The following is a 57,671-nucleotide window of genomic DNA, read 5'->3' on the forward strand; positions in this document are numbered from 1 at the left end:
ATAGTAGAAACATTTTTTGTTTTATGATTGATAAAATCAAAGAATGAAGTTAAACCTGTTTGGATAGCTGCAAGTGGAGAGAGGTATTTTGATACGATGAAATAAAGGAGGATTACGCTAAATACTACTACAATAATGACAACAATGGCTTGAATAAATGCAGCTTTATGAATAGGTTTATTTATAATATCAGCGCTTTCGGTAATACAAGCTGTATAAGCAAAGACTTTAGTACAAGTTCCAAGTCTTTCTTTGCCGTCTAATCCATAAGTAAAAAAGTTATAGTCTCCATGTGTTTTATATGCATTTAGAACAGGAGAATGATCAATGGATGGATTTAATAATTCTTTATTGGTTGCTGCAAATATTTTATTTTTTTGATCAAATAAAAAAGTATTTCCAGGAGTTTTTGCAACTAAATTTTGCAAATCTTCTGATGGTATATCGACACCCAGTACTCCTATGATTTTGCCATCTTTATAAATAGCTTTAGAATACGTTATTACATATTGTTTTAAATTTGTATCTAAATATGCTGGTGTAACAAAAATATCATTTGTTTTTAAGGCTTCTTGATACCAATCTTTTGTCTTTATATCTAAATCATCACGTAATTCAGGCATTTTTGCATCATTAGATTTTTGACTAAGTAAAACTTTTCCATTGTTTAAACCTAAATAAACATTTAGTGCATTTATACTATGACGATAATATTTCAATATTGGACCAACATTGTTAATAATATTTTCTTCAGTGATTAAAGATTGATAAGGTAAGTTCGTGATATCTTTTTCTAAAGCTCTAGTAAAAGATTGATTTGTGGAACGGAAATCTTCAACGGTAGACTGTGTGACTTTAAGTAGATCAGTTTGATTTTTAAGAGCGCTTTCATGTAGTGAGGTTTTTGTAAAATAAAAACTTACAATACCTAGAACAATTAAGGCAAAAATTGCAATTAAATTTGCAATGAGAGAAAGTTTGATTTTTATACTATTCATTTTTTTCCTTTTTTTGTATTTATTTTTAAATTTAAAATTAAATCTAGTATTATTTTATCAAAAAAATATAAAATATTTTTTGACTTTTATCTTGAAAATTTAAAAATTTAATTATATTAATTGAGAACCATATCAAAAAGTAGCATTTAGTATAAAATAATAAAATATTTAGTTAAAAATTGAATTGTATGAAATTTATATTTATAAAGGATTAGAATGGCTTATACGATCATAGAGGTAGAAAGAAAAACAGGAGTTTCTAGTAGAACACTTAGGTTTTGGCTAGATAAAGGTTTATTTCCCTTTGTGGAAAAAGATAAAAATGGAGTGCGTTATTTTAGTGAAAAAGATTTAGAATGGGTGATTTGGGTGGATTGTTATAGACAAATTGGCATGAGTATCGAGGATCTTAAAAGATATATTTTTTTATGTGCTAAGGGTAAAGATACGGCAAAAGAGAGATTAGAGATTATTTTAAAATTAAAAGAAAAAACACTAAAGGATATGAAAAAATTGGAGAATATTATAAAAAAACTTGATTTTAAAATAGATTATTATGAAAAAATGGTTATGGAAAATAAAGATGAGCTAAATCCTTTAAGTAAAGATTATATTAAACGAAAAAAACGAGTAAAAATTTAAAAATATTTAATTTTATTCTTGACTTACACTAGATGTTAGGTTTTATACTTTTAAAAATTTAAAAATTGAAAGGATAAAATGCTAACTTTGAATAGGGATAAAATACCTAATTCTCAAATTATTTTAGTATTTTGCTTAGGTGTATTTGGAATTTTAAGTACAGAGCTTGGAATGATGGGGATTATTCCTGTAGTATCTGAAAATTTTCATGTGAGTATTTCTGATGCGGGTTGGAGCGTAGGTGTTTTTGCGCTCGTGATAACTTTTTGTGCACCTATAGTCCCTTTGCTTTGTGCAAATTTCAATCTTAAAAAATTAATGCTGATTTGTCTTTTAATTTTTACATTTTTTTCTTTTGCGAGTGCTTTTGTAAATGAATTTTGGCAATTGCTCATTTTTAGAATTATTCCTGCTTTTTTTCATCCTATTTATATAGCTCTTGTTTTAAGTATGGTTGCTAATTTAGTTGAAGATAAACAAGAAGTCCCAAAAGTTACGGCTAAGATTTTTACAGCAGTGAGTGCAGGGATGGTTTTGGATGTGCCTATGACTAGTTATTTTGGTGGAAATTTTAGTTTTGAAGTGGCGATGTTGTTAAATAGTTTATCTTTTTTAGCAACTTTGTTATTTGTGCCTGATTTTAAAAGGGTAAATCCTGTTAAAATAACTAAGCAACTGCTTATCTTAAGATACCCACTTTTGTGGATTAGCATTCTTTGTGTTATCTGTATAAATACTGGAATTTTGGGATTTTATTCTTATTTTTCTGATTTTTTGTATAGTGCAGCAAAGATGAATTTTACTTTCATTAGTGTTGTATTGGCTATTTATGGTTTTTCAAACATTATAGGTAATTATATAGCAGGAAAAACTCTTGTGAAAATGCACATTTTACTTTGCTTTTATATTGGGAATTTTAGGCGGAATAATGAATAATGGTACACACTTTATAATAAACCATCCTTTTCCAAAAGCTCCTGATTTTAGCAATGGACTTTTTATAAGTGTAGCTAACATAGGGTTGAGTAGTGGAAGTGCTATTTGTGGAGTGGTTATATCTTTGAGTAATACACGCTTTATTGTTGTAAGTACTATTTTTTGTTGATTTTAGGAATTGTAATGATTTTATTAAGAAGGAGGGTAGAAAAAATGAAATTAAGATTTTAATTTTAAAATTTAATAACCTTATATTTTATACTAAAAGGAGATAAAATGAAAACTTTAATTGTTTTTGCTCATACTTTTTGGAAAGATTTAAAAGTAAATCGTACTTTATTAGAAAGTATAAAAGATATAGATAATTTAAAAATTCACAATCTTAGTACAAGTTATAATGATGGCAAGATTGATGTTGATAAAGAACTTGCTTTGCTAAAGGAAGCAGATAAAATTATCTTTCAATTCCCACTTTTTTGGTTTAGCACCCCAAGTTTGCTTAAAGAGTGGCAAGATAGAGTTTTAAGTGCAATTTTATATAGTAAAAAAGGGCTTTTAAAAGGTAAATTTTTTTAAGTTATTACAACTTTGGGTGGTGCCGAGCAAAGTTATGATGGACATCACGGTGCTACTTTAGAAGATCTTTTAAGACCTATTTGTTATGGTTTTGAGTATTTAGGTTGTATAAGTATTAAGCCTTACGCTATTTTTAATGTAAGTGTTGATGGTCTTGATTTATATATTTATAAAAAAGCACTGACTATAAATTAAAACAAACTCAAGAATAAGTTAAATTTTTAGTTTAAGGGATAAAATTTATAAGAGTGAGTACAAACTCGCTTTTGATGCTTAAGTGTTTTTATATTTTAGAGTATTAATTTTTGTAAGAACAGGAGTTAGAATGCATGATTTTAAGATTACTTTAAATAATGGAATAAAAATACCAGTAATAGGCTATGGTGTATATCAAATTGACAACTTAAAAAAATGTCAAGAGTGTGTTGAAAATGCAATTAATATAGGATATAGATTGATTGATACAGCACAAAGCTATGGTAATGAAGAAGCAGTTGGACAAGGTATAATCAATGCTTTAAAGAATGGAATCAAGAGAGAGGAGATTTTTATAACTACTAAATTATGGCTTAGCGATGCAAATGAAACAAAAGCTTTAAAAGCATTTGATTATTCTCTTAAAAAATTAAAACTTGATTATATAGATTTATATCTTATTCATCAACCCTATTCAGATATATATGGAGCGTATAGGGCAATGAGCAAGCTTTATAAAGAAGGTAGAATAAAAGCTATTGGTGTAAGCAATTTTTATCCAGATAGGCTTGTAGATTTTGTTTTTGGAAATGAGATAAAGCCAGCTATAAATCAAGTAGAGTGCAATCCTTTTCATGCGCAATTTCAAGCACAAAAACTTATGCAAGAGCTTAATGTGCAAATGCAATCTTGGGCACCATTTGGAGAAGGCAAGAATAATATTTTTAACAATGAAACAATTGCAAATATTGGTTTAAAATATCAAAAAACAAATGCACAAGTAATTTTAAGATGGTTGATACAAAGAAATATTATTGTTATTCCAAAAACCACTCAAAAAGCAAGAATGTTTGAAAATTTTAATATTTTTGATTTCAGTTTAGATGAGCAAGATATGCTAGAAATATCTAAACTTGACAATAAAGAGAGTTTGTTTTTTAATCATCAAGATCCCAATATTGTTAAACAAATGTATCAATTAAAACGTTAAATTTTTTAAAGTTGGATTGAAATTATATTTTTGATAAAGGAAATAAAAATGAAAAGAAGAAATTTTTTTAAAGTTACAGCAGGTGCAATAGCATTAAGTAGTCTTAGTTTAAAATCTAATTTATCTGCAAATGAAAAAGTTCAAGACTTTGATGATAAAAAATTAAATCCTAGTAAAGAAGCATTGAGGAATATCAGTAAAAATCCTTTCGGTTTGGTTTATGAGAATGCCATAGTTGCAAATCAAAAAGGTCAAGTAAATATTAAGAAGGTAAGCTATGGATTAGACAATAATAAAAGTGTAGCCAATCTTTATTTACCTGCAAATTTTAGTGTAAAATTAAAATATCCAGCTATTGTTGTAGCCCATCCAAATGGCGGGGTAAAAGAGCAAGTTGCAGGGCTTTTTGCACAAAAATTAGCAGAGCTTGGTTATATTACTTTAGCTTTTGATGCTTTTTATCAAGGAGAAAGTCAAGGTTATCCCCGTAATAAAGATATTCCATCAAGCAGAGTTGAAGATATCTCTAAAGCGATTGATTTTTTAGATACTTTTAAAGGGGTAGATAAGGAAAGAATAGGAATTTTAGGAATTTGCGGAGGAGGTGGCTACACATTAAAAGCAGCGCAAAAAGATAAAAGATTAAAAGCAGTAGCAACTTTAAGTGTTTTTAATACAGGACTTGTTCGTCGTAATGGTTTTTTAAATAGTGAACTTGATAAGATTCAAGAAAAATTATTAAACGCAAGTAAAGCAAGAGAATTAGAAGCTACAAGTGGTAAAATAAGCTATACAGGTTTTGCTCCTAAAAAATTAAATAAAGAAGAGCTTGATAAAATTCCTACAGATCTTTATCGTGAGGGTATGATTTATTATGGAGATACTCATGCACATCCTAATTCTAGTTTTATTTATACAACAAGTTCTTTAATGGATCTTATGAGTTTTGATGCAACTGATCAAATCGAGCTTATTACTCAGCCTTTACTTATGCTTGTAGGTGATAAAGCAGATACAGCTTATATGAGTAAAGAAGCGTTTGATAAGGCAATAGGAACTCAAAATAAAGAACTTTTCGCACTAAAAGATACCACACATATACAAAGTTATTACAAAAAAGATTCTGTAAATGCAACTCTAGCAAAATTGCAAAAATTTTATGAGAAATATTTATAATGAATAAAAGAGAGTTTTTAAAATATCTTCTCAAGATAGGAATTTTAGTAAGTGCACCAAGTTTTAGCTTGGCACAGAATAAAAGAATTTTACTTGTTTATTATACAAGGACACTAAATACTCACATTTTAGTTTTATTTATACAAAGCATTTTAAAATGTGATATTTTAAGGCTTGAGAGTGCAGAAATTTACCCCACAAATTACGATGAAATGGTGACTTTAGCTCAAAAACAAAAGCAAGAGAAAATCTTTGTCAAACTTGCACCTTATTCGCTAAATTTAAGTACATACACTCATATTTTTATTGCCTCGCCTCTTTGGGGATTGTCCCTAAGTACTCCTATAAAAAGTTTTTTAAAAAACCATGATTTTGAAAATAAATTCCTAACTCCTATTATCACTAATGCTAGATGGGGTTTTGGAAATTCTATAAATGAGATAAAAAATCTAACTAAAGCGACTATTTTGCAAGGTTTAGAATATGAATTTAAACTTAAAGAAAAAACCACAAGAAACTTAAAACAATATAATGAAAATTTAATATCCCAAAATAATGCTTTTAAAAAGCTAGACAAAGAAAAAATTATAAATTTCTTACAAAGAAAAAATTATGCAACATTCAAAGCTTGATAAAAAAATTATACACTTAAGCGAAAGGCTTATGTTTAAACTCGCACTTTTTTCGGCAGCGATGATGACTGTTTTAGGCACTATTGTGATAGCTCCTGCATTACCTGCTATGAATGAATACTTTAAAAATGTTTCAAATATAGAGCTTTTAAGTGGTCTTGTGGTTACTATTCCTGCACTTTTTGTGATGATTTTTTCACCTATAGCAGGAAATTTAATAGATAGATTTGGTAAGTTAAAATTTCTTTATCCTGCGATGATTTTATGGATTATATCTGGAGTTAGCGGGTGCTTTTTAGATAGTATTTATGCTTTGTTAATTAGTAGGGCATTTTTTGGTATAGCTACAGCTTTCATTACAACAGCAGCAAGCACCTTACTTGGAGATTATTATAGCATAGGAGATAGACGTGATAAGGCTTTGAGTTTACAAGGCTTTATTTTAGCAATGGGTGGTGCAATACTTACTATTATTGGTGGATATTTGGCGAGTTTTTCTTGGCGTTATGTGTTTTTGGTTTATGGTAGTGGGATTTTTATTTTTATTTTTTGTCTTTTTTATTTATTTGAGCCACGAAGTGCTAAAAAATATATACAAGAAAAGCCCTTAGAAAAGATAAATTACAAGCCTTTTTTACCTATTTATTTTATGGGATTTTTTATTATGTTAATTTATTATTTAGCTGGTATTAATTTTCCACATTACATAGAAAGTTTAGGACTTAATGCTAAATACATAGGTTTTGCTATGGCTGTGCCAACTATAAGTTATGGAATCTTTTGTTATCTTTATAAGGACATTGTGAAATTTTTAAATATCAAACAAATTTATGTGTTAGGGCTTATTTTGGAGGTTTTTGGATTTTTGCTTGTATTTTTAATGGAAGATTTTATTATTTGTGTTATTAGCTTATTTATTTTTGGAATGGTTGGTGGGCTAATTGTTACAAATAATAGTGCCTATCTTTTTAAACTTACAAAGTCAAATTCTCGTGCTAGAGCTTATAGTGGCTTGGCAAGTTGTATATTTTTTGGGCAATTTATCTGTCCTATCGTTACAACACCTATGGTAAAAGTTTTTGGGCTAAAAATGGAGTTTTTAATCTGGATTTTGGTACTTTTTGTTGTGAGTATTATTTATAAGAAAATGTATTTAAAAAATACTTGACTTACACTAGATGATAGCTTATATAATTTTGTAAATTTAATTTTATAAAAAGGAAAAACAAATGCAAAAAAGAAAATTAAGAAATTTGGAAGTAAGTGTCTTAGGACTTGGTTGTATGGGAATGAGCTTTAGTTATGGAGAAGCTAAAGATGAAAAAGAGATGATAACACTCATTCATAAGGCAAAGGATCTTGGTATTGATTTTTTTGATACAGCTGAAGTTTATGGTCCTTTTATTAATGAAGAATTAGTAGGTAAAGCAATAAAACCTTTTAGAAATGAAGTGGTATTAGCAACAAAATTTGGTGTTAGAATTGAGGGTGCTAAGCAAATTGTCGATAGTACACTTAGTAAAATCAGACAAAGTCTAGAAGGTAGTTTGAAGCGTTTGCAAACAGATTGTATAGATCTTTATTATCAACATAGAGTCGATACAAATGTTCCAGTTGAAGAAGTTGCTAACTTAATGAGCGAGTTTTATAAGGAAGGAAAAATTAAAGCTTGGGGTATGAGTGAAGCAGGGGTGCAAAGTATTAAAAAAGCTCACGCAGTATTTCCGCTTAGTGCGGTTCAAAGTGAGTATTCTTTATGGTGGAGAGAACCAGAAAAAGAACTTTTAAAAGTTTTGGAAGAATTAAATATAGGTTTTGTTCCTTTTTCTCCTTTAGGAAAAGGATTTTTAGCAGGTAAATTTGATGCAAATTCTACTTTTGAAAATAATGACTCTAGATCACAAGTTCCACGTTTTAAAAGCGAGAATTTAAAAGCTAATTTGGATTTAGTTTATGCATTAGAAGATATAGCAAAAGCTAAAAATGCTACTTTAGCACAAATTGCTCTTGCTTGGGTTTTGGTGCAAAAAACATTTATTGTGCCTATTTTTGGAACAACAAATTTACGAAGGTTAGAAGAAAATATTAATGCTGTTAATATTGATTTTACTCAAGAAGAATTAAATCATTTAAAGAGTATTTTAGAAAAAATAATAATCAAAGGGGATCGGTATGCCGGTGAAGCAGCTCTTAGAGTTGGGAAATAAAAAGTTTGGTTTATTTCTTATTGTAATGGTTTTATGTAGTTTTGTTAAAGGAGTGTAAATGCAAGAACTTGAAAGTAAAGGAATTCATGGAAGTTTTAAAGGCGATAGTAAATTTTTTAGCAAAAATGTAAAAGTTTCTATGATGTTTAAATCAAATCAGTGGAGAAATTTTAGTGGAGCTTTGGTTGAATTTGAAGCCAGTGCTAGAAGTGCATGGCATACTCATCCTCAAGGACAAACCTTAATCGTAACAGAGGGTGAAATCATCACAAAAGTTCCAGGTCAAAAAGCCTTTATAGCCAAAAAAGGCGATGTGATAAGCTGTCCTATAGGAGTAAAGCATTTTCATGGTGCGACTAATACAAGTAGTGGAGCACACATAGCACTTACAGGCGAGAAAGAAGGTAAAAATGTAGAATGGCTTGAGCTTGTAAGTGATGAAGAATATGAAAATGCCTTAAAAGAAGCAAGAGAGTAAAGAAATTTGTAAATAAAACGCAAAAATTTTATAAAAACTTTTATGTTTTTTTGGAGTATTTTAAATGCTCTTTTTTCGCAAATTTTAAAAACCACAAAGGATAAAACCATGCAATTAAGACAAAAAGCAAGAGAAATTTTTGAAAAACTCTTAGGAGGAGCAAAAAAGGATCAACTTTTTGCAAGTGATAAAGAGTATTTTATCAATCACATAAATTTTACTTTTAGTGAGAGTTTTGTAAAAGCAAATTTGGATACACAAAAATATTTTTTAATCACCCTTGCTTCTACTTTAGCAGTAGGTGGAAAAATAGAGTTTAAAGCTTTACTTCAAGGTGCAATCAAGAACGATATAAGTCCTATTGTCATCAAAGAAGTGATTTATCAAGCTACGCCTTATGTGGGTTTTGCTAGAGTATGTGATTTTTTAAGTCTTTGTAATAAAGCATTTAAAAAACTAAATATTGCCTTATCTTTGACTTCACAAGACACCACTACGCAAGAAAATCGCAAAATAAAAGGCAGGGAAATACAAAATGCTATTTTTGGTGAAGCCAATTCACTAAAATGATAGAATCTACTCCAGAAGATAAAGCTTTTATAAATGATTTTTTGAGTGCGAATTGTTTTGGAGACTACTATACACGCATGGGACTTGATCTAAAAACTAGGGAGCTTTTAACCCTTGTATATCTTATCTCACTTGGTGGGCTAGATAATCAAGTAAAAGCTCACATACAAGGCAATCTTAACATGGGACAAAGTAGAAAAGATTTGCTAAATATCATTGCAGCTCTTATTCCATATATTGGCTATCCAAGGGCTTTAAATGCCCTAAATTTGCTTGATGATATTAAAAAGTAGAATGCAAGCAATAAATATTTATTGTAAATTGAGCTTAGAAGTTATTTGTAAATTAGTTTTATCAAAAAACTTGCAATCATTTTAGTATGCTTTTAAGCTCATTTAGATATTCTTGTTGTGTTTTTAGATTTTCTTCTAAAGAATTTAAAATCTCTTCACTAGTTCTTAGGATTTTTTCTTCTTTTACATTTGGATTTTTAGCACTTAAATCATAATTTCTTTCTTCAAGCTCTTTTTTGGTAAGCAGCCAAGAATTAGCAGTGATTTTTCTTTCTTTGTAGCATTTTAGAAATTCTTTAAAATGTGCGTATTCTAAAGGCTTGTTTTTAGTAAGCTTGTAAGATGGTATAAGCTCGTAGTAATACACCTTATCATCATTTGCTTTTAAAATATTATTTAAGCCTTTTGAGAAAAATAATACATTTGTTTTTACCGCACTATAAGGCAAAAATACTCCACTTGGCAGGCTTAAAATACATTCAAGATTATAATTTTGCACTAAATCAGCCTTTACGCTCACAAAGGCATTTGAATTTTGAAAAAGCACACCTTCAGGCACGACAACCGCACATCTAGCATTGTTTTTTAGTGATTTTAAAATGTGTTGCAAAAACAAAAGCTCCGTAGCATTTGAAGCAACTGTAAAATTGTTTTGAATTTGCTCTTTTTCTTTACCGCCAAATGGTGGATTTGCAAGTATCACTTCATATTTATCACTTTCTGTAATATCTGTGATTTTCTTGCTTAGCGTATTTGTTTTTATGATATTTGGAGATTTTACCCCGTGCAAAATCATATTCATCACACCCATTGCATAGCTTAGCGGAGTTTTTTCCTTGCCAAATAAAGCATCATTATGTAAAAACTCTAGCTCTTCTACACTCAAACTAGCCTTTGTTTTTCTACTCTCATCTTTATATAAAATATGTAAAAAACTCTCAACCAAAAAGCCACAACTCCCACAAGATGGATCATAAATCCTTTCTTTTGCTCTAGGATTTATCACTTCCACCATAGCCTTTATCAAAGGGCGTGGCGTGTAAAACTCTCCGCTATTTCCACCATCACTACCCATATCTTTAAGCAGTTTTTCATAAACTTCACCTAAGGCAAATACTTCATCTTCTTTATTAAAACTAATCTCATCAATGATATTTATCACTTCTCTTAAAGTATGTCCATTTGCTATGCGATTGTCTATAAATTCAAAAATTCCACCGATTTTATACTCTATACTTTTAAAATCATCATTATTTTTAAAATTTTTAAGATAAGGAAAAAGCTCTTTATTTACGAATTCAAGCAAATCCGATCCACTTAAAGCATTTTTTACATCAAGTTTGCCATCTTTTTTAGGCGCTGCCCAAACACTCCAGCTAAATTTTTCTTCTAAAATGCTTTTATAATCTTTGCCATCTAAAAACGCTAAATCTTTTAAATTTGTCTCATAATCATCTAAAAATTTTAAAAAAAGTATCCAGCCAATCTGCTCTGTATAGTGCATAGCACCACTTATGCCATCATCTCTTCTTAGAATATCTGTGATTTTATCGATTTTGTTTTGCATTTTCTCCCTTTAAAGCTTTTAAAATAGTTTTATCAAAGTCTAGTTTTATTTTTTATTTTTGTTTTTGAACTGCAATATGTTAAAAAAATCAAAAATTTTTAACATATCAAGCCAATGTGTTAAAATTTGGCAAATTTTTTAACATTATAATTCTCCCTTAAAAGCCTTATCAAGTAAGGATTGCTTAAGCTCTTCATAATCTTTTAGCTCTTTAGTGTAAAGCTCTTTTAAAGCCTTTGCCTTTTCAAACACAAAATCTAAATGCTCTGCGATTTGCTCTTGCTCTTGTAAAGGTGGTAGGGGGATTTGTAGGGATTTGCCATCTTTTGTTCCAAGTCTAGGCATTCTTGCACCATAGGTTAAACTTGAGATTCTATCGTGCAAAAAATTGGCAAATAAATAATAATAAATAAAATGATTTGTTATGGAATTACCCGTAGAAAATGGCATTATTTCAGAAGAGCAAGCCCCATTATCATCAGCTATAATCACTTTTTTAAGATATGGACGCAATGTTCCAAATAAAATATCACCCTTGTTAAATTTAATTTTATTGCTTTTACTTTGTCTATCCTGAAATAACACTTTTTGCAACAAAACACCGCTTTCTTTTTCTATATCTTCAAGTTCTAAAATCCAATCATTACCTTTTAATTGACTAGGTTTTACTTGTGATGTTTTTCCATAGTTGCTAGTATCCCCTAAGCTTTTCCATTCCCAAGATTGTGGGAGTTGATAATTTTCTTTAGTATTATCATTAAGTGGATTAAAAGCCTTTTGTAAAGCACTTTGCATAAGCTCATCAATATTTGCTAAATTTTCTTTTGCTTTTTTGATATTTTCATCAATCTTACTAAAAGCAAAATCCAAAATCCCCACTATCCTTTCTTGCTCTTTTATGTCTTTTGGATAAATAATTTCGAGTTTGGAAAATTCAGTCTTATTTAAAATAGCTAAAGTTGTTTGTGGTGCTTTTGAAAATAATATAGACTGAAATTTAGAAGATATGCAATAATAATAAATATACTCGGAAATTATATTTTTATGAGGAATAATTGCGTTTATTTGTTGGTTACAACTCCCAATAACTTTAGTTAGTGCTACTTTACCTAAAGAACCTATACAAACCACAAGAATTGTTTTAGGTGGAAGCTGTCTAGCTTTGCCAAAACCTAGTTTTGATAGATTATCTCCAGCATTTTCTAAAAAATATCCTTGCTCGAAATCACTCGGCTTAAAAAATGGATAATCTTTTCCATAAAAATCTAAATTACTTTTACTAGGTGTTGAACCCGTAACAATTTCACCTATCTCGCTAAGCGTTTTAACTTCCCAACCCTGCGGTAAATTTGTCATTGGTTTATTCTTGCGCTGTTTAATTCTTGAAATTTAAGTGCAAGTTTATCCATAAAAGTATATGAGCTTGTATAGTTATTTTTTTCTGCTTCTTTATTCGCTTTTTGAGCATTTGCAATAGCTGTACTAAGATTTTGCTTTATAATGCTTGTAAAATTATAATCCTTTTTATAATCTTTTATATGTTTTTTTAAATCGCTCTCAATTAATTCATTACAAGGACTATTTGTGCTAAATGATTTTGTAGTGTATGTAAAATGTAAAAGTATCCAAAATTCAAAACAAGGATTTGAGGTAATTGCTTCAAATTTGTATTTTTCACATTCTTGCCTTGCTTTGTCAAAATCTGAATGCGTATCTTTATCAAATACACAATAAACTTTATTATAGGAATAATCTTTATTTTTTTCTTTGGTAAACTCTACTATTTGTGAAGGGTTTGGTTTTTTACTTGAAATAATATTTATGCTTACATTGCTTAATCTAAAAAAATCTTTTAATTGATTTAAATAGTTTTTTTCCGTTTTTTCACCTTCGCATACTATAAGTATAATTTCATTTTTTTTCTTTTTGCTTCTCTATCTCTTGTTTTTGTATTTCTTTTTTTGCGTAAATCATCAGTTCCCATTATCACTCCATGATGATAGTATTTCTTTAAAATAAGGCAAAGCCCCAAAACGCCCTAAAAGATAATCATTTTCCAAATTTGTTTTATCTCTTCTCTCTTCACTCTCTTCAAAATCACTCAAAGGATAAAGCTTGGTTGCTTTATTTTGTTTTTCGCAAAACCAAATTTGATCTCTTCTAAAGATATCTTGATTTAAAATGGAAGTATCATGAGTGGTAAAAATAAGCTGAGCATTTGATTTGTTTAAATCTTCATTATGAAAAAGATTTACTAAGAATTTTGTCATTAAAGGGTGTAAGTGAGTATTTAGCTCATCTATTATTAAAATGTTTCCTTTTTTTAAAGAATCAATCCAAATACCTGCTATATTAAAAAATTTTCTTGTGCCATCTGATTCATCGTTAAAATTTAAAAATTTTATTTGATTTTTTTGACTTAAGTGTATAAAAGATATATCTTCTAGTATTTTTACATTTTTTAAATTTTGAATATTTTTAACTTCTTGAATGATTTTTTCTTTGAGTTCTTGTGGAATATTTTGAAGATTTGATGGTAATGAGTTTTCATCAATATCGCTTGTTTTAATCTCTACACCTTCTATATCTAAATCAGCTATTTTAAAAAAACTATTGACTAATTCTTTGTCTTTTTTATATTCATTAATCGTGATACTTTTTCCATTACCCCAACCATTTGAATTTGCTATTTGGAGTTTAAGATTAAAAAAATCAAATACAGGTTTTAATTGCTCATTATTTAATTGAATAGCCACAGATAAAAACAAGGCATTATCTCTAGTGCTATTTTCCCATAGTTGTTTATAAATTTCATCAGCTAAAAATTGATCCCCAAAAGAATAATTATATCTTCCTTCTTTTTTATTATAAATTCTTTCAAACCAATTTTGCTCGGTATTATTTTCATCAAAAGTTAAAAGCCATTCTTCTAAAATTTTTTCAGAATTTAAAATAAAGCCATATTGATACTTTGTGTCATTTTGTATAAAAATAATTTCAAATTTTGTAGGTTTATCATCTTCATCCCCTAGCAAGAAAGGTGTTATAGGTAACTTATCTCCCCTTTGCGTATTTGCGCTTGATATAACGATGGTTTTCATAGTTTGCAAAGCTTTTACAATATTCGATTTTCCAGAAGCATTTGCCCCATAAATCACACTACTTTTTAGCAAAGCTAATTTTTTATCGCCATTGGTATGAGAATCAAAAAAAGTATTATCCTTGCTTGCCATCATACTTAAAATTTGCTCATCTTGAATGGATAAAAAATTTTCTACTCTAAATTCTATAAGCATATTTTTTCCTACTTTTTTCTTAAAATATATAGATAATTATTTTTTAGAGATTATTTTAACTAAAAATCTCAAATTTATCTTTAAACATATCACCTCGCATAAATCTCCCTTTGTAAATCATCAAAACTTTGTTTTAGAATTTCTAAGCCACCAAATTCATCGGCCAATTCTCTTACATTGCCTAAAGAACTAAGCTCTATAAGCGGTTTTAAGCCATCATCAAAATCTTTTATGCCGTATTCTTGATATCTATTTAGTAAAAATTCTATAAATTTTATAGCCTTTTCTTTTTGAAAGCGTTTTAAAAACTCACCATTTTCTACTTGTAAAACACGCTCTTGCCTTGTTTTTATCTCGGCATTAAAGCTTAAATGCGCTAAAACATCGTATATATCACAATCTTTTTGAAAAATTTTTCTTAGATCTTTTAAAGCATCTTCATCTACTCCATCATTTGCAAGGGCTTTTAAAAATCTTTCTCTATTTTTTTGATCACTCCAAATTTCACGCAATTTTGCTTCATCATCATAATACTCACCAAGCTTTCCTATCAAAATTCTAAAAATTCTTTAGTGCTAAGTGGCTTACCTTGTGCTCCTACATAGCTTGTAGTTATATCTAAAACCTTAAGCTTTGTGCCTTTTAAGTGTATAGTGACGCTCTTTTTTTCTTTGCTTTCTTCTTTTGTTTGTTTTATTTGCTCTTTAGTAATTTTTTCTTGTTTGTTTTGCTCTTTTAGTTCTTTTATTTTTTCACCATCCCATTTTGGATCATAAAAAAGCTTAGTAGCGCCAACAAAATCAAGTATGGTAAAAAAGTCTTTACCTTCATATACTCTAGTTCCACGTCCGATGATTTGCTTAAATTCCACCATAGAGCCTATATTTGCTAGTAAAACGATATTGCGGACATTCTTAGCATCCACGCCCGTTGTAAGCATTTTAGAACTTGTAAGTATGACAGGAAAGCTTTTATCATTGTCTTGAAACTGCTTTAGATAATCAAGCCCTATTTTACCTTCATCACTCGTAACTCTTACACAATAATCATCTCTTTTAACACTTTTATATTTATCTATGGCTCTTTTTACCTCGTTTGCATGAGCTTGATTTGCACAAAAAATTATAGTTTTATCCATGGGATTTATAAGCTCTAAAATTTTCTTAGCGATAAAGTCATTATAGTTTGGTAAAAAGATATTTCTTTCAAACTCACTTTGTTTATAAAAGCCTTTTTCAAGCTCACCTTGTATCAAATCATCAGGATTATAGGTATAACCATCACTCAAAGTTGTTTTTATGAGTTTGACTTTATAAGGGGTTAAAAATCCATCTTCAATACCACTTTTAAGACTATAATCATAAACACTCTCACCAAAATACTCATAAGTGTCTATATTTTCTTCTTTTTTTGGAGTAGCGGTTAAACCAAGCTGAGTTGCATAGGAAAAATACTCAAGCACAGCTCTCCAGCTTCCTTCTTCGTTTGCTCCACCTCTGTGGCACTCATCTATGATGATAAGATCAAAAAAATCTTTTGGGTATTGAAGATAAAATTTGCTCTCTTGTTCTTCTTGGGTGTTTTCTTGTTCTTTTGAATTTGCGGCTAAGCTTTGATAAATTCCAAAGAAAACATTTGCATTTGTTATGATTTTTCCATCATTTTTCTTTATTTCTTCAGCACTAATTGCCTTACAATCACTTTCTATAGGATTAAATTCTCCTAAGGCTTGATCTCTTAAGCTCACTCTATCACATAAAAATAGTATTTTAGGCTTTTGATCTTTGTTTTCTTTATTCCATCTTGCCTCTAACAAACGATAACACAAATTAAAAGCTATGGTTGTTTTTCCTGTGCCTGTAGCAAGAGTGAGTAAAATTCTATTTTTGTTATTTATAATAGCTTCTATGACTTTGTCTATGGCTATTTTTTGATAATACCTTAATTCTTTTTGCGGAATATACATAACATTTTGGGTTAAAAGCCTGTATTGCCATTCTTTGACATTGCCATAAATCCTATCAAAAAGCTCTTTAGGACTTGGGAATTTATCTATATATTTACCACTATGACTTCTTATATCGTATTCATAAATTTTTTCTCCATTGCTACTATATACAAAAGGCACATTTAAAATTTTTGCATATTCTATGCCTTGAGATAAACCATCTAAAGGATCTTTGCTAAATTTTTTAGCTTCTATTATAGCAAGGTTGTTTCCTTCATATCTAAGCAAATAATCTGCAAATTTTCTTTGTGCTCTTTTACCACCTAAAAGCTTTCTACCATCTGTAAAATAATAATTTCTTTTTATATTTTCTTCATTCCAAGAACTATCATAAAGCTTTGCATCTATAAATTTTACTCTAGTATCATCTTCTGAATACAAATTTTGCATTTTTACCCCAAAGTGAAATTAAATTTTATAATTATAGCATTTATACTAGTTTTTAAAAAAATTATTTTCACTCTTGACTTATAGCTACTCTAATGTTTTATAATTATAAAAAATCAAAAAAGGAGCGAAAATGCAATACAAAATTTTAGAAAACAATCGCATCGCAAGTAAAGGCTATGCAATGCTTAGTAAAGATGCGAAATTCACACCCTTTGAATTTAGCCGCCACGCTATTGGTGATAATGATATTTTGATTAAAATCCTATATGCAGGTATTTGTCATAGCGATATTCACACCGCAAGAAGCGAGTGGGGAGAAGCTACTTATCCTTGCGTACCTGGGCATGAGATAGCAGGAGAAGTTATCGCTGTGGGTAAAAATGTGAGCAAATTTAAAGTAGGAGATTACGCAGGGGTTGGTTGTATGGTAAATTCATGCGGTGAGTGCGATGCTTGCAAACGCTCACAAGAGCAGTTTTGCGAAAATGGCAAAACCATCTTTACTTACAATAGTTGCGATGTATTTCACGGCAATGAAAACACTTATGGGGGCTACTCAAACAACATAGTTGTAAGTGAAAAATTTGCTATTTGTGTGCCAAAAAATGCACCGATGCATAAGGTTGCGCCTTTGCTTTGTGCGGGCATTACTACTTACTCTCCTTTAAGATTTTCTAAGATAAAAGAAGGCTCAAGCGTTGCTATAGCAGGATTTGGCGGACTTGGTATGATGGCTGTAAAATACGCTGTTAAAATGGGTGCAAAGGTTAGCGTTTTTGCTAGAAATGAAAACAAAAAAGCCGATGCTTTGGCTATGGGTGTAAGCTCATTTTACACAAGCACTGATAAAAACGCTGTAAAAGAACGCTTTGATTTAATCATCTCAACCATTCCAACGCCTTATAATCCTGCAATTTATTTGGATTTGCTTAAATTTGGTGGCGAAATGGCTATAGTTGGCTTACCGCCTGTGGAAGATAAGGTAAATATAAGCATAAACGAGCTTGTACATAAGGCAGGTAAAAAGGTTTATGGCTCGCTAATTGGCGGTATTGCTGAAACTCAAGAAATGCTTGATTTTTCTTTAAAACATGGAATTTATCCAGAAACCGAGCTTATCACACCACAAGAAATCGATAAAGCTTATGAAAATCTAACCTCAGGAAAGGCTAAATTTCGCTATGTTATTGATATGACAAAAGAATAATTTAATACTTATCAAAAACCACATCGCTAATGTCAAATCCCCTTTGCTTAGCGATGTCTAAAAGCTCTTTTATACTTTTTTCATCTATTATATTTCTTGCTAAAATCCAAAGGTATTTTTTATCAGGACTACCCACAATGGCAACTTTATACTCGCTATCAATAAAAATGATTTCATAATTTACTCTATTAAAAAGGTTCATAAAGATGTTAAATCTCACTGCTAATTGCCTATTTGAAACGATTTTTGCCTTACCTTTTATACTTGAAATTTCATTTTCTTTACTGCAAAAATTCTCAATTTCTACATAAGGAACGCCATTTTTATATTTAAGCTCGTATTTTGCCTTTGAATTTAGGCAAGATTTTTGAAAAAAGGCTGGTTTTCTAGCCATTTCAAGCCATTCTCCCATATAATTTTGTAAAGAAAGTTCGCCAATTAATTCAAGCATTTTTTTCCTTTTTGTCTTTCTCGCCCCATTTGCACATAGCTTGTAAAATGGGAATTAAACTTTGTCCGCGTTTGGATAAGCTATATTCTACCTTGGGTGGAATTTGAGCGTATTCTTTTCTGATAATTAAACCATCATTTTCTAGTTCTCTTAAGGTATTGGTTAAAGTTTTAAAAGATATGGAGCTTAAAAAGCGTTTGAGTTCATTATAACGCACGATTTCATAGCGAAATAAGCAGTATAAAATACTCATTTTATATTTTCCATTAATTAATGCTAGAGTATAGTTAAATCCGCATTCTTCGAAATTGCACTGAGAATTCTCTTTAGTCATTTAACATTCCTTTAGTATAGTATCTTACTTTATTTTCTGTATTGAAAATGATATTATGCTAAGTTATAATTGTATCATAAAATTTAAAAAAGGATAAAAATGAAAAATATACTCTTGCTTAATGGCTCTAAAGAATTTGGAAATTCAAAAGGACAGCTTAATTTAACATTGCATAATCATGCTTTAGAAATTTTAAAAACATTAGGATACGAAGTAGATCAAACTCACATAGATCAAGGATATGATCCTAAAGAAGAGATACAAAAATTTATAAAAGCTGATGCTGTGATCTATCAAATGCCAGCTTGGTGGATGGGCGAGCCTTGGATAGTTAAAAAATATATCGATGAAGTGTTTGGTTTGGGTGCTGGAGTACTTTTTAAAAATGATGGAAGAACTCATGAAAATCCTAGTAAAAACTACGGAAAAGGTGGTTTAGATCATGGTAAAAAATACATGTTTTCTCTCACTTGGAATGCACCTCTTGAAGCCTTTAATGATAAAAATGAATTTTTTGAAGGAAAGGGTGTAGATATGGTGTATTGGCATTTGCATAAGGCTCATGAATTTATAGGTATGAAAGCTTTACCAACTTTTATGTGTAATGATGTGGTAAAAAATCCTCAAGTGGAAAAATATCTAAACGAGTATGAACTACACTTGAAAAAAATTTTTTAAAAAATTTGACTTAAAAATTTCAAGGTGTAACATTGACTCGAACAAAGTATTTGTATATCTTGCTTGTTTTAGCTATGTTTTTATGGGGCTCATCTTGGCCTACTTCTAAGATTTTATCAGCTTATGCTGATACTTCTGTGATTACTTTTTGGCGTTTTTTCTTTGTTTTGCTAGGTTCTTTGATGGTATTGGGCTTTTTAAGAATTCCTTTAAGCCTTGAAAAATCCATTTTAAAATGGGTGCTGATAGCAGGAATTTTAAATGGGCTTTATACTTTTGTATTTTTTATTGCCATTAAGCATGGTTTAGCTGGAAAAGGCGGTGTTTTGGTTACAACTATGATTCCTATTTTTTCTTATTTGATATTTATGATAGCGATATTATTTCAAAAAGATAAAAAATCAACTCACAAGATCATAAAGAGTGAAATTCTAGGCTTATTTTTAGGTTTATTATCTGGATTTTGTTTGTTAAATTTAGGGAGTTTAGAAGATTTATTTGGCAAATTTAATATTTTATTTTTAACTTGTTCTTTTATTTGGGCTTTGATAGCAGTGTTTAATCATAAAGCCAAAGGAGTTCACCCTTTGGCGATTAACTTTTATATTAATCTCATTTCTGTTTTAATGTTTTCTTGGGTATTGTTTGATGTAAAAAGTTATGAAATTTTTCATTTTGAATTTAAATTTTGGATCAGTATGTTTGTCGTTGCTTTTTTATCAACTATTATAGGTACTAGTATTTATTATTATGGGATTCACATTTTAGGGAGCGTTAAGGCAAATTCTTTTGTTTTAATCACTCCTGCTAGTGCTTTAATTTGTAGTTATTTTATACTAGATGAGGTGCCAAATGCACTTACCTTGTTAGGTTGTGCCTTGGCTATAGGTGCTATATATTTTATCAATATTTATGGTAAAAAAGCTTAGATTAAATTTTCAAAATCAAGATTGATTTTTTGATCCATGGCTTTAAATTTCATTTCTCTTTGTTTATAAAGCTCTAAGGCTTCTTGCATGCTAATGCTTTGAAATTTAAAGCTAGAACCTAACTTAGCTTGTGCGAGTAAGCTTAGATCATTTTCTATAACCGTGCCTATTTTTGTATAACCTCCTGTGCTTTGTCTTCCTGCCATTAAAATGATAGGAATACCACTTTTTGGCACTTGTATGCTTCCAAAAACTGCAGGATCTGAGATGATATCTGCTGAGTTTTTATGCTCTATACTTTTGCTAGATTCTGCATAAATTGCCATTCTATCGCTTTTTGAACCTACTTTATAGCTAGTATTTAAAAAAGTATCTATGCCTTTTTGAGTAAAAGCATCTTCATTTGTTCCTAAAATAACGCGTATAATAGGCTCTTTATGGCTTTTAAAAAGAGGATTTTCACATTCTCTAGCTTCTAAATTAAAAGGTATAAAAGTATTATGAGTATTTAAAATATCATCTTTTTGCAAAGCTCTTCCTTCAAAAAATCCAACTCCCATTTTAGCATCGCTGGATTTAGAGTTTAAAAAGCTTTTTATTTCAAAGCCACCTGCTACGCATAAATATCCACGAAAACCTATTTTTGCTAAACCAAGCTCTAAAATATCGCCTTTATTTGCTTTATACACCTTGTAAGTTTTGATTTTTTGATTATTAAGCTTTGCCTCAAATTCAGCCCCACTTAAAACAAAATAATTCCCATCTAAAAATTCGTATTTTCCACCTTTTAAACAAAGTTCAACTCCTGCTTCATCTTGTTTGTTTCCAAGTAAGATATTTGCCATTCTTAAAGCATCTTCATCCATAGCCCCACTTCTTGCTATGCCAAATTTAGCAAATTTTTTTCTACCAAAGTCTTGCAAACTTGAATTTATAGATGCTTCAATGATTTTTATACTCATAAATTTCCTTTTGATAGACTTTTTTAGCAACTTGCTCTTGGATATCGAAAAATTCATCTTTTGAAATAGCTTTAAATTTTAAAAACATACCCGCTTTTAAAAGAGTAGGATTTTTTTCATCTTCTTTATCAAAAAATTCCAAAGGTGTTCTAGCAATGATTTGCCAACCCCCTGGGCTTGATATAGGATAAACTCCTGTTTGTTTATCGGCTATGCCTACACTTCCAGCTTCTATTTTTGCTCTAGGGCTTGAAAGGCGTGGGGTAAAAAGCCTTTCATCTAAACCTCCAAGATAAGGAAAACCTGCCATAAAACCTAGCATAAAAACAAGATAATAAGGCTTAGTGTGAAGAGATATAAGCTCTTCTTTTGAAATTTGATTGTGTTTGCACACAAATTCTAAATCCAGTCCAAATTCTTCATCATAACAAAGTGGAACTTCTATACAAAGACTTGAGTTTTGTTCTGCAAGTTTAATATCCTTTTTAATTTTTTCCAAAAAATCAAGCAAGGAATTTAAAGAAAGTATACAAGGATTAAAATATATAAGCAAGCTTGCATAAGCACTTACTAACTCATCAATACCATAAATTTCACCTTCTTTTAGGGCTTTTTGTATCCTTTGTTCTGTACTTAAAACATAAGCATTGATTTGAGGTGAAATTTCTTGCTCAAAACGTAAAAGCAAAGCCTTGCTTCCGCTAAAATGCACACTAAACATTGCTAAAACCTATATAAAATTTTCCAAAGCACAAATTTGAATTTGTTCTTTTTCTAAATTTTCTTTGATTTTTTTAACAAATTCTAAAGCTTTTATATTATCCCCATGAACACAAATACTATCGGCTTTCAAATCAATTTCTTTGCCATTTATGCTTGTAACTTTGCTTTCTTTTATCATTTTTATCACGCGTTTGATAGCTAAATTTTCATCGTGTATTAATGCCCCTTCTAATTTTCTTGAAACTAAAGTGCCATCATCATTATAAGCACGATCTGCAAAAACTTCATTAGCATATCTTAAACCTTTTTTCTTAGCCGCTTCATTCATAGCAGAATTACTAAGCCCTAGAAAAATAATATTTTCATCAAAACTCGCCACTGCCTCACAAAGTGCTAAGGCTAAATTTTCATCAATAGCTGCCATATTATAAAGTGCACCATGGGCTTTAAAATGCTGTATTTTCATACCTTTTGCCTTGGCAAAGCCAAATAAAGCTCCTAGTTGATACAAGGCATAGTTTTTAGCCTCTTCAAAGCTTATTTGCATATTGCGTCTTCCAAAACCCAAAAGATCAGGATAAGATGGGTGTGCCCCTATGCAAACACCATTTTGCTTGGCTAAATTTAAGGTTTTATCCATGACACAAGGATCACCCGCATGAAAGCCACAAGCGACATTTACTGAGCTTACAAATTTTAAAATTTCTTCATCCATTCCCATTTTATAGGCGCCAAAACTTTCCCCTAAATCACTATTTAAATCCACTTTGAACATTATTTGACCTTGTATATTTAATTATTGATTTTATTATATCTAAAGAAGAATTTTAAATAAGCTAAAAGTTTTGAAAAATAAATAAAAAAGTTACAATAAGTAAAAAATGATATTTTAAGCAGGTTAAAACCTGCTTAATTTTTAGTCTTTTCTCGTTTTTGCATCAATCACAAATAAAGGTTTATTAAGAAGTTTAAAATCAGCAATAAAATTTAAAGTCTTATCACTTGTTACCCATTTAATAAATTTGCTAGCTTCTGTATAATTTACATTTTTACAATGCTTAGGATTTGTTGCTATAACAGAATAGAAATTTTTAAGACTATCATCGCCTTCATTTACAATGACTAAGTTTGGATTTCCTTTTTCATTGGCTTCATATTTGATATAGGTACCACGATCGGTTAAAATCACACCTTTTTTTTCTTCAGCGATTTTAATGCTTGCTAACATGCCTTGTCCGCTTTGTTGATACCAGCTTTGTTTTTCAGGAACACCGCCAAGATTTTTCCAAAGACTTTTTTCTTTATTATCAGTGCCTGATTTATCACCTCTTGAGATGAAAGTGAGTTTTTCATTTTTGATAAGTTCTAAGCTTTCTTTTAAATTTTTACCTTTAAATTTAGAAGCTAAAGATTTATCTGCGATGATGATAAAATCATTATACATCACAGGAGTTCTATCTACACCAAAACCTTTTTTCATAAATTCTTTTTCAGCCTTTGGAGAATGCACAAAAAGCACATCAGCATTGCAATCTTCACCCATTTTTAAAGCTGCACCTGTTCCTACCGCAACCCATTTTAAGGTATTGCCACTTTCTTTTTCATAAAGAGGCTTTAGGGCATCTAAAAGTCCTGTATTGTCAGTGCTTGTTGTGGTTGCCATTTTAAGTTCTGCTGCACTTGCACTTAAAGCTAAAGCAAGGGCTAAAGAAATGATTTTTTTCATTTTTTCTCCTTATAAATTTACATAAAAAAATATTTTAGCATAATTATGCTAAAATTACTTATTTTAAAAAGGATATTTTTGGATTATATTTTTGATGGTTTTAAACAAGCTTTATTTTTACTTTTCAATGCCGATGAAAGCGTAATTTCGGCTATAAAAACTACACTTTTAAGCTCAAGTATTTCTATAGTTTTGGCTTTGCTTATAGGTTTTCCTTTGGGATTTATCTTAGGCTTTTTTGATTTTAAATTCAAACGCTTTATAAAACTTATCATAGATACTAGCCTCTCTTTTCCAACAGTTGCAGTAGGGCTTATACTTTATGCATTGATTTCAAGTCGAGGACCTTTAGGGGAATTTGGACTACTTTTTACTATAAAGGCTTTAATTTTAGGGCAGTTTATTTTAGCGCTTCCTATAGTGATTGCGCTTTTTTCAAATTTGATAGAAAATATGAATAAAAAACATTTTTTACTTATAAAATCTTTTCATCTAAGTCCTTTAAAACTTGTTTTAACCATGATTTATGAATTACGCTTTGCTTTGATTAGCGTCGTTGCACTAGCTTATGGACGCATTGTAGCAGAAGTAGGAGTAGCGATGATAGTAGGTGGAAATATCAAATACGACACTAGAACCATAACCACAGCTATTTCACTTGAAACCAACAAAGGCGAATTTGCTAGCGGTATAGCTTTGGCTTTGGTTTTAATTCTCATTGCCTTTTGTTTAAATTTCATCACACACAAACTCAAAAGAACATAAAATGATAGAAATTTCTAATCTTTTTTTCAACTATCAAAACAAAGAAGTTTTAAAAATCAAAAATTTAAAACTTGATACGAGTAAAATTAACATCTTAATGGGAGCGAATGGAAGTGGAAAATCTACATTTTTAAGAATATTAAAATTTTTAGAAGGAGATTTTTCAAAAAATATTTCTTATTTTGGAAATTTTAAACTTAATAATAAACAAAAGCGTGAAATTTATTTGCTTTTTCCAGAGCCTATTTTGTTAAATCGTAGCGTAAGGGCAAATTTTTTATTTACCTTAAAAACTTATGGGATTAAAGAAGATATTGAAGAGCGCATAAAAGAAAGTTTGATGTGTTTAAATTTAAATGAAAGTCTTTTAAATAAATATCCTAATGAACTTTCATCAGGACAAAGTCAAAAAATAGCTTTTGCTATAGCTTTAAGCGTAAGAGCGAAGTATTATTTACTTGATGAACCGAGTGCTTTTTTGGATAAAAATACTACACTTTTATTTAAAAAAGCTATTCTTAAAATGCACGAAAATTTCAATACAGGTTTTTTAATCGCAAGTCATGATAAACATTTTTTAGATTCTTTGGCTCAAAAAAAACTTTATTTACACAGTGGAGAAATTTTAGAATTTGAAAATACTAATGTTTTTGAACTAGAAAATCAAGGTGTGAAATTTTGTAATTTTATAGATTTTAGTAATTGTAAAAAATATAAAGATTTTAAAAAACCTCCAAGTAAAATTGCTATTGATCCTTATAAAATTTCTTTTTTTAATTCTAAAAATATCCCAAAAAATAATTATGAGTTTATTTTAGAAAAATGTTATATTATAGCACTTAGAAGCAGGAAAAGTGATGTTTTTATAAGGGTAAGTTGTATGGATAAAATTTTAGAATTTGCCTTAGAAAAACAAGAATTTTTAAAATTCGATTTAAAATTATACGAAGAACTCAGTCTTTATTTTTATGAAGATGCAATATGTTTCTTAAATTAACATACATTATAAATTTTAAATAAAATATTACAAATATTCCCATTTTTTATAAAATTTATCTTAATTATTTTTTAAATTTGTATTTAATACAAATAAACTCTTATATAATGTTTAAAAATAACCATAAAGGAGTTTTTATGCTTAATCAAAATAATCAAGAGCTTTTTAAGCCAAGTAAAGAATTTTCTCGTAATGCTCGTATAAAAAATTTATGTGAATACTATGATTTATGCGATGAAGCCAAGGAAGATTTTGAAGGTTTTTGGAAAAGACAAGCACTTGAGAAGATCGAGTGGTTTTCGCCTTTTTCAAGAGTGTTAAATGAGGATAAAGCTCCATTTTATAAATGGTTTGAAGGTGGAACTTTAAATGTAAGTTATCAATGTCTTGATCGTCATATGAAAACAAGACGCAATAAAGCTGCTTTGATTTTTGAAGGTGAAATGGGGGATTATGAAGTTTATACTTATAGAAGATTATTGCATGAAACTTGCAAGGCGGCCAATTTGCTTAAAAAATTCGGAGTAAAAAAAGGCGATAGGGTTGTAATTTATATGCCTATGATTCCAGAAACAGCTATAGTAATGTTAGCTTGTGCAAGGATTGGGGCTATTCATAGTGTGGTATTTGGAGGGTTTTCTCCTGAAGCCTTAAGAGATAGAATTATAGATGCAGGAGCTAAACTTGTAGTAACGGCTGATGGTGCTTTTCGTCGTGGCAAACCTTATATGTTAAAACCTGCAGTAGATAAGGCTTTAAGTGAAGGGTGTGAAAGTGTAGAAAAAGTACTTATAGTTATACGCAATAATGAGCCTATAGAATATATTAAAGGAAGGGACTATGTTTATAACGAACTTGTGAAAAATGAGTCTTATAAGTGTGAACCCGAAATCATGGATAGCGAGGATTTGTTGTTTTTGCTTTACACTTCAGGATCAACGGGCAAGCCAAAAGGAGTTATGCATGCAAGTGCAGGATATATACTTTGGGCACAAATGACTATGGAATGGGTTTTTGATATTAAAGATTATGATAATTATTGGTGTAGTGCTGATGTGGGTTGGATTACAGGACATACTTATGTAGTTTATGGGCCTTTAGCATGTGGAGCAACGACTATAATGCATGAAGGAACTCCTACTTATCCAAATTCTGGGCGTTGGTGGAGAATGATAGAAGAGTATCAAATAAGCAAATTCTACACTTCGCCAACTGCCATAAGAATGCTTCATGCTGATGCACCTGATGAGCCAAGAAAATATGATTTAAGTACGCTTGAAGTGCTTGGAACGGTTGGAGAGCCTATCAATCCTAGTGCTTGGAAGTGGTTTTATGATGAAATAGGGGGAACTAAAAGTCCTATAGTCGATACTTGGTGGCAAACAGAAACAGGTGGGCATATGATCACGCCTTTACCAGGCGCTACTCCTTTAAAACCAGGTTGTGCTACCTTGCCTTTGCCAGGAATTTTTGCAGAAGTTATTGATGAAGAAGGCAATAAAAAAGATGAAGGTGAAGATGGATTGCTTTGTATAACCAAACCTTGGCCTTCGATGATTCGTGGAATTTGGGGTAATGATGAACGCTATATAGAAAGTTATTTTTCTCAAGCTAAAAAAGATGGAAAAGCTGTATATTTTAGTGGCGATGGTGCTTTTTATGATAAAAATGGTTATATAACTATCACAGGAAGAACAGATGATGTGGTTAATGTTGCAGGACATCGTATAGGAACGGCTGAAATTGAAAGCGCTATTGCTAAACATCCAAGTGTAGCAGAATCAGCTGTAGTGAGTATTTTGGATGCGATTAAGGGCGAGTCACTGTTTGCTTTTGTGGTTTTAAGTCCTGCATCCAGTTGTGATCTTGGCGGAGCTATAGAAACTTTAAAAGAACTTAATGACATTTTAAGAGTAGAAATAGGACCTATAGCTAAAATAGAAAAAATTCTTTATACTCCAGGTTTGCCAAAAACTAGAAGTGGTAAAATAATGAGAAGAATTTTAAGAACTATAGCAAGAGGTGAAGAAATCAAACAGGATATTTCAACGCTCGAAGATTCTGGAGTAGTAGAAACTATTGTTAAATTAGCTAAGGCAGAGTTTGAATAACAAGGCAAAAAGAACTTTGCCTTGTTGCATAAAAATTCATAAAAATAAGCTATAATGATAAAAAAATAAAAGGAAATTTTTATGCTTCAAACTTGTATTTTCCCTGCGGCAGGTTATGGGACGAGATTTTTACCTGCAACAAAAACTTTACCTAAAGAGATGTTACCTATCTTAACTAAGCCTTTGATCCATTATGGGGTTGATGAAGCTTTGGAAGCAGGAATGGAAAATATGGGCTTTGTCACAGGGCGTGGAAAAAGAGCTTTGGAGGATTATTTTGATATTTCTTATGAACTTGAGCATCAAATTTCAGGTACAAAAAAAGAATACTTGCTTGATGAAATTCGCTCTTTGATCAATCGTTGCACCTTTACTTTTACAAGACAAAATCAAATGAAAGGATTAGGTGATGCGGTTTTAAAAGGTAAACCTTTGGTTGGTGATGAAGCTTTTGGCGTAATTTTGGCTGATGATTTGTGTGTCAACGAAGAAGGCTTAAATGTTATGGCTCAAATGGTAAAAATTTATGAAAAATATCGCTGCACCATCATAGCTGTGATGGAAGTACCAAAAGAACAAGTTTCAAACTATGGAGTAATTTTTGGAAATTTTGTAGAAGAAAATCTTATCATGGTTAATTCTATGATAGAAAAACCAAGTCCTGATGAAGCTCCAAGTAATCTTGCTATCATAGGAAGATATATTTTAACTCCTGATATTTTTGGAATTTTAGAAAATACTAAAGCGGGAAAAAATGGCGAAATTCAACTTACCGACGCGCTTTTAACTCAAGCAACCAATGGTATGGTTTTAGCTTATAAATTTCAAGGGAAACGCTTTGATTGTGGAAGTGTAGAAGGCTTTGTAGAGGCTACAAATTATTTTTACGAGAAAAGTAAATGTTAAACAATACACTTTTTTTTAAACAAAGTGAAATTCACACTATAAGCTCTTATGCAAATCGTATTAATGATGAGGTAAAAAGTGGAGATATAGGGTATTATCATCTTATTGACACGAGCTTAAGCCTGATTGATGAGAGTTTGGCTTTTATCAAAGACAAAGAACACATAAAAAATATTGCTTTAGTGGGAATGGGTGGTTCAAGTTGCGGTGTAAAAGCCTTGCGTGATATGCTTTTTAATGAAAAAAGTAATCAAAGAGAACTTTTTATACTCGATAACACAAGTTCACATTCTTTTAATAAGACTTTAGAAAAAATCAAGCTTGAAGAAAGTTTGTTTTTAATCATCAGTAAAACAGGTAGCACTATAGAAGTCGTATCGCTTTTTAAACTTCTTATTGAACATTTTAAACTTGATATGCAAGAATTAAAAAAATACTTTGTTTTTATTACCGATAAGGATTCAAAACTTCATCAAGAAGGTGAAAATTTAGGTATTAAATGCTTTTTTATCCCTGCAAATGTAGGAGGTCGTTTTAGCATACTTTCAGCCGTAGGTATAGTTCCGCTTTGTTTTTGTGGCTATAATGCCAAAGCTCTTTTGGAAGGAGCTAAAGCTTGTTTTGAAGATTTTTTTACTCACAAAAAAGATGAAATTTTACAAAAAGCCTACCATTATTGCACGCATAAAAATGCCAATATCAATGTACTTTTTTCATATAGTGATGCTTTTAAAGGCTTTAATGAATGGTATATTCAGCTTATTGCTGAAAGTTTAGGTAAAAAGCAAGGCTATAAACGCATAGGTTTGACTCCTATTGCACTTATTGGCGCAAGAGATCAGCATAGTTTTTTACAACTCATCATGGATGGACCTAAAAATAAAACTGTAACTTTTTTAAAAATCAAAGACGCTCAAAAAGCACCTATTATCCCTGATATTCATTTTAAATTTTTAGATTCTTTAAGCAATAAAGTCAATCTTCACGAACTTTTAAACGCTCAATGTGATGCAACTATGCACGCTTTAATCGCTGAAAATTTGAGTGTTGATGTGATAGAACTTGAAAAACTTGACGCTTGGCATGCGGGATATTTGATGTATTATTATGAACTTTTTACTTCAACTTGCGGTGTTATGCTAGGGATTAACACTTATGATCAACCTGGTGTGGAAGTTGGAAAGTTGATCTTAAAAAATATATTAAATTCTTAATCAAAATTCATTAAAAAAGAGTATAATGATTTTAAGTTAAAATTATAATAAAAATTTTTAATTAATAATAATTATTATTTAAGAATTTTATGTTATAATTTTAAAAATTAAAAAAAGGAGTCAATCATGTCAGTTACAAAACAATTATTACAAATGCAAGCAGATGCTCATCATCTATGGGTTAAATTTCATAATTATCACTGGAATGTAAAAGGTTTGCAATTTTTTTCTATACACGAGTACACAGAAAAAGCTTATGAAGAAATGGCAGAACTTTTTGATAGTTGTGCTGAAAGAGTTTTACAACTTGGCGAAAAAGCTATCACTTGCCAAAAAGTTTTAATGGAAAATGCAAAAAGTCCAAAAGTTGCAAAAGATTGCTTTACTCCGCTTGAAGTCATAGAACTGATCAAACAAGATTATGAATATCTTTTAGCAGAATTTAAAAAACTCAATGAAGAAGCAGAAAAAGAAAGCGATACTACAACAGCTGCTTTTGCGCAAGAAAATATCGCAAAATATGAAAAAAGTCTTTGGATGATAGGCGCTACTTTACAAGGTGCTTGCAAAATGTAATTTAAGGGGCTTTATGCCCCAATTATACAAACTAGGTTATAATATCCTTTTTTAAAGGATAAAATTTTGAAAGTACTTAATTTTTTTTATGAAAACCACCCTAAATTTGAAGTAAGTTATGAAAGAAAAAATCAAATTTCAAAACCAAATATTATCATAAAAGGCCCACGATTTTGTGGTAAAAAAACACTTATTTTTAATTTTTTATCTCAATTTAAAGCAAGTGAAATTTTGTTTTTAGATTTATATGATACACGCTTTGAAAAACAAAGTTTAGAAAGACTTGCTGATTTTCTGAATGAAAATTTACAAATTAAAATTCTTTGCCTTTATAATTTGGATTTTATCCCTAATTTAGAAAAAATTAAAATTCCCATCATCTTAAGTACAAATATAAAAGATTTAAATATAAATGGGTTTGAAGAGCTTGAACTCGATTATTTTGATTTTGAAGAATTTATTAGTGTAAGTAAGAAAAATTTACCTATAAATAATTTAGTAGGTCTTTTTTTACAAAGTGGACGCAGTAAATTTGGAGAAAAAAACATACTTCTAAGACAAAGCTTCACTCTTTTAGAATTAGAAATTTTAAAGTATTTAGCTTTAAATTTGGGTCAGCAAATCAGTATTTCTAAGATATTTATAGAACTCAAAAAAAGATTAAAAACTTCAAAAGATAGTGTTTATCAAGCTATAAAAAAATTAGAAAATACTTATGTGATCTATACTTTAAAACATGATGAAAAAAAACTTCAAAAGATTTATTTTAAAGATTTTGGCCTAAGAAATAATCTTTGTATTTCAAAGGATTTTTCACATTTATTTGAAAATTTAGTTTTAAGCGAGTTGTTTAAATTTAAAGAAGAATTTTTTTATAACAAATACTTTAACTTTTATAGCCAAATATCTAAAATTGCTTATATTTCAAGTCCAACTTTAGATATTGATTTGATCAAGCTACGTGCTAAGAAAATTTTACCAAAGGCTTTAGAACTTGGAATTTTTCATGTGATTTTTATCACTCTTTCAAGCGAGGATAATTTTTTTGAGCAAGGGGTTAAATTTGAAGTCATATCTTTTGATAAATTTTCACTTGGATTTTAGGTGTTGTTTGAGTTTGTATCGTATTTTTCAAGGTTGTATCGTTTGATGATTTTTGTAATAAGATTGATATAATATCCCTTGCGTTCAGAATAAGAATCTAAAGTTTTAATAGCCTCTAGCCCTGTTATCTCTTTGCCTTCGCTTTCAAATTTAGCTCTTGCATCGCGAAACTTTTCATAAGCAAAATGACGATTTAAATTTAAAACATAAGAGTCAACACTATCTTGCAGACTATCAAAAATTTTAATTTTGTGTTTTTTATCTGGATGTCTTAAATCAGGAATTAAACCTTTCTCACCCCAAGTCCATTCTCCAAAAAGATTGTTTGCTTCTCTTGCGAAGCGACTGGTACCTGTAGCACTTTCAACTAAAGCTTGGGCTATACCCATGGATTTTGGAATTTTTTGAATACGTTTTTTATATTCTGCAAAATCATAAAGATTTTCAATGCGATATTTGTTTTTTATCGTGATAAGTTTTTCAAGATTTATTTGGTTTGAAGTCCTAAAGCCTGTTTTGTAAGCATCTTTAAAAAAGGCTTCGATAAAGGCTCTTTCTTGTTCAATTTTTTTAAAGCTTTGATCAAACATTTCATTCATTTTTGTAAAAAAAATTTGCCTTTTTTGATCTATATCAAGTTTGTAATATTCCTCTCCAAATCCACTCTTTAGATCATCAGCGGCAAAAAGTGGGATTAGAAAAAGACTAAGAAAAATTATAATTGGCTTCAAAACAATACTTTACCTTTCCTTCAAAAAATAATTCTTCATTTTTATATGCAAACCCTACCTCTTCACCACTTTTAGGAGTTATTTTAACTTTATTTTGTACTTTTTTATTTAAAAATGCCAGATAAAAACAAGCCCCCATTCCTGTGCCACAAGCTAAGGTTTCATCTTCAACTCCGCGTTCATAGGTGCGAACTTTTAAATGATTTTCATCTAAAATTTTTACAAAATTAACATTGGCATTATATTTTTGTCTCATTTTTTGACAAAGCATTGTATCAAATTCATCTAAATTTTGACAAAAATGTACTAGATGTGGAACTCCAGTGTTGCAAAGTTGCCAAGTTTTTCCTAATTCTTCAAAAGTATTTTGCACGCTTTTTATTTTGCCTAAAGATACTTCAACTTTATCTTGATTTACCTTTGCTTTTATTACTCCTGCACCAGTTAAAAAACTCATGTTAGGATTTATTTTGTTAATATGATGTGCAAAATGTGCCGCAGCCCTTGAGCCATTGCCACACATAGCAGCCCTTGAGCCATCGTTATTATAAAATTCCCATTCAAAGTCGTATTTTTCATGAGGCAATATCACGATAAAGCCATCCGCACCTATACCCTCATAACGATTACAAAGTTCTTTAGCTAAAGCACTTCTATCTTCTTTTCTATCAGCATTTGTTATGACAAAATCATTCCCACTTGCACAATATTTATAAAATTTCACATTTTTCCTTTAGAAATTTCTTGTATTACTTTAACACATTCTTGCCTAAAATCGGCATAAGAATTAGTATTTTTAATGATAAAATCTGCTTTTTTAAGTTTTTCTTCAATATCTATTTGAGAATCAAGTCTTGCTTTTGCAGCTTCTAAGCTGAGCTTATCTCTTTGCATGATTCTTTTAAGGCTTAATTCTTTAGGTGTGTAAATTACAATGACTTTACCTAAATTTTCATAAGCACCGCTTTCAAAAAAAAGAGGAATTTCTACAAAAAAAGCTTTATTTTCCTTATCTAGAATTTGCATTTGTTCTAAAATTTTAGCTCGAATTTTAGGATGAGTGAAATTTTCTAAGATTTTTTTAGCTTCTTTATTGTTAAAAACAATTTCTCCAAGGATTTTTCTATCGATTTTCTTTTCTTTTGTGAGTAAATTTTTTAAGCTAAAGGGAGAAAAAATCTTTTCAAGTTCTAAAGCATTTTCATCTAAAATTTTATGAGCGATTTTGTCTGCGCTAATGCTTTTAAAGCCTAAAGAATTCGCTATTTCTATAAAAGTGCTTTTACCACAAGCAATTGAAGCGGTTACAAAAAAAGCATTTTTCATCTTATGCCTTATTAAAACTTTTTTCGTTAAAATACCTTTTTAGTTCTTAAAGGAAAATAAATGAAAATTTCATATGAAGATGCAGGCGTAAGTATAGATAATGGAAATGCCTTTGTAGAGGCTATAAAACCTTTGGTTAAAGAAACTTTTAATGATAATGTTGTAGGCGGAATTGGTTCTTTTGCTGGTGCTTTTAGAATGCCAAGTGGTTTTAAAAAGCCTGTGATTTTAGGTGCAACAGATGGGGTTGGTACCAAGCTTCGCTTGGCAATTGATGCTAAAAAATATGATACCATAGGGCAAGATTTAGTAGCAATGTGTGTGAATGATTTGATTTGTAATTTTGCTACGCCTTTGTTTTTCCTAGATTATTATGCTACAGCCAAGCTCGAAGTAGAAGTAGCAAAGGCTGTTGTATCAGGCATTGCCAAGGGATGTAAGATGGCAAATTGTGCATTAATCGGCGGAGAAACTGCTGAAATGCCTGGAATGTATGCAAAAGATGATTTTGATCTTGCGGGTTTTGCAGTGGGTATGGCTGAAGAAGATGAGATTGATAGAAGTAAATTTGTTAAAAATGGTGATATTTTATTGGCACTTCCTAGTTCAGGACTTCATTCAAATGGCTATTCTTTAGCTAGAAAAGTACTTTTTGAAAGTTTAAAATTAAAATTTGATGACAAGATAGAGGGTAAAAATTTAATTGATATTTTATTAGAGCCTACAAGGATTTATGTGCGTGATTTTCTTACACTAAAGCCTTATATCAGTGCTCTAGCTCATATTACAGGGGGTGGTTTAGTAGAAAATTTACCACGCGTTTTACCTCGTGGTATGGGTGCAACTATACGCAAACATCATCTTAAAACTCCTGAAATTTTTTATACTATAGGACAGGCTGTAGAAGAAAGCGAAATGTATAGAAGCTTTAACATGGGAGTGGGTTTAGTAATGGTTGTAGATCCTTCTAATGTAAGTAAGGTTTTAGAAAATTCAGATGCCTTTATTATTGGCGAAATTTGCATTAATGAAGGTATTGTTTTAGAATGAAAATAAAGCGTTAATACGCTTTATTTTTGTATTTTAAGTTCTATTTTTGTAGTGTTTTGTTCTTTTGGCAAAGGATTGGTTTGTGCTAGATAAAAGGCTACAAGCACATTTACAAGCATAGCGATAAGTAAAAGAGGAGTGGTTCGTTTTATAATATCCATTGGAGCTACTTTTGCAAATCCAGCTAAAGCTATGATTCCGCCTGCTATTGGTGAAGCTGCACGACCTAAACAAGATGCAATTTCTATAGGTAAAACTAGAGTAATAGGTGCAACGCCTAATTTTGTAGCTATATCAGGAGCTAGTTTTCCAAAAGCATTAAAAGCGGCAATTCCACTTCCCATAATCACTGTGGCAAAATAAACTAAAAAGCTTAAAATAGCTATACTCAAAAGAATTCCAAACCATGCAAAATTTCCTGTTCCAAGATTTGAAACCGCGTTGGCAAGGATATTAACTCCACCAAGTGCTTTAATGCCTTCAGCAAATACTCCAGCGGCGATGATTATGCTTACGACTGAGATAAAAATTTCAGCCATAGCTTTTAAAATCACCATCATATCTTCGCCTAATTTTCTAGCATTTCTGTGTCTTGCAAATTCAACAAGAAAAACTAAAGAAATGCTTACAAAATTTGCTGTTACAACATCGAGCTTGATAGTAAAAAAATACGCTGTAAATAAAAATACAACAGGTAACCAAGGAAAGAGTATGTAAAAAGTAGGGCATTTAGGATCAATGATTTGCGGAATTTCAACTTCATCATTTAAAACACCTTTTTCTTTATCTCTTTTATCAATCCAAGCAAAATAAAAAGGAATCAAGATGGCAATAACTACAACATAGGCAATCACACTATAAATTTGGTAATTTAAAAAAAGCCCTACGACATTATCACTTTGTCCTACCATATCTGCCATATTGATTGAATTTCCATCTTTTGGACCATAATCAAGCGCAATTAAAGAAAGCACACATACAGCTGTAATAGGACGGATTTTAAGTGAGATTAAAACAGGATAAATACATGCTAACAAAAGCAAAAGCAATCCAGCATAGCTAGAAATGACGATTTTTAAAGCCATTCCAACAACAAAAGTTCCACTTAAAATCAAGTATTTATTTTTGATTTTTCCTAAGGGTTTATTTGCTAAAAAAGCAAGTTTTGCTGAAGCATTGATATGTTTCATATAAGCAGCAAAACCTGCCACACTCATGATAATAAGTCCTACTCCAGAAAGCTGACTTTTAAAAGTCGCTGTGATAAAAGCATAACTATCAAGTAAAACATTCAAAAAGCTTGCGTGTTCTCTGCTCGGGGCTTTTGGTATAGGTGTTCCTGTGATGTAAAAAGCAAAAATAAGCAAGATAATACCTGAAAGAAAAAATACAAAAATAGGATTGTATTTTTTAAGTATATAATAAGCAACGACAATTACCGCTAAAAGTGTAGAACATATCATAAAAATTGGCATGATTTCTCCTAAAGTTATTATTAGCTTTTATTTTATTTTAGCTAAAATTTAACTAATAAATATTTTTCATTTAAAATTTTACTTATTTTTTGCATTATAAAATTAATAATATGTATAGTTTGGTTACTGAAAAGTTTATGTTTGTATAAAAAATGATTTTTATATTATAATTATAAACAAATTATAAATATCAAAAAGGATCTAGTGTGGCAAGAATTTTGGCATTTGATATAGGAATAAGCTCTATTGGCTGGGCATTTAGCGAAAATGATGAGTTAAAAGATTGCGGAGTTAGGATTTTTACAAAGGCTGAAAATCCTAAAACAGGAGAATCCCTAGCCTTACCAAGACGCCTTGCAAGAAGTGCCAGAAAACGCCTTGCTAGACGCAAAGCAAGGCTAAATCACTTAAAACATTTAATCGCAAATGAGTTTAAGTTAAATTACGAAGATTATCAAAGCTTTGATGAAAGTTTAGCTAAAGCTTATAAAGGCTCTTTAATTAGCCCTTATGAGTTAAGATTTAGAGCTTTAAACGAGCTTTTAAATAAGCAAGATTTTGCAAGAGTGATTTTACATATTGCAAAAAGGCGTGGCTATGATGATATTAAAAATAGTGATGATGAAGAAAAAGGCAAGATTTTAAAAGCTATCAAGCAAAATGAAGAAAAACTAGTAAATTATCAAAGTGTGGGAGAGTATCTTTATAAAGAGTATTTTCAAAAATTCAAAGAAAATTCCAAAGAATTTATAAATGTTAGAAATAAAAAAGAAAGTTATGAACGCTGCATAGCGCAAAGTTTTTTAAAAGATGAATTAAAGCTTATTTTTCAAAAACAAAGAGAATTTGGTTTTTCTTTTTCAAAGAAATTTGAAGAAGAAGTGCTTAGTGTAGCATTTTATAAAAGGGCTTTAAAAGATTTTTCTCATTTAGTGGGAAATTGTAGTTTTTTTACTAATGAAAAAAGAGCGCCAAAAAATTCGCCTTTAGCTTTTATGTTTGTAGCACTTACAAGAATTATCAATCTTTTAAACAATCTTAAAAATACTGAAGGAATTTTATATACAAAAGATGATTTAAACGCCCTTTTAAATGAAGTTTTAAAAAACGGCACTCTAACTTATAAACAAACAAAAAAGCTTTTGGGCTTAAGCGATGATTATGAATTTAAAGGAGAAAAAGGAACTTATTTTATTGAGTTTAAAAAATACAAAGAATTTATAAAAGCCCTAGGTGAGCATAATTTAAGCCAAGATGATTTAAATGAAATAGCAAAAGATATTACTCTTATAAAAGATGAGATTAAACTTAAAAAGGCTTTAGCAAAATACGATTTAAATCAAAATCAAATTGATAGTTTAAGCAAATTGGAATTTAAAGACCATTTAAATATAAGTTTTAAAGCCTTAAAACTTATCACTCCTTTAATGCTTGAAGGTAAAAAATACGATGAAGCTTGTAATGAGCTTAATTTAAAAGTAGCAATCAATGAAGATAAAAAAGACTTTTTACCCGCATTTAATGAAACTTATTACAAAGATGAAGTAACTAATCCTGTGGTTTTAAGGGCGATTAAAGAATATAGAAAAATCTTAAATGCCTTACTTAAAAAATACGGTAAAGTGCATAAAATAAACATTGAATTAGCAAGAGAAGTAGGTAAAAATCACAGCCAAAGAGCTAAAATAGAAAAAGAGCAAAACGAAAACTACAAGGCCAAAAAAGACGCCGAACTTGAATGTGAAAAACTAGGCTTAAAAATAAATAGCAAAAATATTTTAAAATTAAGATTATTTAAAGAACAAAAAGAATTTTGTGCTTATAGTGGAGAAAAGATTAAACTTAGCGATTTGCAAGATGAAAAAATGCTTGAAATTGACCATATTTACCCTTATTCTAGAAGTTTTGATGATTCTTATATGAATAAGGTTTTAGTTTTTACCAAGCAAAATCAAGAAAAGCTTAATAAAACCCCCTTTGAAGCCTTTGGCAATGATAATGTAAAATGGCAGAAAATTGAAGTTTTGGCAAAAAATTTACCTACTAAAAAGCAAAAAAGAATTTTAGATAAAAATTACAAAGACAAAGAGCAAAAAGACTTTAAAGATAGAAATCTAAACGATACTCGCTACATCGCAAGGCTTGTTTTAAACTACACTAAAGATTATTTAGATTTTTTACCTTTAAGCGATGATGAAAATACAAAATTAAACGATACGCAAAAGGGCTCAAAAGTGCATGTAGAAGCAAAAAGCGGTATGCTAACATCGGCTTTAAGACACACTTGGGGCTTTAGCACTAAGGATAGAAATAATCATCTTCATCACGCCATCGATGCAGCAATTATTGCTTATGCAAACAACTCTATCGTAAAGGCTTTTTCAGATTTTAAAAAAGAGCAAGAAAGCAACAGTGCAGAACTTTATGCAAAAAAAATTAGTGAATTGGATTATAAAAACAAAAGGAAGTTTTTTGAGCCTTTTAGTGGTTTTAGGCAAAAGGTTTTAGATAAAATTGATGAAATTTTTGTCTCAAAACCTGAGAGAAAAAAGCCAAGTGGAGCTTTACATGAAGAAACATTTAGAAAAGAAGAAGAATTCTATCAATCATACGGCGGAAAAGAAGGAGTTTTAAAAGCCCTAGAGCTTGGTAAAATCCGCAAAGTAAATGGTAAAATAGTTAAAAATGGCGATATGTTTAGAGTGGATATTTTTAAACACAAAAAGACAAATAAATTTTATGCTGTGCCAATTTATACTATGGATTTTGCTTTAAAAGTATTACCAAATAAAGCTGTAGCACGAAGTAAAAAAGGTGAGATAAAAGACTGGATTTTAATGGATGAAAATTATGAGTTTTGCTTTTCTTTATACAAAGATAGTTTGATTTTAATTCAAACTAAAGATATGCAAGAGCCAGAACTTGTTTATTTTAATGCTTTTACAAGCTCTACTGTTAGTTTGATTGTTTCAAAACACGATAATAAATTTGAAACGCTAAGCAAAAATCAAAAAATATTGTTTAAAAATGCAAATGAAAAAGAAGTAATCGCAAAAAGCATAGGAATTCAAAATCTAAAAGTATTTGAAAAATACATAGTTTCAGCACTTGGAGAAGTTACAAAGGCTGAGTTTAGACAAAGAGAAGATTTTAAAAATGAGTTACGATGAAGCTTTTAAAACACTGCTTATTAGCTCTAATGCTAAGCTAAATTTAGAGCTAAATCATCTTGTGATTAAGCAAGATGAAAATATAGCCAAATTGTTTTTAAAAGATATAAATATCATCGTTTTAGAAAGCTTACAAATAAGCATTAGTTCCGCACTTTTTAATGCCTTTGCAAAGCATAAAATTATCTTATTAACCTGCGATGAAACTCATAGTATAAATGGTGTTTTTACTCCTTTTTTAGGGCATTTTCAAAGTGCAAAAATCGCAAAAGAGCAAATGAATGTAAGCGCTCAAAAAAAGGCTATTTTATGGCAAAAAATCATTAAAAATAAAATCCTAAATCAAGCCTTTGTTTTGAAAAAACACAATAAAATAGAGCAAAGCAATGAGCTTATAAATTTGGCTAAAAAAGTAAGCTTAAATGATAGTAAAAATATTGAAGCTGTTGTGGCGGCGCTTTATTTTAAAACTTTGTTTGGTGTTTCTTTTTCAAGAGATGAGCTTTGCTTTGAAAATTCTGCTTTAAATTATGGCTATGCAATCATTAGGGCTTGTATTATTAGAGCAGTTTGTATAAGTGGGCTTTTACCTTGGCTTGGCATAAAGCACGATAATATTTATAATTCTTTTGCGCTTTGCGATGATTTGATAGAAGTGTTTAGGGCTAGTGTTGATGATTGTGTTTTAAAGCTTAAGGGTGAAAGTGAGTTTTTAAGCAAAGATGACAAAAGAGCGTTGATTGGCAATTTACAAAGCAAAATCAATTTTGATGGGCAAAATTATCCTTTAAATAGAGCGATAAATCATTATGTGGCAAATTTTAAAAATGCTTTATTGTATGAAGATGAACTAAAGATAGTGAAATTTGATGATTGAAGATAAATTTATGCGCGTGCTTTTGATGTTTGATGTACCTACTAAAAGTAAAAAAGAGCAAAAACTAGCAAGTAAATTTAGAAACAATCTTATAAAATTAGGTTATTTTATGTTGCAATTTAGCGTTTATATGCGTATTTGCAAGGGTTTAAGTTCTGTAAAAAGTTCTATTGAAAATGTAAAAAAGATTTTGCCACCTTATGGAAATGTAAGGGCTTTAATCATCACTGAAAAGCAGTTTGATAAAATGGAGCTTTTGCTTGGTGGCATAGTTTTTAATGAAAAAGTTAATAACGAAACTAATTTAACGCTTTTTGATATAGATAGTCATGGAGAATTTAAATACAAAAATTCAAATAATGAAGAAATACAACTAAACAAAAAACAAGAAAAATATCATCAGCAAAATTTATTTGAATTTTAAAAGCGGTTTTAGGGGATTGTAACCCCGCAGAGTCCCGCAAACTCTTTATTTTAGTCCCTTTTTAAATTTCTTATTGAGATTATAGCATAATTTTTGCTATTTTTCATCAAAAAACCCCGAAATTTTCATTATCTGGTAAATATCTATTTTACCATAAAGAAATTTAAAAAGGGACTAAAACAAGTTTATAACTTATATATATAATTATAACATTTTACCATAAAGAAATTTAAAAAGGGACTAAAACTTTGCCTCATATTCTATATTATGAATTTCAATTTTACCATAAAGAAATTTAAAAAGGGACTAAAACAATAATGGCTAAATATTTTATGAGAATGGAATTTTACCATAAAGAAATTTAAAAAGGGACTAACCCTAGTGGATTGAAACTCTGCTAGGGCTAATTACTCCACTAAAAGGAGGTTGCAAATTTGAAACTTATTGAAATTTAGGGTTGATTAAAATCGAAATAAAATTATTTAAATAATTTTAAGGCATAAAGATAATATCCACTAAACTTTCATTTTCTAACATTTCACATTCTTTTGGTACCACCATAAGGGCAGCTTTATTGTTAAGATTGTTTATAATCGCACTAGAGCCTTCTTTCTTACCTTCAAGATTGGCTAAAATGCGTCCATTTTTAAATTCCACATTACAAGCGACAAATTCCAAATAAGGTGTTTTTTTCTTGTAGCTTCCTTGTAAAAAGGCTTTGCAAATATAGTCTTTAGGCTGAAGTAACCAAGAGTTTAAAATCTCTCTTGCGTAAAGATTAAACATTACCATAGCCGAGTAAGGAAAACCTGGTAAGGCGATGATGAATTTTTCATTAGCCTTGGCTATTTTGATATGTCTACCTGGTTTTATGTCGGCTTTATCGATGATGATTTCGTATTCTTTTACAGCTTTTTTTAAAAAGTCAAAATCTCCCATAGAAACTCCGCCTGTTGTAATCAAAATATCACAACTTTGCAAAGCACTTTCAAGGGTAGAAAAAGTAGCTTTTTCATCATCTTTTAAAAGTGGAAAAACCCTTGTATCGCAATTTAGATTTTTAGCTAAATTAGCTATGGCGATATGATTTGAAGAGCGGATTTGAGCAGGATTTTCCAAGGCTTCTCCTAGATCTTTGATCTCACTTCCGCTACTTAAAACCCCTACAATAGGCTTTATAAACACACCAATGTGAAAAAATCCAAGTTCAGCTAAAAGAGCTATCTCGCTATAATTTAACCTTGTGCCTTTTTTGAGTAAAATTTCATCTTTTTTATAGTTTTCTCCTACCGCACGCACGGCAAAAGCTTGGGGAACTTTTTTTTCTATAAAAAGAGTATCATTTTCTACGCGTACATTTTCAACAGGGACTAAAGTATCACTTCCCTCGCTCATGAGTGAGCCTGTAAAGGTTTTTACACAAGTGCCATTTTGCACGCTAAATTGTGGCATAGTGCCCGCAGGTGTGAGGCCTAAAATTTTTAAAGGCTTATCTTGATCTTCAAATTTGATCGCATAACCATCCATAGCCGAAGTTGGAAATTCGGGCTGATTTTTAGGTGCTTTTATGTCTTGAGCTAAAATGCGTCCTAAACACTCTGTAAGGGCTATTTTTTCAATCTTTTCATAGGTTTTAATATGAGAGTGTAAAATTTTTAAACTTTCTTCATAAGACATTAACATTTTTTATCCTTTTAAAAGTCCTGCACCGCAAAGTTTGGTTGATCTTTCTTTGGCATAAATTCTTTCTTTGTTTATCACATCATACTTCCAAATGGGTGCACTTGCTTTAAAATCTTCAACAAATTCATTAAGAAGTTTAAGTCCTAATTTTCTTTGTTTGCTTAAAATTCCTGCAAAATAAGAGCTTTCATGAACCGCCACATCGCCTATAGAGTGAGCAAAAAGTAAGCTAATACCATCAAAATCTACTCTTTTTTGCCACTCATCAAACCATTTTTTTAAAAGCGGTTCATAAATATCAAAACTAAGTGCCTCAATGCCTCCTTCTTCACGCACAATACCACAAAAAGTCAGCAAAGCACCGCAGTTTTTATCCTTGGCAAATTCATACCATTGGCTATAAATTTTAGGAATATCTAAAGAACCTTGATAGAGTGTAAAATGTTCCATTTAACCCCCACAAACTGGCGGTAAAAGTGCTATTTTATCACCATCTTTTAACTTAGTGTTTTCATCAAAAATGATTTCATCGTTTAAAGATACGGCACAAAGTTCTAGCCATTCTTTTAAACTCTCATCTTTTTGCAAAATTTCTTTTAATTCTTTTAAATTTTTTACCTCAAACTCTAAATTGTCTTTATTTATGGGGCCTAAAAATTCCACTTTTACCATTTTATTCCTTTACTTCTAAATTTCCCATCATTCCTAAATCTTCATGTTCTAAAATATGGCAATGATACATTCTAAGTCCTTTAAAATCTTGTTTCATTCTAAGTCTTAATTCTTCATTAGGACGCACATTTATAGTATCTCTTAAGGCTCTAAATTCGGCTTTTTGAACTTTTCCATTGAGTTTTGATGAGATGAGTTCAAATTGCGTGCCATGTATATGGAAAGGATGATCCATGTGAGATTTGTTTATCACTATCCAGTCTTCAACTACTCCAAGTTTGGAGCTTAAATCAATGCGTTTTAAATCATAGCTTTTGCCATTGATTAAAAACATAGACGCAAGAGCGATTTTTAATTCGCTTTCACTTTTTCCCATCATACCATGCATTTGCATATGATCTTCACTCATGATTATTTCTTTAAATTCCTTAGGTTCTTCTGAAGGTTTGAAAATTTTTAAATTTTTTGGAAGTTCTACATTTTCTTTTTTTAGACTAATATTAGCTAAAAATAGGGTATTAGGTTCTTCTTTTACCATCATTTTATCCCTATCATAATAAGCACTTTCTAGCTTAAAATTCCCATCTTTTGGAGCGTCGATTAAAACTTCTACGCGAGAAGCAGGACTTAAGAAAAGTTCTTCTTTATAAATAGTTTTTTCTATAAGTCCACCATCAGTACCAACAAGTATAAACTTAGCTCCTTGTATGCGTAAATTTAAATATCTTGCCGCAGTAGCATTATAAATGCGTATGCGTTCGTTTGTGGCGAGTTTGATTTGAGGTTTAAATTGTCCATTGATGAGTACAAATTCTCCTTCTCTACCATTTAGCCAATCATTTAGGTTGTTGTTTGGAATTTGAGCGTTTTCATCAAGACGCAAATCGCTAATCATCAAATCTTTTTCTTTTAAATGACTTAAAGCATCTTTTTTTGCTTTGATCACAAAAGCCCCTGCTAAACCCATAAAAACTTGTTTAGAAGTGGTATAATGAGGGTGTGGATGATACCAGTAAGTTCCTGCGCTATCTTGAGGAATTTCAAAACGATATATTCTTTCTTCTCCTGCTAAGATAGGATCATGTGGGCTTCCATCTTGATCAGGTGGCACAGGAACGCCATGCCAATGTATAGTTGTAGCTTCTTTGAGTTTGTTTTTGACTAAAATTTCAAGTTTATCTCCTTCAAAAACTTCTATTTTTGGAGCAGGCACGAGGCCATTGTAAGTATAAAATAAGGTTTTTTTACCTTTGATAAGCTCTATATGATTTTCTTTGATTTCTAGGGTAGCACGAAAAATATTTTTTTCTTTACTTTCATTTTTGAGCAAAGGCAAGGCTTTTAAAATTTCTCCTTGGGGGAATTGTTTTAGATCTAAAAGTTTTAAATTTTTTGGAGCAAAGTTGATAAAAGAAGTATCTAAGTCATGATTTATAGAATGATTTTTATGCATGGAGTGCATATCGTGCATAGGATTTGCATAGGCTACACCCATACTTGCTAGAGTAAGTGCATTAAATTTTAAAAAATTTCTTCTATTCATTAGTTTTTCCTTTTGCTTGATTTTTTGTATTATAGTCATTATTTTTTTAGTTTTAGTAAATATTTATTTTGAAAATTTGGTTTAATTTTGTTATGATTTTAGCAATTTAATCAAGGAAAAATAATGTTTTATGAAAAAATTCAAACTCCAGCTTATATTTTAGAAGAAGATAAATTAAGAAAAAACTGTGAGCTTTTAGCAAGTGTTGGTGAAAAAAGTGGTGCTAAAGTGCTTTTAGCTTTAAAAGGTTTTGCTTTTTCAGGAGCGATGAAAATTGTTGGAGAATACCTAAAAGGTTGTACTTGTAGCGGACTTTGGGAAGCAAAATTTGCTAAAGAATACATGGATAAAGAAATTCATACTTATTCACCTGCTTTTAAAGAAGATGAAATAGGTGAAATAGCCAGTTTATCTCATCATATAGTGTTTAATTCTTTAGCTCAATTTCATAAATTTCAAAGCAAAACACAAAAAAATTCCTTAGGTCTTCGTTGTAATGTTGAATTTTCTCTAGCCCCAAAAGAACTTTACAATCCTTGTGGAAGATACTCAAGACTTGGAATTCGTGCTAAAGATTTTGAAAATGTGGATTTAAATGCTATAGAAGGACTTCATTTTCACGCACTTTGTGAAGAAAGTGCTGACGCTTTAGAAGCTGTTTTAAAGGTCTTTGAAGAGAAATTTGGTAAATGGATAGGGCAAATGAAATGGGTGAATTTTGGAGGAGGACATCACATCACTAAAAAAGGCTATGATGTTGAAAAACTTATTGCTTTGTGTAAAAATTTCAGCGATAAATATGGTGTACAAGTTTATCTTGAACCAGGTGAAGCGGTGGGTTGGCAAACAGGAAATTTGGTTGCTAGTGTAGTAGATATCATAGAAAATGAAAAACAAATTGCTATTTTAGATACTTCAAGCGAAGCACATATGCCAGATACTATCATCATGCCTTATACAAGTGAAGTTTTAAATGCTAGAATTTTAGCCACGAGAGAAAATGAAAAAATTTCAGACTTAAAAGAAAACGAATTTTCCTATTTACTAACCGGAAATACTTGTTTAGCGGGCGATGTAATGGGAGAATACGCCTTTGATAAAAAGCTTAAAATCGGCGATAAAATTGTTTTTTTAGATCAAATTCATTACACCATTGTGAAAAACACAACTTTTAATGGTATAAGACTTCCAAATCTCATGCTTTTAGACCATAAAAATGAACTTCAAATGATAAGAGAATTTTCTTATAAGGATTATTCTTTAAGAAATTAGTATTATTTATAATTTGCATAAAATATTAATTTTACTCGTAAGAGAATCAAAGATATAAATTTTATGCAAAGTATTTTATTTTTTCAAATATAAAATCAACTCAAATATCTAATTTTCAATACTTTGGTATGATTTTTTAAGATTTTAAATCCTTGTGGAATTTTATTGAAATTCAGTGATTTTTAAATCAAATAGTATTAAGATAAATCGATTTAAAAATCGGCTTTAAAATGAATATTAGGTATATTTTGCATAATATTCATTCAAGCAAAATTTAAAGCTATTTTTGAAAATTTTGAATGCATGGGGGCTTTAATGGATTTGGAAAAATTAAGATTAGCTAGAAGTCTTTATTATCAATGTCTAGGAGAGCTTTTTGTTTTTTCATTTTCTGAAGAAAGATTGTCAAAATTACAAGAGTATTTAAAGACAATGCAAGAATGTTTATTTGATGAAAATTTAAAATCAAATTTTGATATCTTGCTTAAGCATTTAGATGATGAAAATTCTATACAAGCATTTTTTAAAGAATACGATTTGCTTTTTTTAAGTCTTAAAAACAGCATTCCAACGACTTTTTCTTACATAGAAGAAGGTTTTGAAAATTCAAATCCTTTACTTTGTGTGCGTCAAATTTTAGTCAAAAGTAAAATAAGACGCAATGAAAAATTTTTTAAAGAAAGTGAAGATAGTGTTGGATTTTGTTTATTGTTGATGAGTGAATTTTTAAGGCAAAATGAAGATGATTTAGCCAAAGAGCTTTTTGAAAAAGTGATCAATAAAAGCATTGATGAGTTTTTAGGCGATGTTTTCATGAATAAAAATGCGAATTTATATAAGGAAATTGCAAGTATTGCATCGGCTTTTATGGAATTTGAAAGACTTTGCTTTGAAGTGGAAAAACCTGCAAAAATAAATTCTAAAAAAGTGCAAAATGATCTATCGCGTTCGGAATTTTTAAGAAGAGAAGCAAATAAACAAAGGAGGACTCGTGAAAAATCGCAGGGAATTTCTTAAAAAATCCGCTTTTGCCTTAGGGGCTGCTGGAGTGCTTGGTAGCACAACTTTAGCTCTAGCTAAAGATAAAGAAAGAAAAGATTTGGTTAAAGGTAAAAGTAAGAAAAAAGAAGTGCTTTTTCAAAGAAGTGCTAATTGGGAAAATTATTATATAAAGGCTGAGTAATGTCAAGTGTAGGTGAAAATATCAAGCTTACGCGTCGTTCTTTTCTTAAAATGGCAGCACTTTCAAGCCTAGCAACACCGTTGCTTGCTAGAAGTGAAACTTTAAGAGAAGCGAGTGCTGATGAGCTTAAAGAAGCTTATGAAGGTAGTAAAAAAGTAAAAACAGTTTGTACAGCCTGTTCTGTAGGCTGTGGGATTATTGCAGAAGTGCAAAATGGTGTTTGGGTGCGTCAAGAAATCGCTCAAGATCATCCTGTGAGTTCAGGTGGACATTGCTGCAAGGGATCTGATATGATCGATATGGTGCGTTCACATGTGCGTTTAAAATATCCTATGAAAAAAGAAAATGGAGAATGGAAACGCATAAGTTATGAGCAAGCTTTAAGTGAGATTGGAGAAAAACTAGCTGCTTATCGTAAAGAAAATCCTGAAAGTGTTATGTTTTTAGGTTCTGCAAAAATGAGCAATGAACAAGCTTATTATGTGCGTAAATTTGCAGCGTTTTTTGGAACAAACAATGTAGATCATCAAGCTAGAATTTGACACAGCGCAACAGTCGCCGGTGTGGCGAATACATTTGGTTATGGCGCTATGACAAACCATCTTGGAGACATTCAAAGAAGTAAATGTATCATTATCATTGGGGCAAATCCAGCGGTAAATCATCCTGTGGGTTTTAGACACTTCTTAAAAGCAAAAGAAAAAGGTGCAAAGCTTATCGTTGTAGATCCTAGATTTACAAAAAGTGCGGCAAAAGCGGATATTTATGCAAGAATTCGTCCAGGAACTGACATTGCTTTCATGTATGGAATGCTAAAAATCATCTTTGATGAAGGCTTAGAAGATACAAAATATCTTGATGAAAGAGTTTTTGGAATTGATAAAATTCGTGAAGAAGCAGCAAAATGGACAGCCGAAGAAGTAGAAAATGTTACAGGGATCTCTAAAGAACTTTTGGTGCAAATCACTCACGAAGTAGCTAAAAACAAACCAACTACGCTTATTTGGGCTATGGGTTTAACTCAACACACTGTAGGAACTTCAAATACACGTTTAGCACCTATTGTGCAAATGGTACTTGGAAATATAGGTAAATTTGGTGGTGGAGTTAATATCTTACGCGGACACGATAATGTTCAAGGTGCTTCAGATATGGCTTGTTTGAGTGAAAATTTACCAGGTTATTATCCTTTAAATGAAGCGACTTGGAGATACTATGCCAAAATTTGGGGCGTGGATTATGAGTGGCTTTTAGGAAATTTTGTAAGCAAAGATTGGATGCATAAAACCGGACTTTCACTTGCTAGATGGTGGGCAGCGGCTTTAAATGGAAAAGATGGCAATGATGCTATCGATAATGCAGGAACGCCTTTAAAAGCTTTAGTAGTTATGGGAAATGGTATCACTTCGACTGCACAACAAGTAAAAGTTAAAGAAGGTTTGGAAGCTTTAGAGCTTTTAGTTTTAGCTGATCCTTTTGTAAATGAAGCAGGGATTATTGCAGAAAGAAAAGATGGAATTTATCTTTTACCTGCAGCAACACAGTTTGAAACAAGCGGAAGTGTAACAGCAACAAATCGTAGCGGACAATGGAGATTTAAAGTTGTAGATCCACTTTATGAAAGCATGGAAGATCAAGAAATTTTATTTGAGCTTGCTAAAAAATTAGGCTTTTATGAAGACTTTACTAAGACTTTACGCGATGAAAAAGGTGAGATTGTTTGGCCTGAAAATGCAACAAGAGAAATTGCAAAAGCGGTTAGAAGTATAGGGCTTAATGGTTGGAGTCCTGAAAGGCTTAAAAAGCATACTTTATACTGGGATAAATTTGATGAGGTAACTTTAGAAGGAAAAGACGAAGTTGCTGGCGAGTACTACGGGCTTCCTTGGCCTTGTTGGAGTGATAAGCATCCAGGTTCTCCTGTGCTTTATAATACCGACATTGAAGTCGCAAAAGGTGGTATGGGCTTTAGAAACAATTTTGGACTTGAGTATGAAGGAGAGAGTTTACTTGCTAAAAATGCGCCTTTAAATTCACCTATTGATACAGGTTATCCACAAATTACTAAAGATAATATAGAAAAAGTTTTAGGCATTACTTTAAGTGCAGAGGAAAAAGAAAAAATGGGATCAACTTGGTCTTATGATGATAGCAATATCATAGCAACTAAATGTATAGAAAAAGGCATAGTTCCTTATGGAAATGCTAAAGCTAGAGCTGTAGTTTGGACTTTTAAAGATAAAATTCCACTCCACCGTGAGCCTTTACATTCTCCAAGAAACGATTTGGTGCAAAAATATCCAAGTTTTGAAGATCAAAAAGCGCTTTACCGCGTGGATACTAAATTTGTGTCTGTGCAACAAGCTAAGGATTATTCTAAAGAATTCCCGCTTAATCTTGTTACTGCAAGACTTGTGAATTTAAATGGTGCAGGTATGGAAAATAGAGCATCTATGTATCTAACGCGTTTAACACCTGAAATGTTTTGTGAGATCAATCCTGAATTAGCAAAAGAGCAAGACATTAAAGCAGGAGATATGATTTGGGTACATTCTCCAGAAGGTACTAAAATTCATGTAAGAGTGAAGGTTAATCCAGGTGTAGCAAAAGATATGATTTTCTTGCCTTTCCATTTTACAGGAGTTATGCAAGGCGTGGATTTAACGCACAATTTCCCTAAAGGAACAAAACCTTATGCAAGTGGAGAAAGTGCTAATACGGTAACAAATTATGGTTATGATATCATGTGTCAGATTCCAGAGACTAAAGGTGGGCTTTGTAGAATCAGTAAGGATGGAAAATGAGTAAGGTAAATTTTGCAAATTTAGAAAAAGAACGCTTGAAATTCTTTTGTGATAATGAGCGTTGTATTGATTGTAATGGTTGTGCGGTAGCTTGTGATGAAGCACATGAGCTTCCTATTCATATTCGCCGCCGCCGTGTGATTACTTTAAATGAAGGAATTCAAGGAAAAGAAGTTTCAACTTCTATTTCTTGTATGCATTGTGATGATGCTCCTTGTTCTATCGTTTGTCCTGTGGATTGTTTTTACATCCGTGCTGATGGTATTGTTTTGCATGATAAAGAAATTTGCATAGGTTGTGGATATTGTCTTTATGCTTGTCCTTTTGGTGCACCACAATTTCCAAAAGATAGTGTTTTTGGAAATAAAGGAATTATGGATAAATGTACTATGTGTGCAGGTGGCCCTGAAGCAACGAATTCAGAAAAAGAAAGAGAACTTTATGGTCAAAATCGTATCGCAGAAGGAAAAGTTCCTGTATGTGCTGCGATGTGTTCGACAAAAGCACTTTTAGTAGGTGAAAGTTCTAAAATAGAAGAGATTTATCATAATAGACTTATGAATAGAAATTATGGCATTCCAAATCCTTCGGAAAGTTTGGAATGGAAGATTGCTTACACAGGAAAGGAACGCTTATGAGAAAAGTATTTGTAACGCTTTTGTTAAGCGTGGTAAGTTTATTTGCTTATGGTAGCGAGAGAATGGGACAAGATACTCAAATTTGGGATTTTCATCGTATTACAAATATCCCAAATTATGATACTTTTGGCAAACTTTGGACAACTTTGCAAGGTGAATATATAGCTACTATAGCTTTAATCGCTGTTATTGCGGTATTATCTGCATTTGCTTTGCATTATATGGTTATAGGACCTAAGCAATTTTCACACGATGGAAAGAAAATTTATGCTTTTACATTATTTGAAAGACTTTTTCATTTTATCGCGGCAATTTCTTGGGTGATTTTAGTGCCAACTGGTTTTGTGATGATGTTTGGGGCGACTTTTGGAGGCGGACTTTTTGTAAGGGTTTGTAAAAATTTACATGCTTTTGCAACGGTTTTATTTATCATCTCTATAATCCCTATGTTTTTATGGTGGATTAAAAGAATGCTTCCTGCAAGTTATGATATCAGATGGATGATGATAGTAGGTGGTTATTTAAGCAAAGTAAAACGTCCTGTACCTGCAGGTAAGTTTAATTTTGGTCAAAAATCTTGGTATTATATAGCTGTATTTGGTGGATTTTTGATGATAATTACAGGCGGATTTATGTATTTTCTTGATTTTAATTCCACGGCAATTCAAGGTCTTTTTGGTTTAACTCAAATTGAACTTTTAAGAATTTCAGCTATAGTGCATAATTTCTTAGGCATAGTGTGTGCAGTGTTTTTTGGCGTGCATATTTATATGGCAGTATTTGCAATCAAAGGCAGTATCCATTCTATGATTAGTGGTTATAAAGAAGAAGAAGAGGTTTATATTTTACATTCTTATTGGTATAAAGAATTAAGCAATAAAAAGCAAATTGAACCTAGTTTTTCTTATGATCCTAATGTAAAAATTTAATCTTTAACCGCTATGTTATTGCATAGCGGTAGTTTTAAGCTTTTTTGAAATAAATAGAACGAATTTTATTTTACAAGTTGAATCTAAAATCTATTTTTCCATATATAAATTTGTTATTTATGTTTTTTTGATATAATATTATTTAAAGATATTTAAAGGATAAGGTATGGATCCGTTATTTACAACTCAAATTTTAAAATATAAAGGTAATAATTCTTTTACATGTGATGATACTTTAGTGCGTGAAATTAAGCTTGAAATTTTTATTAATGATGAAAGAGTAGGTGCTTTAATGGCAACTCCTGTAGATGAACAGGCATTAGCAATAGGATATTTAATGAGTGAAAATATCATTGCGAAAGTAAGTGATATTGAGAGCATAGAAACAAAAGATGATGGTATGAGTGTGCATATTAAAGCAAAGATTGATAAAGAAAATTTAGCAAAGCTTAATGCTGAAGGTGTAGTTATAAGTGGTTGCGGTAGAGCACATACTGCCAATATCGATCCAGAAGCTATTGAAGCGAGTAAAATTAGTTCTGATGCAAAATTTAGCAAAGATGAAATTTTAAAACAAATGAGTACTTTTTATACTCAATGCGAACTTTATGAGAAAACAGGCTGTGTACATACGGCTAAGCTTTTTGTAGATGAGAAAACTTTTTTTATAGGTGAAGATATAGCTCAGCATAATACCATAGATAAAGCTTTAGGAAAAGCACGTTTAGCTGGGGTTGATTTAAGTCAATGTTTTTTAATGGTTAGTGGAAGGCTAAGTTCTGAAATGGTAGCTAAAGCAGTTATGCATAAAATTCCAGTGCTTGTTTCACGCACGGCTCCTACTTGTTTAGGAGTTATGATAGCAAGAAAATTTGATTTAACGCTTTGTGGTTTTGCTAGAGAAAATAAGATTAATATTTATAGTGGAGAATTTAGAATTCATGGATAAAAATCAAGAAAAAGAAATCATCTCATATATGAGAGAATTGTTAAATAGTAATGAAAAATTAGATTGTGGTACGGCTTTTAAAATTGCAAAGAAATTTAATGTAAATATAGAAAAAATCGGACAATTAGCCGATGAAAATCACATGAGAATCGATAATTGCGAGTTGGGGCAATTTGGACATTTAGATTTTGAAAAAGCAAAGATTGAAGTGCTTAAAAAAATAGAACCTAGTTTAGATGAAAAGCGTAGAATTTTTTGTAAAGATGCAAGAGATATTGCTAAAGAAGGTTGTGGGCTTAAAAGTATGCGTTCAGCTTTAAAAGCTTATAAGGTTGATGTAAAGTATTGTCAACTTGGTTGTTTTAAAGAAAAAAAAGGTAAGCAATTTATAGTAAGAACAAAAACTTGGATTGAAAATGCGGATGGAGATTTGCTTTTTGGACGAGGAAAAACAGAACTTTTAGAACTTATCGGACAAACAGGTAGTTTATTGCATGCTTCTAAACTTATGGGGATTAATTATAAAAAAGCTTGGATGCATTTACAAACCTTACAAAAAAATTCTCAAGAAATCTTAGTTAGCACAAGGCAAGGACGCTCTAAAGAATCAGGAACAAAACTTACTCCTAGAGCTTTGGAATTAATGGAAAATTACTCTATTTTACAAAAAGATATAGAAGAATACGCTAATAAACGCTTTAAAGAACTATTTTTAAAAGGAAAAAAATAAATCTTCTATCAAAAAATACTAATACATAATATTTTTATAATTAATTAATATTATTTTTTTAAAAATATGTTAAAATTAGAATCTAAATTTTTTATTTTTTAGGAGTTATAAGATGTTTAAATCTTTAAATATAGGTTTAAAACTTATTTTTTCTGTGGCAACTGTTGTTGTTATTGGACTTGTTATTTTAATTTCATTAATCACAAAACAAGTAAGTCAAAATATTACTAAAAATACAGAAGATATTCTTGCTTCTATCACGAAAGAATATGCTACCCAAACTCAAGGAATTTTTGGGGAAATGATCGCTTTAAATAAAAGTATTTCAGGTACTTTAACAGAAATGTTTAGATCAACCTCTAAAGAAGATTTAGATATAGATAATATAACAAATATTATAACCAATACTTTCGATAATAGTGCTTATTCTAATTTTACTTATTTGTATCTTATCGATCCGCCAGAATACTTTAAAGAAGAGAGTAAATTTTTCAATACTCAAAGTGGAAAATTTGTCATGCTTTACGCTGATGAAGAAAAGGATAATAAAGGCGGAATAAAAGCAATACAAGCTAGTGATGAAATAGCTAATCTGCAAGTTGTGCAAGATATATTAAAAAAAGCAAAATATGGGGAAAATAAAGTATATATAGGCCGTCCTATTAAGATGAATTTAGAAGGTCAAGATTTTGATGCTGTAAATGTTGCTATGCCTATTTTTGATCGAAAAAATCAAGTTGTAGGTGTTATCGGTATGACTTTGGATTTTTCGGCTATTGCTACTTATCTTTTAGACCCTAAGAGTCAAAAATATAATGGAGAATTAAGAATTCTTTTAAATTCAGATGGTCTTGTTGCAATTCATCCTAATAAAAATTTGGTTTTAAAAAATTTAAAAGATGTCAATCCTAATAAAGGTGCACAAGAGACTTATAAGGCTATGAGTGAAGGAAAAAATGGAGTTTTTAACTATATAGCTTTTGACGGTGATGATTCTTATGCTGCGATTAATAGTTTTAAAGTGCAAGATAGTTCTTGGACGGTTTTGGTAACTGCCCCTAAATATTCAGTTTTTGAACCTTTGAAAAAATTACAATTAATTATTATTGGTGCATCTTTTATTTTTATTTTTGTTGTTTTAGGAGTGGTTTATTATTGCGTAAGAAAAATTGTCGCATCTAGATTGCCTGTGATTCTTAGTTCTTTAGAATCATTTTTCCGTTTTTTAAACCATGAAAAAATTGAACCTAAGGCTATTGAAATTCGTGCCAATGATGAGCTAGGAGCAATGGGCAGAATCATAAATGAAAATATTGAAAAGATTCAAATATCTTTAGAACAAGATCAAAATGCTGTAGATGAATCGGTGCAAACTGCTAGGGAAATCGAAAAAGGTAATTTAACTGCAAGAATTACTAAAAATCCTATAAACCCTCAATTAGTAGAACTTAAAAATGTTCTTAATAGAATGCTTGATGTTTTGCAAAGTAAAATTGGTTCTAATATGAATGAAATTAATAGAGTTTTTGATAGTTATAAAGCGCTTGATTTTAGCACAGAAGTATTTGATGCTAAAGGCGAAGTTGAGATTACAACTAATATTTTAGGTAAAGAAATTAAAAAGATGCTTGTAGCTTCTTCAAATTTTGCTAAAGATTTAGCCAATCAGTCAGAAGAGTTAAAAAATTCTATGCAAAAACTTGCTGATGGCTCTAATGCACAAGCGAGTTCTTTAGAACAATCGGCTGCAGCTGTAGAGGAGATTAATTCTTCTATGCAAAATGTAAGTGGAAAAACAGTTGAGGTTGCTTCGCAAGCTGATGATATAAAAAATATTGTCAATGTGATTAAAGATATCGCTGAGCAAACGAATCTTCTTGCTTTAAATGCAGCTATTGAAGCTGCACGTGCTGGAGAACATGGGCGTGGTTTTGCAGTTGTTGCAGATGAGGTAAGACAGCTTGCGGAAAGAACAGGAAAATCCTTATCTGAAATCGAGGCAAATATTAATATACTTGTTCAAAGCGTAAATGAAGTAGCAGAATCTGTAAAAGAACAAACAGCAGGAATCACACAGATTAACGATGCTATAGCACAACTTGAAACTGTAACTAAGGAAAATGTCGAAGTTGCAAATGTTACCAATAATATAACAAATGAAGTCAATCAAATTGCTGCGGCAATTCTTGAAGATGTGAATAAAAAAAGATTTTAAAAAAAGCTCATTTTTGAGCTTTTAAATTTTTTCTATATTATTTAAAATTTTTAAACACAAAACAAGTAATAAAATAATATTATTTTTCAAAGCTAATATCAAGGAAAAATAATGAAAATTGATTGTCGCAATCTTTCTTGTCCTCAGCCTATAGTTGAAACAAAAAACGCTCTTGAAAAACTTCAAGAAAATGAAATTTTAGAAATTGTTTTAAATTCTATTATTTCAAAAAATAATGTTGTAAAATTTCTTAACTCTTTAAATTTAAACCCTGTTGTAGATGAAAATGCACAAGAGTTTTGCATCAAAGTACAAAAAAAGAATTTTAATTCTAGTGAAGTAAATATTCACGATTATAATGTTTTATTTTTAAAAACCGACAAAGTGGGTGAGGGTGAATTGGGACAAAATTTACTTGTAGGATTTTTAAGTACCTTAAAAAATTTAGATCATACTCCAAGTAAAATTCTTTGCGTAAATGAAAGTGTTTTAATCAATGTTGATGAAAATCATAAAGCACATTTAGCTATGAAAGAACTTGAAAATTTAGGTATTGAGATCATAAGTTGCGGAGCTTGTTTGGAATTTTTCAATAAAAGCAAAGAACTTAAAATAGGAAATATAGGCAATGCTTATGAAATTTTAAACGAGCTTTTTGGTAAAGCAAAAATCATTACTCTATAAGGAAAAACACTGCAATATAAAAATCAAAATTTAACCCATTTTGTTAAAGCAGCAGGTTGAGCAGCGAAATTAAGCCCGGGTGGTCTTAAAACAATTTTAAATTTCATGCAAAAAACTCCTGCTTTACTTAGTGATATCGGAAATAATGAAGATGCAAGCGTATATCAAATCAGTCCTGATTTAGCTTTGGTGCAAACGCTTGATTTTATCACTCCTATAGTAGATAGTGCTTATCATTTTGGTGCTATTGCCGCAGCAAATGCTTTAAGCGATGTTTTTGCTATGGGTGCAGGGGTGATTAATGCCTTAAATATAGTAGGTTTTGATACTTGTAATCATGATGTAAATATCTTAAAAGAGCTTTTAGAAGGTGCAAATGATAAGGTGCAAGAATGCAATGCTTTAGTTGTGGGTGGCCATACTATAGAAAGCACTGAGCTTTTTTTTGGACTTAGTGTTACAGGAAAAGTACATCCTAGTAAATTTATTGCTAATAATACGGCTAAAGTTGGAGATTGTATCATTTTAACCAAGCCTTTAGGAACAGGAATTTTAAGTACGGCTTTAAAGGCACAAATGTTAAATCAAAAACATTTAGATATAATGCTTAAAAGTATGATGGAGTTAAATTATAAAGCCAGTCAAATTGCTCTTAAATTTCATCCAAGTGCCATGAGTGATGTCACAGGTTTTGGACTTTTAGGACATTTAAAAGAAATGCTAAATAAAAATATTTCTTTTGAAATTTTTGAAAGTGAACTTCCTTTTTTAGATGGAGTAAAAGAGTATTTTAATATGGGTTTAATTCCTGCTGGAGCTTATAAAAATTTAGAATTTATAAAAGAACTTATCCCTGATTTAAATGAAGAAAAATTATTACTTTGTGATCCGCAAACTTCAGGAGGACTTTTAATTTCTATAAGTGAAAAAGAATCCTTAGAATGTTTAAAAAAACTAGAAGATGAAAATATTCAAGCTAAAATTATTGCTAAGGTTGTAAATAAGCAAGAAAATGATATTATCATTTCTTAATTTTTGTTACTTATATACCCATTAAAATTTTTTTTATCATTTTTTATACATTTTCTATGATTTAAAATATTATTTTTATCTTATTTATATATTATTTATTAAAATTTATTTTATCTTAGGAGATACGAAATGATACAAAAAGCTTTAGCCTTAGCTGAAGAATTGCAAGGACAAATAGAAGCCAATATTTCAAATTCTGAAAAAGAATTTCATGCTAAAATGCAAAAACTTCTTAATAATCCCAAAAATAAAGTTATGCTTATAGAACTTTTAGATCGTTCTTTTAGATGTAAAGATAAAAATGCAAGTTTTGAGCTTATAGAATATACTTTGAGTAAATATGGCATAGCGGATTTTTTTAGTACTTTTGAAAAATTCCTACTTTTTAGTTTTTTAAATTTTGGCAAATTTGCTCCTAATTTAAGTGTACCTTTTTTTGTCAAACATTTAAGAGAAGATACTAAAGCTATGGTTCTAGATGCAAACGCTAGTGTTTTAGAGCCGCATATTAAAAAAAGAAAAGAGCAAGATAAAATCACTTTAAATGTGAATTTAATCGGCGAAGAGGTTTTAGGTGAAGCTGAGAGTAAATATCGTATGCAAAAATATGAAGAGGCTTTAAAATCAAGTTATATCACTTATATTT

54 protein-coding genes, 3 pseudogenes and 1 CRISPR repeat array (1 of these 58 running past the window's edge) are annotated in these 57,671 nt (G+C 30.5%); of the genes and pseudogenes, 37 read left to right on the top strand and 20 right to left on the bottom strand.

From position 1 onward, the window contains the following. Window positions 1-998: cache domain-containing protein (locus ELQ10_RS06335; protein ID WP_208379422.1), on the bottom strand; the 998-nt coding region annotated here is incomplete at its 3' end. 216 nt (window positions 999-1,214) lie between these two features. Between ELQ10_RS06335 and ELQ10_RS06340 the strand changes: the two genes are divergently transcribed. From ELQ10_RS06340 to ELQ10_RS06385, 11 genes and pseudogenes are all read left to right on the top strand, one after another. Next, window positions 1,215-1,640: a MerR family transcriptional regulator gene (locus ELQ10_RS06340; protein ID WP_052858453.1), complete on the top strand. Its 426-nt coding sequence runs from the start codon at window positions 1,215-1,217 to the stop codon at window positions 1,638-1,640. 78 nt (window positions 1,641-1,718) lie between these two features. Then, window positions 1,719-2,807, top strand: a pseudogene (locus ELQ10_RS06345) (MFS transporter). Between the two features lie 45 nt (window positions 2,808-2,852). After that, a complete protein-coding gene (locus ELQ10_RS08650; protein WP_243833032.1) occupies window positions 2,853-3,152 on the top strand; it encodes an NAD(P)H-dependent oxidoreductase in 300 nt (99 codons plus the stop codon). 12 nt (window positions 3,153-3,164) lie between these two features. Then, window positions 3,165-3,347 (top strand): hypothetical protein, encoded by a 183-nt coding sequence (locus tag ELQ10_RS08655; RefSeq protein ID WP_243833033.1) that lies wholly within the window; start codon window positions 3,165-3,167, stop codon window positions 3,345-3,347. A 130-nt stretch (window positions 3,348-3,477) separates the two neighbouring features. After that, window positions 3,478-4,338: an aldo/keto reductase gene (locus ELQ10_RS06355; protein ID WP_126265552.1), complete on the top strand. Its 861-nt coding sequence runs from the start codon at window positions 3,478-3,480 to the stop codon at window positions 4,336-4,338. A gap of 48 nt (window positions 4,339-4,386) precedes the next feature. Next, on the top strand, window positions 4,387-5,514 hold the full coding sequence (locus tag ELQ10_RS06360; protein ID WP_126265551.1) for an alpha/beta hydrolase: 1,128 nt from the start codon (window positions 4,387-4,389) through the stop codon (window positions 5,512-5,514). Next, on the top strand, window positions 5,514-6,146 hold the full coding sequence (locus ELQ10_RS06365) for a hypothetical protein (protein WP_134250355.1): 633 nt from the start codon (window positions 5,514-5,516) through the stop codon (window positions 6,144-6,146). Before ELQ10_RS06360 ends, ELQ10_RS06365 begins: the two co-directional genes overlap by 1 nt. Further along, on the top strand, window positions 6,127-7,314 hold the full coding sequence (locus tag ELQ10_RS06370) for an MFS transporter (RefSeq protein ID WP_134250356.1): 1,188 nt from the start codon (window positions 6,127-6,129) through the stop codon (window positions 7,312-7,314). Before ELQ10_RS06365 ends, ELQ10_RS06370 begins: the two co-directional genes overlap by 20 nt. 61 nt (window positions 7,315-7,375) lie before the next feature. Beyond that, window positions 7,376-8,353, top strand: a complete 978-nt coding sequence (locus tag ELQ10_RS06375) for an aldo/keto reductase (RefSeq protein ID WP_126237642.1) — start codon at window positions 7,376-7,378, stop codon at window positions 8,351-8,353. A 58-nt stretch (window positions 8,354-8,411) separates the two neighbouring features. Beyond that, window positions 8,412-8,831, top strand: a complete 420-nt coding sequence (locus ELQ10_RS06380; protein WP_126211366.1) for a cupin domain-containing protein — start codon at window positions 8,412-8,414, stop codon at window positions 8,829-8,831. A 108-nt stretch (window positions 8,832-8,939) separates the two neighbouring features. Continuing rightward, window positions 8,940-9,694 (top strand): annotated as a pseudogene (locus ELQ10_RS06385) (carboxymuconolactone decarboxylase family protein). Between the two features lie 76 nt (window positions 9,695-9,770). Here the strand turns inward: ELQ10_RS06385 and ELQ10_RS06390 are convergent. The 5 genes and pseudogenes from ELQ10_RS06390 to ELQ10_RS06410 all read right to left on the bottom strand — a co-directional run bounded on the left by ELQ10_RS06390 (window position 9,771) and on the right by ELQ10_RS06410 (window position 16,955). Continuing rightward, a complete protein-coding gene (locus ELQ10_RS06390) occupies window positions 9,771-11,261 on the bottom strand; it encodes a class I SAM-dependent DNA methyltransferase (protein ID WP_134250357.1) in 1,491 nt (496 codons plus the stop codon). 144 nt (window positions 11,262-11,405) lie between these two features. Continuing rightward, window positions 11,406-12,617: a restriction endonuclease subunit S gene (locus tag ELQ10_RS06395; RefSeq protein WP_002858909.1), complete on the bottom strand. Its 1,212-nt coding sequence runs from the start codon at window positions 12,615-12,617 to the stop codon at window positions 11,406-11,408. Beyond that, window positions 12,614-13,171 (bottom strand): RloB family protein, encoded by a 558-nt coding sequence (locus ELQ10_RS06400; RefSeq protein ID WP_306196588.1) that lies wholly within the window; start codon window positions 13,169-13,171, stop codon window positions 12,614-12,616. The genes ELQ10_RS06395 and ELQ10_RS06400 overlap by 4 nt, the downstream gene beginning before the upstream one ends. Window positions 13,172-13,234: 63 nt before the next feature. Then, window positions 13,235-14,557: an ATP-binding protein gene (locus ELQ10_RS06405; RefSeq protein WP_002867090.1), complete on the bottom strand. Its 1,323-nt coding sequence runs from the start codon at window positions 14,555-14,557 to the stop codon at window positions 13,235-13,237. Window positions 14,558-14,646: 89 nt separating this feature from the next. Beyond that, a pseudogene (locus tag ELQ10_RS06410) lies at window positions 14,647-16,955 on the bottom strand (DEAD/DEAH box helicase family protein). Window positions 16,956-17,085: 130 nt separating this feature from the next. Here ELQ10_RS06410 and ELQ10_RS06415 point away from each other — a divergent pair. Beyond that, entirely contained in the window at window positions 17,086-18,162 is a 1,077-nt protein-coding gene (locus ELQ10_RS06415) for an NAD(P)-dependent alcohol dehydrogenase (RefSeq protein ID WP_134250358.1), read from the top strand. 1 nt (window position 18,163) lies between these two features. Here ELQ10_RS06415 and ELQ10_RS06420 read toward each other — a convergent pair whose 3' ends face one another. Then, window positions 18,164-18,613 carry a lipocalin family protein gene (locus ELQ10_RS06420; protein ID WP_070305180.1) on the bottom strand — a complete coding sequence of 150 codons (450 nt, stop codon included), beginning with the start codon at window positions 18,611-18,613 and terminating at the stop codon, window positions 18,164-18,166. Then, on the bottom strand, window positions 18,606-18,947 hold the full coding sequence (locus tag ELQ10_RS06425) for a helix-turn-helix domain-containing protein (protein WP_002867086.1): 342 nt from the start codon (window positions 18,945-18,947) through the stop codon (window positions 18,606-18,608). The genes ELQ10_RS06420 and ELQ10_RS06425 overlap by 8 nt, the downstream gene beginning before the upstream one ends. 99 nt (window positions 18,948-19,046) lie before the next feature. Between ELQ10_RS06425 and ELQ10_RS06430 the strand changes: the two genes are divergently transcribed. Together ELQ10_RS06430 and ELQ10_RS06435 are read left to right on the top strand one after the other, a co-directional pair. Next, on the top strand, window positions 19,047-19,625 hold the full coding sequence (locus ELQ10_RS06430) for an NAD(P)H-dependent oxidoreductase (protein ID WP_070305182.1): 579 nt from the start codon (window positions 19,047-19,049) through the stop codon (window positions 19,623-19,625). Between the two features lie 32 nt (window positions 19,626-19,657). Further along, the gene (locus ELQ10_RS06435) at window positions 19,658-20,554 is read left to right on the top strand and encodes a DMT family transporter (RefSeq protein WP_002858902.1); all 897 of its coding nucleotides are present in this window, start codon (window positions 19,658-19,660) and stop codon (window positions 20,552-20,554) included. Here ELQ10_RS06435 and ELQ10_RS06440 read toward each other — a convergent pair. From ELQ10_RS06440 to tupA, 4 genes are all read right to left on the bottom strand, one after another. Beyond that, entirely contained in the window at window positions 20,551-21,516 is a 966-nt protein-coding gene (locus tag ELQ10_RS06440; RefSeq protein WP_002867084.1) for a biotin-dependent carboxyltransferase family protein, read from the bottom strand. The two genes, ELQ10_RS06435 and ELQ10_RS06440, sit on opposite strands and share 4 nt — an antisense overlap. Further along, complete coding sequence (gene pxpB, locus ELQ10_RS06445; protein ID WP_002867083.1) at window positions 21,497-22,237, bottom strand: 5-oxoprolinase subunit PxpB; 741 nt, start codon at window positions 22,235-22,237, stop codon at window positions 21,497-21,499. The genes ELQ10_RS06440 and pxpB overlap by 20 nt, the downstream gene beginning before the upstream one ends. Window positions 22,238-22,246: 9 nt before the next feature. Then, window positions 22,247-23,014, bottom strand: a complete 768-nt coding sequence (locus ELQ10_RS06450; RefSeq protein WP_002867082.1) for a LamB/YcsF family protein — start codon at window positions 23,012-23,014, stop codon at window positions 22,247-22,249. 141 nt (window positions 23,015-23,155) lie between these two features. Continuing rightward, on the bottom strand, window positions 23,156-23,965 hold the full coding sequence (gene tupA / locus ELQ10_RS06455; RefSeq protein ID WP_002877290.1) for a tungstate ABC transporter substrate-binding protein TupA: 810 nt from the start codon (window positions 23,963-23,965) through the stop codon (window positions 23,156-23,158). A 78-nt stretch (window positions 23,966-24,043) separates the two neighbouring features. Between tupA and tupB the strand changes: the two genes are divergently transcribed. The 7 genes from tupB to ELQ10_RS06490 all read left to right on the top strand — a co-directional run bounded on the left by tupB (window position 24,044) and on the right by ELQ10_RS06490 (window position 31,638). Further along, window positions 24,044-24,730: a tungstate ABC transporter permease TupB gene (tupB, locus tag ELQ10_RS06460; protein ID WP_002873802.1), complete on the top strand. Its 687-nt coding sequence runs from the start codon at window positions 24,044-24,046 to the stop codon at window positions 24,728-24,730. Between the two features lies 1 nt (window position 24,731). After that, window positions 24,732-25,727: a tungstate ABC transporter ATP-binding protein TupC gene (gene tupC, locus ELQ10_RS06465; RefSeq protein WP_012006789.1), complete on the top strand. Its 996-nt coding sequence runs from the start codon at window positions 24,732-24,734 to the stop codon at window positions 25,725-25,727. 137 nt (window positions 25,728-25,864) lie between these two features. Continuing rightward, window positions 25,865-27,838, top strand: coding sequence for an acetate--CoA ligase (gene acs / locus ELQ10_RS06470; protein ID WP_002862181.1), 1,974 nt, complete (start codon window positions 25,865-25,867; stop codon window positions 27,836-27,838). Window positions 27,839-27,919: 81 nt separating this feature from the next. Beyond that, the gene (gene galU, locus ELQ10_RS06475; protein WP_002867078.1) at window positions 27,920-28,744 is read left to right on the top strand and encodes a UTP--glucose-1-phosphate uridylyltransferase GalU; all 825 of its coding nucleotides are present in this window, start codon (window positions 27,920-27,922) and stop codon (window positions 28,742-28,744) included. Further along, on the top strand, window positions 28,738-29,958 hold the full coding sequence (locus ELQ10_RS06480; protein WP_134250359.1) for a glucose-6-phosphate isomerase: 1,221 nt from the start codon (window positions 28,738-28,740) through the stop codon (window positions 29,956-29,958). Before galU ends, ELQ10_RS06480 begins: the two co-directional genes overlap by 7 nt. A 126-nt stretch (window positions 29,959-30,084) precedes the next feature. Beyond that, entirely contained in the window at window positions 30,085-30,534 is a 450-nt protein-coding gene (locus ELQ10_RS06485) for a Dps family protein (RefSeq protein ID WP_002867076.1), read from the top strand. A gap of 66 nt (window positions 30,535-30,600) precedes the next feature. Further along, the gene (locus ELQ10_RS06490; RefSeq protein WP_002867075.1) at window positions 30,601-31,638 is read left to right on the top strand and encodes an ATP-binding protein; all 1,038 of its coding nucleotides are present in this window, start codon (window positions 30,601-30,603) and stop codon (window positions 31,636-31,638) included. Here ELQ10_RS06490 and ELQ10_RS06495 read toward each other — a convergent pair. From ELQ10_RS06495 to coaE, 3 genes are read right to left on the bottom strand one after another with little or no spacing between them, the layout of a single operon-like run. Further along, window positions 31,635-32,369: a glucosaminidase domain-containing protein gene (locus ELQ10_RS06495; RefSeq protein ID WP_002877301.1), complete on the bottom strand. Its 735-nt coding sequence runs from the start codon at window positions 32,367-32,369 to the stop codon at window positions 31,635-31,637. The two genes, ELQ10_RS06490 and ELQ10_RS06495, sit on opposite strands and share 4 nt — an antisense overlap. After that, entirely contained in the window at window positions 32,344-33,093 is a 750-nt protein-coding gene (gene dapF / locus ELQ10_RS06500) for a diaminopimelate epimerase (RefSeq protein ID WP_002855997.1), read from the bottom strand. The genes ELQ10_RS06495 and dapF overlap by 26 nt, the downstream gene beginning before the upstream one ends. After that, entirely contained in the window at window positions 33,090-33,695 is a 606-nt protein-coding gene (gene coaE / locus ELQ10_RS06505) for a dephospho-CoA kinase (protein WP_002826882.1), read from the bottom strand. Before coaE ends, dapF begins: the two co-directional genes overlap by 4 nt. Window positions 33,696-33,755: 60 nt before the next feature. Here coaE and purM point away from each other — a divergent pair, with 60 nt between their 5' ends. Then, window positions 33,756-34,745 (top strand): phosphoribosylformylglycinamidine cyclo-ligase, encoded by a 990-nt coding sequence (gene purM, locus ELQ10_RS06510; RefSeq protein ID WP_002855427.1) that lies wholly within the window; start codon window positions 33,756-33,758, stop codon window positions 34,743-34,745. A 20-nt stretch (window positions 34,746-34,765) separates the two neighbouring features. Here the strand turns inward: purM and dcuC are convergent, their stop codons facing one another. Beyond that, window positions 34,766-36,220 carry a C4-dicarboxylate transporter DcuC gene (gene dcuC / locus ELQ10_RS06515; protein ID WP_044306280.1) on the bottom strand — a complete coding sequence of 485 codons (1,455 nt, stop codon included), beginning with the start codon at window positions 36,218-36,220 and terminating at the stop codon, window positions 34,766-34,768. Between the two features lie 206 nt (window positions 36,221-36,426). Here dcuC and cas9 point away from each other — a divergent pair, with 206 nt between their 5' ends. The 3 genes from cas9 to cas2 are packed head-to-tail and all read left to right on the top strand — an operon-like array spanning window position 36,427 to window position 40,691. Next, on the top strand, window positions 36,427-39,390 hold the full coding sequence (cas9, locus tag ELQ10_RS06520; RefSeq protein ID WP_134250360.1) for a type II CRISPR RNA-guided endonuclease Cas9: 2,964 nt from the start codon (window positions 36,427-36,429) through the stop codon (window positions 39,388-39,390). After that, window positions 39,377-40,267 (top strand): type II CRISPR-associated endonuclease Cas1, encoded by an 891-nt coding sequence (cas1, locus tag ELQ10_RS06525; RefSeq protein ID WP_134250361.1) that lies wholly within the window; start codon window positions 39,377-39,379, stop codon window positions 40,265-40,267. Before cas9 ends, cas1 begins: the two co-directional genes overlap by 14 nt. Continuing rightward, on the top strand, window positions 40,260-40,691 hold the full coding sequence (gene cas2, locus ELQ10_RS06530) for a CRISPR-associated endonuclease Cas2 (protein WP_002855460.1): 432 nt from the start codon (window positions 40,260-40,262) through the stop codon (window positions 40,689-40,691). Before cas1 ends, cas2 begins: the two co-directional genes overlap by 8 nt. A 145-nt stretch (window positions 40,692-40,836) precedes the next feature. Then, window positions 40,837-41,070: direct repeats of the CRISPR family, unit length 36 nt; unit sequence ATTTTACCATAAAGAAATTTAAAAAGGGACTAAAAC. Between the two features lie 113 nt (window positions 41,071-41,183). On the opposite strand, the gene ELQ10_RS06535 is transcribed toward cas2, so the two are convergent. From ELQ10_RS06535 to cueO, 4 genes are read right to left on the bottom strand one after another with little or no spacing between them, the layout of a single operon-like run. Continuing rightward, window positions 41,184-42,374, bottom strand: a complete 1,191-nt coding sequence (locus ELQ10_RS06535) for a molybdopterin molybdotransferase MoeA (protein WP_134250362.1) — start codon at window positions 42,372-42,374, stop codon at window positions 41,184-41,186. A 3-nt stretch (window positions 42,375-42,377) separates the two neighbouring features. Then, window positions 42,378-42,824 (bottom strand): molybdenum cofactor biosynthesis protein MoaE, encoded by a 447-nt coding sequence (locus ELQ10_RS06540; RefSeq protein WP_002855371.1) that lies wholly within the window; start codon window positions 42,822-42,824, stop codon window positions 42,378-42,380. Then, a complete protein-coding gene (locus ELQ10_RS06545) occupies window positions 42,825-43,046 on the bottom strand; it encodes a MoaD/ThiS family protein (protein ID WP_002932392.1) in 222 nt (73 codons plus the stop codon). A gap of 1 nt (window position 43,047) precedes the next feature. Beyond that, window positions 43,048-44,589, bottom strand: coding sequence for a multicopper oxidase CueO (gene cueO / locus ELQ10_RS06550; protein WP_134250363.1), 1,542 nt, complete (start codon window positions 44,587-44,589; stop codon window positions 43,048-43,050). A 123-nt stretch (window positions 44,590-44,712) separates the two neighbouring features. Here cueO and nspC point away from each other — a divergent pair, with 123 nt between their 5' ends. From nspC to ELQ10_RS06615, 12 genes are all read left to right on the top strand, one after another. Beyond that, window positions 44,713-45,861: a carboxynorspermidine decarboxylase gene (gene nspC, locus ELQ10_RS06555; RefSeq protein ID WP_134250364.1), complete on the top strand. Its 1,149-nt coding sequence runs from the start codon at window positions 44,713-44,715 to the stop codon at window positions 45,859-45,861. 303 nt (window positions 45,862-46,164) lie between these two features. Further along, window positions 46,165-46,878 carry a molecular chaperone TorD family protein gene (locus ELQ10_RS06560; protein ID WP_002851502.1) on the top strand — a complete coding sequence of 238 codons (714 nt, stop codon included), beginning with the start codon at window positions 46,165-46,167 and terminating at the stop codon, window positions 46,876-46,878. Next, window positions 46,853-47,044 carry a twin-arginine translocation signal domain-containing protein gene (locus ELQ10_RS06565; protein ID WP_002862162.1) on the top strand — a complete coding sequence of 64 codons (192 nt, stop codon included), beginning with the start codon at window positions 46,853-46,855 and terminating at the stop codon, window positions 47,042-47,044. The genes ELQ10_RS06560 and ELQ10_RS06565 overlap by 26 nt, the downstream gene beginning before the upstream one ends. Beyond that, window positions 47,044-49,848, top strand: a complete 2,805-nt coding sequence (locus tag ELQ10_RS06575; protein ID WP_243833034.1) for a formate dehydrogenase subunit alpha — start codon at window positions 47,044-47,046, stop codon at window positions 49,846-49,848. The genes ELQ10_RS06565 and ELQ10_RS06575 overlap by 1 nt, the downstream gene beginning before the upstream one ends. Beyond that, window positions 49,845-50,486, top strand: a complete 642-nt coding sequence (fdh3B, locus tag ELQ10_RS06580) for a formate dehydrogenase FDH3 subunit beta (protein ID WP_002851264.1) — start codon at window positions 49,845-49,847, stop codon at window positions 50,484-50,486. The genes ELQ10_RS06575 and fdh3B overlap by 4 nt, the downstream gene beginning before the upstream one ends. Beyond that, entirely contained in the window at window positions 50,483-51,415 is a 933-nt protein-coding gene (locus ELQ10_RS06585; RefSeq protein WP_002867229.1) for a formate dehydrogenase subunit gamma, read from the top strand. Before fdh3B ends, ELQ10_RS06585 begins: the two co-directional genes overlap by 4 nt. 166 nt (window positions 51,416-51,581) lie before the next feature. After that, window positions 51,582-52,364: a formate dehydrogenase accessory sulfurtransferase FdhD gene (gene fdhD, locus ELQ10_RS06590; RefSeq protein ID WP_057100773.1), complete on the top strand. Its 783-nt coding sequence runs from the start codon at window positions 51,582-51,584 to the stop codon at window positions 52,362-52,364. Next, window positions 52,357-53,094, top strand: a complete 738-nt coding sequence (locus ELQ10_RS06595) for a winged helix-turn-helix domain-containing protein (protein WP_002855349.1) — start codon at window positions 52,357-52,359, stop codon at window positions 53,092-53,094. The genes fdhD and ELQ10_RS06595 overlap by 8 nt, the downstream gene beginning before the upstream one ends. Window positions 53,095-53,206: 112 nt before the next feature. Continuing rightward, window positions 53,207-55,309: an aspartate chemotaxis receptor CcaA gene (ccaA, locus tag ELQ10_RS06600; RefSeq protein WP_052834445.1), complete on the top strand. Its 2,103-nt coding sequence runs from the start codon at window positions 53,207-53,209 to the stop codon at window positions 55,307-55,309. 111 nt (window positions 55,310-55,420) lie between these two features. Then, complete coding sequence (yedF, locus tag ELQ10_RS06605) at window positions 55,421-55,993, top strand: sulfurtransferase-like selenium metabolism protein YedF (protein WP_002920020.1); 573 nt, start codon at window positions 55,421-55,423, stop codon at window positions 55,991-55,993. A 9-nt stretch (window positions 55,994-56,002) separates the two neighbouring features. Beyond that, window positions 56,003-57,025 (top strand): selenide, water dikinase SelD, encoded by a 1,023-nt coding sequence (gene selD, locus ELQ10_RS06610; protein ID WP_134250365.1) that lies wholly within the window; start codon window positions 56,003-56,005, stop codon window positions 57,023-57,025. A gap of 129 nt (window positions 57,026-57,154) precedes the next feature. Then, window positions 57,155-57,671: the beginning of a proline dehydrogenase family protein gene (locus ELQ10_RS06615; RefSeq protein ID WP_134250366.1), read on the top strand. Its footprint extends 2,972 nt past the window's final position; 517 of the gene's 3,489 nt are visible here — the first part of the coding sequence; its start codon is at window positions 57,155-57,157; its stop codon lies off the right edge, out of view.

Origin of the sequence: Campylobacter sp. US42a (assembly GCF_004379055.1) — a bacterium.
In the GTDB taxonomy this organism is placed as follows: domain Bacteria; phylum Campylobacterota; class Campylobacteria; order Campylobacterales; family Campylobacteraceae; genus Campylobacter_D; species Campylobacter_D jejuni.

Bases quoted from the DNA above. Each gene is read 5' to 3' on its own strand.
- pxpB (WP_002867083.1), bottom strand. From the start codon at position 22,237: ATGTTTAGTGTGCATTTTAGCGGAAGCAAGGCTTTGCTTTTACGTTTT.
- yedF (WP_002920020.1), top strand. From the start codon at position 55,421: ATGAAAATTGATTGTCGCAATCTTTCTTGTCCTCAGCCTATAGTTGAA.
- ELQ10_RS06355 (WP_126265552.1), top strand. From the start codon at position 3,478: ATGCATGATTTTAAGATTACTTTAAATAATGGAATAAAAATACCAGTA.
- fdhD (WP_057100773.1), top strand. From the start codon at position 51,582: ATGGATCCGTTATTTACAACTCAAATTTTAAAATATAAAGGTAATAAT.
- ELQ10_RS06405 (WP_002867090.1), bottom strand. From the start codon at position 14,557: ATGCTTATAGAATTTAGAGTAGAAAATTTTTTATCCATTCAAGATGAG.
- ELQ10_RS06415 (WP_134250358.1), top strand. From the start codon at position 17,086: ATGCAATACAAAATTTTAGAAAACAATCGCATCGCAAGTAAAGGCTAT.
- ELQ10_RS06375 (WP_126237642.1), top strand. From the start codon at position 7,376: ATGCAAAAAAGAAAATTAAGAAATTTGGAAGTAAGTGTCTTAGGACTT.
- dcuC (WP_044306280.1), bottom strand. From the start codon at position 36,220: ATGCCAATTTTTATGATATGTTCTACACTTTTAGCGGTAATTGTCGTT.
- ELQ10_RS06585 (WP_002867229.1), top strand. From the start codon at position 50,483: ATGAGAAAAGTATTTGTAACGCTTTTGTTAAGCGTGGTAAGTTTATTT.
- ELQ10_RS06380 (WP_126211366.1), top strand. From the start codon at position 8,412: ATGCAAGAACTTGAAAGTAAAGGAATTCATGGAAGTTTTAAAGGCGAT.
- cueO (WP_134250363.1), bottom strand. From the start codon at position 44,589: ATGAATAGAAGAAATTTTTTAAAATTTAATGCACTTACTCTAGCAAGT.
- ELQ10_RS08650 (WP_243833032.1), top strand. From the start codon at position 2,853: ATGAAAACTTTAATTGTTTTTGCTCATACTTTTTGGAAAGATTTAAAA.
- fdh3B (WP_002851264.1), top strand. From the start codon at position 49,845: ATGAGTAAGGTAAATTTTGCAAATTTAGAAAAAGAACGCTTGAAATTC.
- ELQ10_RS06595 (WP_002855349.1), top strand. From the start codon at position 52,357: ATGGATAAAAATCAAGAAAAAGAAATCATCTCATATATGAGAGAATTG.
- ccaA (WP_052834445.1), top strand. From the start codon at position 53,207: ATGTTTAAATCTTTAAATATAGGTTTAAAACTTATTTTTTCTGTGGCA.
- ELQ10_RS06390 (WP_134250357.1), bottom strand. From the start codon at position 11,261: ATGCAAAACAAAATCGATAAAATCACAGATATTCTAAGAAGAGATGAT.
- ELQ10_RS06340 (WP_052858453.1), top strand. From the start codon at position 1,215: ATGGCTTATACGATCATAGAGGTAGAAAGAAAAACAGGAGTTTCTAGT.
- coaE (WP_002826882.1), bottom strand. From the start codon at position 33,695: ATGAAAAATGCTTTTTTTGTAACCGCTTCAATTGCTTGTGGTAAAAGC.
- purM (WP_002855427.1), top strand. From the start codon at position 33,756: ATGAAAATTTCATATGAAGATGCAGGCGTAAGTATAGATAATGGAAAT.
- ELQ10_RS06425 (WP_002867086.1), bottom strand. From the start codon at position 18,947: ATGACTAAAGAGAATTCTCAGTGCAATTTCGAAGAATGCGGATTTAAC.
- ELQ10_RS06560 (WP_002851502.1), top strand. From the start codon at position 46,165: ATGGGGGCTTTAATGGATTTGGAAAAATTAAGATTAGCTAGAAGTCTT.
- ELQ10_RS06430 (WP_070305182.1), top strand. From the start codon at position 19,047: ATGAAAAATATACTCTTGCTTAATGGCTCTAAAGAATTTGGAAATTCA.
- ELQ10_RS06360 (WP_126265551.1), top strand. From the start codon at position 4,387: ATGAAAAGAAGAAATTTTTTTAAAGTTACAGCAGGTGCAATAGCATTA.
- ELQ10_RS06545 (WP_002932392.1), bottom strand. From the start codon at position 43,046: ATGGTAAAAGTGGAATTTTTAGGCCCCATAAATAAAGACAATTTAGAG.
- ELQ10_RS06440 (WP_002867084.1), bottom strand. From the start codon at position 21,516: ATGAGTATAAAAATCATTGAAGCATCTATAAATTCAAGTTTGCAAGAC.
- ELQ10_RS06420 (WP_070305180.1), bottom strand. From the start codon at position 18,613: ATGCTTGAATTAATTGGCGAACTTTCTTTACAAAATTATATGGGAGAA.
- galU (WP_002867078.1), top strand. From the start codon at position 27,920: ATGCTTCAAACTTGTATTTTCCCTGCGGCAGGTTATGGGACGAGATTT.
- ELQ10_RS06395 (WP_002858909.1), bottom strand. From the start codon at position 12,617: ATGACAAATTTACCGCAGGGTTGGGAAGTTAAAACGCTTAGCGAGATA.
- ELQ10_RS06370 (WP_134250356.1), top strand. From the start codon at position 6,127: ATGCAACATTCAAAGCTTGATAAAAAAATTATACACTTAAGCGAAAGG.
- ELQ10_RS06540 (WP_002855371.1), bottom strand. From the start codon at position 42,824: ATGGAACATTTTACACTCTATCAAGGTTCTTTAGATATTCCTAAAATT.
- ELQ10_RS06365 (WP_134250355.1), top strand. From the start codon at position 5,514: ATGAATAAAAGAGAGTTTTTAAAATATCTTCTCAAGATAGGAATTTTA.
- acs (WP_002862181.1), top strand. From the start codon at position 25,865: ATGCTTAATCAAAATAATCAAGAGCTTTTTAAGCCAAGTAAAGAATTT.
- ELQ10_RS06480 (WP_134250359.1), top strand. From the start codon at position 28,738: ATGTTAAACAATACACTTTTTTTTAAACAAAGTGAAATTCACACTATA.
- tupC (WP_012006789.1), top strand. From the start codon at position 24,732: ATGATAGAAATTTCTAATCTTTTTTTCAACTATCAAAACAAAGAAGTT.
- nspC (WP_134250364.1), top strand. From the start codon at position 44,713: ATGTTTTATGAAAAAATTCAAACTCCAGCTTATATTTTAGAAGAAGAT.
- cas1 (WP_134250361.1), top strand. From the start codon at position 39,377: ATGAGTTACGATGAAGCTTTTAAAACACTGCTTATTAGCTCTAATGCT.
- ELQ10_RS06485 (WP_002867076.1), top strand. From the start codon at position 30,085: ATGTCAGTTACAAAACAATTATTACAAATGCAAGCAGATGCTCATCAT.
- ELQ10_RS06450 (WP_002867082.1), bottom strand. From the start codon at position 23,014: ATGTTCAAAGTGGATTTAAATAGTGATTTAGGGGAAAGTTTTGGCGCC.
- ELQ10_RS06535 (WP_134250362.1), bottom strand. From the start codon at position 42,374: ATGTTAATGTCTTATGAAGAAAGTTTAAAAATTTTACACTCTCATATT.
- cas2 (WP_002855460.1), top strand. From the start codon at position 40,260: ATGATTGAAGATAAATTTATGCGCGTGCTTTTGATGTTTGATGTACCT.
- tupA (WP_002877290.1), bottom strand. From the start codon at position 23,965: ATGAAAAAAATCATTTCTTTAGCCCTTGCTTTAGCTTTAAGTGCAAGT.